54 protein-coding genes and 2 tRNA genes (2 of these 56 running past the window's edge) are annotated in these 56,691 nt (G+C 65.1%); 48 read left to right on the plus strand and 8 right to left on the minus strand.

Annotation, left to right across the window (positions count from 1 at the left end; genetic code table 11):
- A protein-coding gene (locus tag HUJ28_03005; GenBank protein ID MBD3618417.1) for a LysM peptidoglycan-binding domain-containing protein crosses the window boundary here: on the minus strand, positions 1–1,431 show its 5' portion. 210 nt of this gene lie to the left of the window's left edge; only the first 1,431 of its 1,641 coding nucleotides appear in the window; it begins with the start codon at positions 1,429–1,431; its stop codon lies beyond the left edge, outside the window.
- 217 nt (positions 1,432–1,648) lie between these two features.
- Here HUJ28_03005 and HUJ28_03010 point away from each other — a divergent pair, with 217 nt between their 5' ends.
- From HUJ28_03010 to dnaQ, 3 genes are read left to right on the plus strand one after another with little or no spacing between them, the layout of a single operon-like run.
- A complete protein-coding gene (locus HUJ28_03010; protein MBD3618418.1) occupies positions 1,649–2,347 on the plus strand; it encodes a methyltransferase domain-containing protein in 699 nt (232 codons plus the stop codon).
- 42 nt (positions 2,348–2,389) lie between these two features.
- Positions 2,390–2,836, plus strand: a complete 447-nt coding sequence (rnhA, locus tag HUJ28_03015) for a ribonuclease HI (protein MBD3618419.1) — start codon at positions 2,390–2,392, stop codon at positions 2,834–2,836.
- A 24-nt stretch (positions 2,837–2,860) separates the two neighbouring features.
- Positions 2,861–3,565 (plus strand): DNA polymerase III subunit epsilon, encoded by a 705-nt coding sequence (gene dnaQ / locus HUJ28_03020; GenBank protein MBD3618420.1) that lies wholly within the window; start codon positions 2,861–2,863, stop codon positions 3,563–3,565.
- Between the two features lie 15 nt (positions 3,566–3,580).
- On the opposite strand, the gene smpB is transcribed toward dnaQ, so the two are convergent.
- Positions 3,581–4,060 carry an SsrA-binding protein SmpB gene (gene smpB, locus HUJ28_03025; GenBank protein MBD3618421.1) on the minus strand — a complete coding sequence of 160 codons (480 nt, stop codon included), beginning with the start codon at positions 4,058–4,060 and terminating at the stop codon, positions 3,581–3,583.
- 187 nt (positions 4,061–4,247) lie between these two features.
- Between smpB and HUJ28_03030 the strand changes: the two genes are divergently transcribed.
- The 3 genes from HUJ28_03030 to HUJ28_03040 are packed head-to-tail and all read left to right on the plus strand — an operon-like array spanning position 4,248 to position 6,402.
- Entirely contained in the window at positions 4,248–5,624 is a 1,377-nt protein-coding gene (locus HUJ28_03030; protein MBD3618422.1) for a sodium-dependent transporter, read from the plus strand.
- Between the two features lie 6 nt (positions 5,625–5,630).
- On the plus strand, positions 5,631–6,071 hold the full coding sequence (locus HUJ28_03035) for a type II toxin-antitoxin system RatA family toxin (GenBank protein ID MBD3618423.1): 441 nt from the start codon (positions 5,631–5,633) through the stop codon (positions 6,069–6,071).
- Positions 6,072–6,075: 4 nt separating this feature from the next.
- Positions 6,076–6,402: an RnfH family protein gene (locus HUJ28_03040; GenBank protein MBD3618424.1), complete on the plus strand. Its 327-nt coding sequence runs from the start codon at positions 6,076–6,078 to the stop codon at positions 6,400–6,402.
- Positions 6,403–6,426: 24 nt separating this feature from the next.
- Here the strand turns inward: HUJ28_03040 and HUJ28_03045 are convergent, their stop codons facing one another.
- Positions 6,427–6,735: an outer membrane protein assembly factor BamE gene (locus HUJ28_03045; GenBank protein ID MBD3618425.1), complete on the minus strand. Its 309-nt coding sequence runs from the start codon at positions 6,733–6,735 to the stop codon at positions 6,427–6,429.
- Between the two features lie 82 nt (positions 6,736–6,817).
- On the opposite strand from HUJ28_03045, the gene fur reads away from it, so the two are divergent.
- Positions 6,818–7,237 carry a ferric iron uptake transcriptional regulator gene (fur, locus tag HUJ28_03050; protein MBD3618426.1) on the plus strand — a complete coding sequence of 140 codons (420 nt, stop codon included), beginning with the start codon at positions 6,818–6,820 and terminating at the stop codon, positions 7,235–7,237.
- A gap of 20 nt (positions 7,238–7,257) precedes the next feature.
- Here the strand turns inward: fur and recN are convergent, their stop codons facing one another.
- Positions 7,258–8,931, minus strand: a complete 1,674-nt coding sequence (gene recN / locus HUJ28_03055) for a DNA repair protein RecN (protein ID MBD3618427.1) — start codon at positions 8,929–8,931, stop codon at positions 7,258–7,260.
- Between the two features lie 92 nt (positions 8,932–9,023).
- Complete coding sequence (locus tag HUJ28_03060; GenBank protein MBD3618428.1) at positions 9,024–9,899, minus strand: NAD(+) kinase; 876 nt, start codon at positions 9,897–9,899, stop codon at positions 9,024–9,026.
- 159 nt (positions 9,900–10,058) lie between these two features.
- Between HUJ28_03060 and hrcA the strand changes: the two genes are divergently transcribed.
- From hrcA to greA, 9 genes are all read left to right on the plus strand, one after another.
- Positions 10,059–11,120 (plus strand): heat-inducible transcriptional repressor HrcA, encoded by a 1,062-nt coding sequence (gene hrcA, locus HUJ28_03065; protein ID MBD3618429.1) that lies wholly within the window; start codon positions 10,059–10,061, stop codon positions 11,118–11,120.
- 90 nt (positions 11,121–11,210) lie between these two features.
- Positions 11,211–11,780: a nucleotide exchange factor GrpE gene (gene grpE / locus HUJ28_03070; protein MBD3618430.1), complete on the plus strand. Its 570-nt coding sequence runs from the start codon at positions 11,211–11,213 to the stop codon at positions 11,778–11,780.
- Between the two features lie 93 nt (positions 11,781–11,873).
- A complete protein-coding gene (dnaK, locus tag HUJ28_03075; GenBank protein MBD3618431.1) occupies positions 11,874–13,805 on the plus strand; it encodes a molecular chaperone DnaK in 1,932 nt (643 codons plus the stop codon).
- Between the two features lie 110 nt (positions 13,806–13,915).
- Positions 13,916–15,055 (plus strand): molecular chaperone DnaJ, encoded by a 1,140-nt coding sequence (gene dnaJ / locus HUJ28_03080; GenBank protein ID MBD3618432.1) that lies wholly within the window; start codon positions 13,916–13,918, stop codon positions 15,053–15,055.
- A gap of 67 nt (positions 15,056–15,122) precedes the next feature.
- On the plus strand, positions 15,123–15,632 hold the full coding sequence (locus tag HUJ28_03085) for a DsrE family protein (protein MBD3618433.1): 510 nt from the start codon (positions 15,123–15,125) through the stop codon (positions 15,630–15,632).
- Positions 15,633–15,680: 48 nt separating this feature from the next.
- Positions 15,681–16,481 carry a 4-hydroxy-tetrahydrodipicolinate reductase gene (dapB, locus tag HUJ28_03090; protein ID MBD3618434.1) on the plus strand — a complete coding sequence of 267 codons (801 nt, stop codon included), beginning with the start codon at positions 15,681–15,683 and terminating at the stop codon, positions 16,479–16,481.
- Positions 16,482–16,625: 144 nt separating this feature from the next.
- Positions 16,626–17,780 carry a glutamine-hydrolyzing carbamoyl-phosphate synthase small subunit gene (gene carA, locus HUJ28_03095; GenBank protein MBD3618435.1) on the plus strand — a complete coding sequence of 385 codons (1,155 nt, stop codon included), beginning with the start codon at positions 16,626–16,628 and terminating at the stop codon, positions 17,778–17,780.
- 46 nt (positions 17,781–17,826) lie between these two features.
- Positions 17,827–21,054 carry a carbamoyl-phosphate synthase large subunit gene (gene carB / locus HUJ28_03100; GenBank protein MBD3618436.1) on the plus strand — a complete coding sequence of 1,076 codons (3,228 nt, stop codon included), beginning with the start codon at positions 17,827–17,829 and terminating at the stop codon, positions 21,052–21,054.
- Positions 21,051–21,527, plus strand: coding sequence for a transcription elongation factor GreA (greA, locus tag HUJ28_03105; GenBank protein MBD3618437.1), 477 nt, complete (start codon positions 21,051–21,053; stop codon positions 21,525–21,527). The genes carB and greA overlap by 4 nt, the downstream gene beginning before the upstream one ends.
- A gap of 19 nt (positions 21,528–21,546) precedes the next feature.
- Here the strand turns inward: greA and yhbY are convergent, their stop codons facing one another.
- On the minus strand, positions 21,547–21,846 hold the full coding sequence (yhbY, locus tag HUJ28_03110; GenBank protein ID MBD3618438.1) for a ribosome assembly RNA-binding protein YhbY: 300 nt from the start codon (positions 21,844–21,846) through the stop codon (positions 21,547–21,549).
- A 77-nt stretch (positions 21,847–21,923) separates the two neighbouring features.
- Between yhbY and rlmE the strand changes: the two genes are divergently transcribed.
- From rlmE to pnp, 31 genes are all read left to right on the plus strand, one after another.
- A complete protein-coding gene (gene rlmE, locus HUJ28_03115; GenBank protein MBD3618439.1) occupies positions 21,924–22,547 on the plus strand; it encodes a 23S rRNA (uridine(2552)-2'-O)-methyltransferase RlmE in 624 nt (207 codons plus the stop codon).
- Between the two features lie 41 nt (positions 22,548–22,588).
- Entirely contained in the window at positions 22,589–24,508 is a 1,920-nt protein-coding gene (gene ftsH / locus HUJ28_03120) for an ATP-dependent zinc metalloprotease FtsH (GenBank protein MBD3618440.1), read from the plus strand.
- Positions 24,509–24,648: 140 nt separating this feature from the next.
- Positions 24,649–25,428, plus strand: coding sequence for a dihydropteroate synthase (gene folP / locus HUJ28_03125; protein ID MBD3618441.1), 780 nt, complete (start codon positions 24,649–24,651; stop codon positions 25,426–25,428).
- Between the two features lie 6 nt (positions 25,429–25,434).
- Positions 25,435–26,778, plus strand: coding sequence for a phosphoglucosamine mutase (glmM, locus tag HUJ28_03130; GenBank protein ID MBD3618442.1), 1,344 nt, complete (start codon positions 25,435–25,437; stop codon positions 26,776–26,778).
- Positions 26,779–26,881: 103 nt separating this feature from the next.
- The gene (locus tag HUJ28_03135; protein ID MBD3618443.1) at positions 26,882–27,643 is read left to right on the plus strand and encodes a triose-phosphate isomerase; all 762 of its coding nucleotides are present in this window, start codon (positions 26,882–26,884) and stop codon (positions 27,641–27,643) included.
- Positions 27,644–27,646: 3 nt separating this feature from the next.
- Positions 27,647–27,985, plus strand: coding sequence for a preprotein translocase subunit SecG (secG, locus tag HUJ28_03140; protein MBD3618444.1), 339 nt, complete (start codon positions 27,647–27,649; stop codon positions 27,983–27,985).
- Positions 27,986–27,999: 14 nt separating this feature from the next.
- Positions 28,000–28,084 (plus strand) — tRNA-Leu (locus HUJ28_03145).
- A gap of 209 nt (positions 28,085–28,293) precedes the next feature.
- The gene (locus HUJ28_03150; GenBank protein MBD3618445.1) at positions 28,294–28,650 is read left to right on the plus strand and encodes an NADH-quinone oxidoreductase subunit A; all 357 of its coding nucleotides are present in this window, start codon (positions 28,294–28,296) and stop codon (positions 28,648–28,650) included.
- Positions 28,641–29,117 carry an NADH-quinone oxidoreductase subunit B gene (locus HUJ28_03155; GenBank protein MBD3618446.1) on the plus strand — a complete coding sequence of 159 codons (477 nt, stop codon included), beginning with the start codon at positions 28,641–28,643 and terminating at the stop codon, positions 29,115–29,117. Before HUJ28_03150 ends, HUJ28_03155 begins: the two co-directional genes overlap by 10 nt.
- Positions 29,118–29,143: 26 nt before the next feature.
- Positions 29,144–29,863: an NADH-quinone oxidoreductase subunit C gene (locus tag HUJ28_03160; protein ID MBD3618447.1), complete on the plus strand. Its 720-nt coding sequence runs from the start codon at positions 29,144–29,146 to the stop codon at positions 29,861–29,863.
- A complete protein-coding gene (locus tag HUJ28_03165) occupies positions 29,863–31,116 on the plus strand; it encodes an NADH-quinone oxidoreductase subunit D (protein ID MBD3618448.1) in 1,254 nt (417 codons plus the stop codon). Before HUJ28_03160 ends, HUJ28_03165 begins: the two co-directional genes overlap by 1 nt.
- Complete coding sequence (locus HUJ28_03170; GenBank protein MBD3618449.1) at positions 31,116–31,616, plus strand: NAD(P)H-dependent oxidoreductase subunit E; 501 nt, start codon at positions 31,116–31,118, stop codon at positions 31,614–31,616. The genes HUJ28_03165 and HUJ28_03170 overlap by 1 nt, the downstream gene beginning before the upstream one ends.
- Before the next feature lie 5 nt (positions 31,617–31,621).
- On the plus strand, positions 31,622–32,899 hold the full coding sequence (gene nuoF, locus HUJ28_03175) for an NADH-quinone oxidoreductase subunit NuoF (protein MBD3618450.1): 1,278 nt from the start codon (positions 31,622–31,624) through the stop codon (positions 32,897–32,899).
- A 65-nt stretch (positions 32,900–32,964) separates the two neighbouring features.
- Positions 32,965–35,334 (plus strand): NADH-quinone oxidoreductase subunit G, encoded by a 2,370-nt coding sequence (locus HUJ28_03180; protein MBD3618451.1) that lies wholly within the window; start codon positions 32,965–32,967, stop codon positions 35,332–35,334.
- Between the two features lie 9 nt (positions 35,335–35,343).
- A complete protein-coding gene (gene nuoH / locus HUJ28_03185) occupies positions 35,344–36,399 on the plus strand; it encodes an NADH-quinone oxidoreductase subunit NuoH (GenBank protein MBD3618452.1) in 1,056 nt (351 codons plus the stop codon).
- 12 nt (positions 36,400–36,411) lie between these two features.
- Positions 36,412–36,900, plus strand: coding sequence for an NADH-quinone oxidoreductase subunit NuoI (nuoI, locus tag HUJ28_03190; GenBank protein ID MBD3618453.1), 489 nt, complete (start codon positions 36,412–36,414; stop codon positions 36,898–36,900).
- A gap of 21 nt (positions 36,901–36,921) precedes the next feature.
- Positions 36,922–37,515, plus strand: coding sequence for an NADH-quinone oxidoreductase subunit J (locus HUJ28_03195; GenBank protein ID MBD3618454.1), 594 nt, complete (start codon positions 36,922–36,924; stop codon positions 37,513–37,515).
- A gap of 58 nt (positions 37,516–37,573) precedes the next feature.
- Positions 37,574–37,879, plus strand: coding sequence for an NADH-quinone oxidoreductase subunit NuoK (gene nuoK, locus HUJ28_03200; protein ID MBD3618455.1), 306 nt, complete (start codon positions 37,574–37,576; stop codon positions 37,877–37,879).
- 5 nt (positions 37,880–37,884) lie between these two features.
- A complete protein-coding gene (nuoL, locus tag HUJ28_03205; GenBank protein ID MBD3618456.1) occupies positions 37,885–39,867 on the plus strand; it encodes an NADH-quinone oxidoreductase subunit L in 1,983 nt (660 codons plus the stop codon).
- 84 nt (positions 39,868–39,951) lie between these two features.
- Entirely contained in the window at positions 39,952–41,469 is a 1,518-nt protein-coding gene (locus HUJ28_03210; protein ID MBD3618457.1) for an NADH-quinone oxidoreductase subunit M, read from the plus strand.
- 12 nt (positions 41,470–41,481) lie between these two features.
- The gene (gene nuoN, locus HUJ28_03215; protein ID MBD3618458.1) at positions 41,482–42,924 is read left to right on the plus strand and encodes an NADH-quinone oxidoreductase subunit NuoN; all 1,443 of its coding nucleotides are present in this window, start codon (positions 41,482–41,484) and stop codon (positions 42,922–42,924) included.
- Positions 42,925–42,931: 7 nt separating this feature from the next.
- Positions 42,932–43,261 (plus strand): DUF2818 family protein, encoded by a 330-nt coding sequence (locus HUJ28_03220; protein MBD3618459.1) that lies wholly within the window; start codon positions 42,932–42,934, stop codon positions 43,259–43,261.
- Positions 43,262–43,317: 56 nt separating this feature from the next.
- Positions 43,318–43,394 (plus strand) — tRNA-Met (locus tag HUJ28_03225).
- Between the two features lie 65 nt (positions 43,395–43,459).
- Positions 43,460–44,656, plus strand: a complete 1,197-nt coding sequence (locus HUJ28_03230) for an ATPase (protein MBD3618460.1) — start codon at positions 43,460–43,462, stop codon at positions 44,654–44,656.
- Positions 44,657–44,837: 181 nt separating this feature from the next.
- Positions 44,838–45,326: a ribosome maturation factor RimP gene (rimP, locus tag HUJ28_03235; GenBank protein MBD3618461.1), complete on the plus strand. Its 489-nt coding sequence runs from the start codon at positions 44,838–44,840 to the stop codon at positions 45,324–45,326.
- A gap of 27 nt (positions 45,327–45,353) precedes the next feature.
- Positions 45,354–46,859, plus strand: a complete 1,506-nt coding sequence (nusA, locus tag HUJ28_03240; GenBank protein MBD3618462.1) for a transcription termination/antitermination protein NusA — start codon at positions 45,354–45,356, stop codon at positions 46,857–46,859.
- Between the two features lie 25 nt (positions 46,860–46,884).
- Positions 46,885–49,437: a translation initiation factor IF-2 gene (gene infB / locus HUJ28_03245; GenBank protein ID MBD3618463.1), complete on the plus strand. Its 2,553-nt coding sequence runs from the start codon at positions 46,885–46,887 to the stop codon at positions 49,435–49,437.
- A 24-nt stretch (positions 49,438–49,461) separates the two neighbouring features.
- Positions 49,462–49,854 carry a 30S ribosome-binding factor RbfA gene (gene rbfA / locus HUJ28_03250; protein ID MBD3618464.1) on the plus strand — a complete coding sequence of 131 codons (393 nt, stop codon included), beginning with the start codon at positions 49,462–49,464 and terminating at the stop codon, positions 49,852–49,854.
- Between the two features lie 60 nt (positions 49,855–49,914).
- Positions 49,915–50,832 carry a tRNA pseudouridine(55) synthase TruB gene (gene truB, locus HUJ28_03255; GenBank protein MBD3618465.1) on the plus strand — a complete coding sequence of 306 codons (918 nt, stop codon included), beginning with the start codon at positions 49,915–49,917 and terminating at the stop codon, positions 50,830–50,832.
- Positions 50,833–50,935: 103 nt separating this feature from the next.
- Positions 50,936–51,205, plus strand: coding sequence for a 30S ribosomal protein S15 (rpsO, locus tag HUJ28_03260; protein MBD3618466.1), 270 nt, complete (start codon positions 50,936–50,938; stop codon positions 51,203–51,205).
- Positions 51,206–51,238: 33 nt separating this feature from the next.
- Complete coding sequence (gene pnp, locus HUJ28_03265) at positions 51,239–53,323, plus strand: polyribonucleotide nucleotidyltransferase (protein MBD3618467.1); 2,085 nt, start codon at positions 51,239–51,241, stop codon at positions 53,321–53,323.
- 207 nt (positions 53,324–53,530) lie between these two features.
- On the opposite strand, the gene HUJ28_03270 is transcribed toward pnp, so the two are convergent.
- Both HUJ28_03270 and HUJ28_03275 read right to left on the minus strand, forming a co-directional pair.
- The gene (locus tag HUJ28_03270; protein ID MBD3618468.1) at positions 53,531–54,493 is read right to left on the minus strand and encodes a hydrolase; all 963 of its coding nucleotides are present in this window, start codon (positions 54,491–54,493) and stop codon (positions 53,531–53,533) included.
- A 4-nt stretch (positions 54,494–54,497) separates the two neighbouring features.
- Positions 54,498–54,785, minus strand: a complete 288-nt coding sequence (locus tag HUJ28_03275) for a hypothetical protein (GenBank protein MBD3618469.1) — start codon at positions 54,783–54,785, stop codon at positions 54,498–54,500.
- Positions 54,786–54,878: 93 nt separating this feature from the next.
- Between HUJ28_03275 and HUJ28_03280 the strand changes: the two genes are divergently transcribed.
- Positions 54,879–56,691, plus strand: the 5' portion of a protein-coding gene (locus tag HUJ28_03280; GenBank protein ID MBD3618470.1) for an RNA-binding transcriptional accessory protein. Its footprint extends 491 nt past the window's final position; the window shows 1,813 of its 2,304 coding nt (coding positions 1–1,813); its start codon is at positions 54,879–54,881; its stop codon lies beyond the right edge, outside the window.

A 56,691-nucleotide genomic window follows, 5' to 3' on the forward strand; every position in this document is an offset into this window, starting at 1 on the left:
CAGGCCGGCCTCCTGGTCGGGGACGGCGGCGTCCCGCACCCAGATGATGAGCCGGTCGCCGGCACGCAGGGTGTCGCGCGGAGCCATGCCGTTCCAGCGGGCCAGCTGCTCCACGCTCACCGCATAACGACGCGCGATGTCCCAGAAGCTGTCGCCCGGCTGTACCTCGTACTGGATGCGGCGACCCTCGCGTTCGACGTTCTGGATGGCGGCGCGACGCTGGTCGGCGGTCAGTGCATAGTCGCCGGTGGGTCGCTGTGCCACCGGCACCAGCAGATAGTCTCCGGCGCGGATGCTGGTCGAGCGCAGCTGGTTGGAACGCTTGATGACGGATACCGTGGTGTCGTAACGCTCGGCGATATGGCCCAGCGTCTCGCCGCTGCGGATGCGATGGCGTTGCCAGGTGACGAGTTGCTCGGCTGGCAGTTTTGCCAGGGCAGTGTGGAATTCGGTGGCGCGTTCGATGGGCAGCAGCAGGCTGTGTGGCCCGTTGGGGTCGGTGGCCCAGCGGTTGAAGGCCGGGTTGAGCAGGTAGATGTCATCCACCTCCATGCCGGCCAGTTCCGCGGCCACGGCGAGGTCCATCTGCCCGGGGAGGGGGACCACGGTGAGGTAGGGTTCGTCGGGGATCGGCCAGAGGTTCACGCCATGGTGTTCGGGGTCGGTGACCAGGGCCTTGAGCGCCAGCAGCTTGGGGACGTAGTTTTCCGTCTCGCGCGGCAGGTCCAGGTGCCAGAAGTCGGTGGGACGCCCGCGGGCCTCGTTACGGCGGATGGCACGGCGCACGTTGCCTTCACCGGCGTTGTAGGCGGCCAGGGCCAGCAGCCAGTCGCCGTCGAAGTACTTGTGCAGGTACTGCAGGTAGTCAAGTGCGGCTCGCGTCGACTCGACCACGTCACGGCGGCCGTCGTACCACCAGTTCTGCTTCAGGCCGAAGCGCCGGCCGGTGGCGGGGATGAACTGCCAGAGGCCCGCAGCCCGGCCATGGGAGTAGGCGTAGGGGATGTAGGCGCTCTCGACGATGGGCAGCAGGGCGAGCTCCGTCGGCATGTCGCGCTGTTCGAGTTCGTCGAGGATGAAATGCAGGTAGGGTTCCGAGCGGGCGCTGACACGCTCGATGAAGTCGATGCGGCAGCGATGCCAGTCCAGGTGGGACTGGACACGCAGCTCGTTGAGGCCGTCCTCCAGCTGGAAGCCGCGGCGCACCCGTGGCCAGATGTCCTGCGAGGCCTCGAAGGCGGTGAGCCCCGTGCCGCCCTCGACGTTCAGGTCGGGGAAGGGCGCCTGTTCCTCGGTCTCGGCGATCTGCGGGTCCAGTTCGCGGCTCTGTTCCGCGGCCGGGTTGGTGCTGGCGTCCGGCTGGCCGGCGGGCTGGCTGGCGCAGCCGGCGAGCAGTCCGGCCAGGAGGAGAAAAATGCTGATGCGTATCATGGTTGGCCGCTGTTGTTAACGTTTGGGCTTAGCTTATCCCGACTGACTCGACGGCAACAAGAGACGTGGCGCCCAGTTCGGGGCCTGACAGCAGGTCCCTCCATGGCGTTTCGTGAAGCAATGGCGCTATGCTTGGTGCTGATGAGGAGGGACTGACGGTTTAGTTGGCATGAGACGCAGACTCGGTATCCGGTGCCAGGGAGACTCACAGTCGGCTATGCACGGACTGCGGGCCTGGTATGCCGCCGATCCGGGGCAGGCCCTGCTCGATGGCCTGCAGCAGCACCTCGATGCCTGGGTGCCGGAACTCTTCGGCTACCACGCGCTGCAGATCGGCGACCTGGCACCGGGGCGTGACCTGCTGGCGGCGAGCCGGATCCGGCATCGGCTGATGATCGATCCGGTGCCTGGCCAGGGACGGGTCGCTGCACGGGCGGAGCGCCTGCCGGTGGCCGCAGAGACGGTAGACCTGGTGCTGCTGCCACACGGACTCGAGTTTTCACCGACCCCTCACGAGATCCTGCGCGAGATCGATCGCGTGCTGGTCCCGGAAGGGCACCTGATCCTCGCAGTCTTCAATCCGCTGAGCCTCTATGGCGGTCTGCGCCTGGCCCTGGGCTGGCGGGGACGCGCCCCCTGGTGTGGCCGTTTCTATGGGGCCTGGCGGGTGCGCGACTGGCTTTCACTGCTGGGGTTCGATACCCTGCGCTGCCAGTCCTACGGCTTCCGGCTTCCGTTGGGTGACAGGCAGCAGCTGCAGCTCATGGAGCGCCTTGGCGAACGCTGGACACCCTATCTCGGCGGTGTCTCGCTGATCCTGGCGCGCAAGCGGGTGGCCACGCTCACGCCCATTCGTCCCCGCTGGCGACCGGGCAAGGGGATCCTGCGCGGTGGCCTGACGCAGCCCACGCCCTGACCGGCCCGGCCGGCAACCAACCAACCCCTGGAATGCGTATCGATGCAAGATGTGGATATCTATACCGACGGCGCCTGCCGTGGCAATCCCGGCCCGGGAGGCTGGGGGGCAGTGCTGCGTGCCGGTGGTCACGAAAGGCTGCTGAAGGGGGCCGAGCCCGAGACCACCAACAACCGCATGGAGCTGATGGCGGCCATCCAGGCCCTGGAGACCCTCAAGCGCGGCTGCCGTGTGCAGCTCACCACGGATTCGCAGTACGTGCGCAACGGCATCACGCAGTGGATGGCCAACTGGAAGAAGCGCGGGTGGAAGACCGCGGACCGCAAGCCGGTGAAGAACCAGGACCTGTGGGAGCGTCTGGACAGCGCGGTCTCGCGCCACGAGGTCCATTGGCACTGGGTGAAGGGACATAGCGGCCATCCCGAGAACGAGATGGCGGATCGCCTGGCTAACGAGGCCATCGACGAGATGATGATGGCCAGCCCCTAGCAGCCGACGAGGAGCGACACCGAAATGAGACAGGTTGTACTCGATACCGAAACCACGGGTCTTGAGCACAAGCAGGGCCATCGCATCATCGAGATCGGCTGCGTGGAGGTGGATAGCCGCCGCCTGACCGGTCGCGATTACCATCAGTACCTGCAGCCCGATCGCGAGATCGACGAAGGCGCGATCGAGGTGCATGGCATCACCAACGAGTTTCTCGCCGACAAGCCGCGCATCGCGGACGTGATCGAGGACTTCCTCGACTTCGTGCGCGGCGCCGAGCTCATCATCCACAACGCCCCCTTCGACGTCGGCTTCATCAATGCCGAGCTCGAGCGGCTGGGGGCCGAGTGGGGGCGCATCGAAGACTACTGCACCATCACCGATACCCTGGCCATGGCCCGCCAGATGCACCCGGGGCAGCGCAACAGCCTGGATGCCCTGTGCAAGCGCTACGAGATCGACAACTCGCATCGACAGTTGCATGGCGCGCTGCTCGACGCCCGCATCCTGGCCGACGTCTACCTGAGCATGACGGGCGGACAGACGCTCCTGTCGCTGGGGGCGGAGGCCGAGTCGGGGCCGAGCGAGGTGGGGGGGATTCGTCGCCTGCCGGCCGATCGTCCGCGCCTGCGCGTGCTGCGGGCGAGCGATGCCGAGCGCGAGGCGCACGAGGCGCGCCTGGCCGCCATCGAGAAGGCGGCCGGCACCTGCCTGTGGAAGGACGCGTAGCCGGCGCGCTGCGGGTCAGTTGGCCTTCAGCAGGCGCTGCTTCTCGCGATTCCAGTCGCGTTCCTTCTCCACGGCACGCTTGTCGTGCTGTTTCTTGCCCTTGCCCACGCCGATCTCGAGCTTGGCGCGACCGCGCTTCCAGTAGAGCTTGAGCGGCACCACCGCATAGCCCTCGCGTTCCACCGCGCCGATCAGCTTGCTGATCTCGTGGGCGTGCAGCAGCAGCTTGCGCGTGCGCGTGGCATCCGGATGGACATGGGTGGAGGCGGAGAGCAGGGGCGAGATGTGTGCGCCGAACAGCCAGGCCTCGCCGTTCTTGATCAGCACGTAGCTCTCCTTGAGCTGCACGCGGCCATCGCGCAGGCTCTTCACCTCCCAGCCCTCCAGGGCCAGGCCGGCCTCGTAGGTGTCCTCGATGAAGTAGTCGTGGCGGGCCGTCTTGTTCAGCGCGATCACGCTGCCGGCATTCTGCGGTTTCTTGTCCTTTTTGCTCATGGGCGCATTATACGTGACTTCGTCATTGCGGCAGCAGGAAAAGCAGGTGTCGACTCCCGCATGCCACCATGCAAGTTGAGGCCTTATGCAAAATTCCCCAAAATGGCGACTGATTTTGCTCGAGGTCTGCGATGGCAGGCGATCATGACGGCGTGACCCCCGGTCCGCCAGGGGGGAATGACAGGCAATGAGCAGTCCACGCAGATCGATACACGGGCAGTGGTCCTCGCGGCTCGCCTTCGTGCTGGCGGCCACCGGTTCGGCCGTCGGGCTCGGCAACATCTGGAAGTTCCCCTACATCACCGGCGAGTATGGCGGCGGGGCCTTCGTGCTGGTGTACCTGCTGTGCATCGCCGTGATCGGTGTGCCCATCATGATCGCCGAGGTGCTGCGCGGCCGGCGTGGCCGGCAGAGCCCGATGAACACCATGCGCGATCTCGCGCACGAGGCCGGCCGCAACTCGATCTGGCGCTGGATCGGCTGGATGGGCGTGCTGGCCGGGTTCCTGATCCTCTCCTATTACAGCGTGGTGGCCGGCGTGGCACTGGGTTACACCGTGCGCGCCGGGCTCGGCAGCTTCGAGGCGGTGAGCAGTGCCGGCGCGCACGCACTCTTCAAGGAGTTCATCGGTGACCCCGAGCGCCTGCTGGCCTGGCATACCCTGTTCATGGTGATGACCATGGTGGTGGTCTCCCGCGGGGTGCGCTCCGGGCTCGAGCGCGCCGTGACCTTTCTCATGCCCGGCCTGTTCATCATCCTGGTGCTGCTGATCGGCTACGCCATGGCCCAGGGGCAGTTCATGGAGGGCCTGCGTTTCATGTTCGCGCCCGACTTCAGCAAGCTCTCCAGCGAGGCGGTGCTGGTGGCGATGGGGCACGCCTTCTTCACGCTCTCGCTGGGCATGGGCGCCATCATGATGTACGGCTCCTATCTCTCGTCGAAGACCTCCATCACCCGCGTGTGCATCACCGTGGCGGGACTGGACACGCTGGTGGCGCTGATGGCGGGCCTGGCGATCTTCCCCATCGTCTTCGCCAATGCCATGGACCCCGGCGCCGGCTTCGGGCTGGTATTCCTCAGCCTGCCCATCGCCTTCGGGCAGATGCCCATGGGCACCCTGTTTGCCACGCTGTTCTTTCTCCTACTGGTATTCGCGGCCTGGAGCTCGGCCATCTCGCTGATCGAGCCGGCGGTGGCCTGGCTGGTGGAGAACCATGGTATGGGGCGTGGCCGGGCGTCCGTACTGGTCGGTGGCATCGCCTGGGCGCTGGGCCTGGTGACGGTGCTGTCCTTCAACCACTGGGCCTTCGAGTTCCGCTTCGCCGGCCAGGTGAAGGAGACCGGCATGTTCGACGTGCTGGACATCCTCACCTCCAGCATCATGCTGCCGCTGGGCGGGCTGTTCATCGCCATCTTTGCCGGCTGGATCATGACCCGCAAATCGGTACGCGAGGAACTGCGGCTGGAAGACGGCCCGGGCTTCAAGCTGTGGTATGTGCTCGTGCGTTTCGTGGCGCCCATCGGTATCCTAGTGGTCTTCCTCAACCTGATAGGCCTGATCTGACAGCCCATGCCGACGATTAGTCGCAGCGCCCTGGTACCGTATTCGCCGCAGGACATGTACGCCCTGGTGGATGACATTCCTGCCTATCCGCAGTTCCTGCCCTGGTGCCGTCGCGCCGAGGAGGCGCATCGCGACGAGGACGAGGTGCAGGCCACCATCGAACTCGCCAAGGGCAGCCTCAACAAGGCCTTTACCACGCGCAACCGCCTGCAGCACGGCAAGATGATCGAGATGCGCCTGGTGGAGGGGCCGTTCAAGCACCTGGAGGGCTTCTGGCGTTTCGATGCCCTGGAAGGGGGCGAGGCCTGCAAGGTCTCGCTGGATCTGGACTTCGAGTTTTCCAACCGCCTGGTGGGGATGGCCATCGGTCCCATCTTCAACCAGGTGGCCAATACCCTGGTCGACGCCTTCGTCTCCCGTGCCCGCGAGGTCTACGGTGCCCGCTGAGCTGATGCCGGTGGAGGTCGCCTATGCGCGCCCGGACGAGCAGGTGATCATCGCCCTGGACGTGGAGCCTGGTACTACCGTGGAGGCGGCCATCAGGGCCTCGGGCATGCTCGAGCGCTTTGCCGAGATCGACCTGGCGCAGAACAAGGTCGGGATCTTCGGCAAGCTCACCAGGCTCAATACCGAACTGCGGCCGAAGGACCGGGTGGAGATCTATCGCGCCCTGATCGCCGATCCCAAGGAGGTGCGCAAGCAGCGCGCCGCCGCAGGCAAGCGCATGAAGAAGGGCGGGGGCGATCTCGCCGACGGGGAGAAGGGCGGGGACGACTAGCCGTCGTGTACCGCCGGCGGATCCTCAGCGCTGGATGCGCGCGACGCGATCGCCCTCGAAGTAGAGCGTGAGGTGACGCGATTCGGGCTCGCCATTGCCCGGCTTAAGGTAATAGACGTAGTCCCAGCGATCGGCATGGAAGGGGTCGGTGAGCATGGGCGAGCCGAGCAGGAAGGTGACCTGCTCGCGCGACATCCCCTCCCGTATCTTGGCGATATCCTCCGCCACCAGCGCATTGCCCTGTTGCACGTCGAGCTTGTGTACCGAGAAGAGCTCGCAGCCCGAGAGCAGGATGCTTGCCAGAATAATGGTAGAAATGAGAAGCTGTCGCATATCCATGAAGCGTCGTTAATCGGCGAACGGCAGATGATAATCGATTAGCGGCTGCGACGATATGGCCGCCCGGGGGCAGAGCATGGAAAGTCAGGACCTGAAGAAGGCGGGGCTCAAGGTTACCCTGCCGCGCATGAAGATTCTCGAGATCCTCGAGACGGCGGAGACCCATCACCTCACGGCCGAGGACATCTATCGCCAGCTGCTCGATGCCGGCGAGGAGATCGGTCTGGCGACGATTTATCGCGTGCTCACCCAGTTCGAGTCCGCCGGCCTGGTGACGCGGCATCACTTCGAGAGCGGGCAGGCCGTGTTCGAGATCGAGCGGGGCGCGCACCACGACCACATCGTCTGCACCCAGTGCGGCAAGGTGGAGGAATTCTTCGACGAGGTGATCGAGGACCGGCAGAAGGCGGTGGCGAAGGCGCATGGCTTCGAGATCGCCGACCACTCGCTCATCATCTACGGCAAGTGCGTCGACCCGAAGTGTCCGAATCGCTAGGCGTCAGGCGCGCTACGGGCTCAGCCCGTGCTGGCGCGCTGGATCATCTCCTCGGCATGCGCCAGGGTCTGGGCGGTGAGTTCCACGCCGCCCAGCATGCGCGCGATCTCCTCGATACGCCGTTCGTCCCGCAGGGTCTCGATGCGGGTCTGGGTGCTGTCGCGCCCCTTGCGCTTGGCCACCTGCAGGTGGTGATGGGCCTGCGCCGCCACCTGCGGCAGGTGGGTCACGCACAGGACCTGGCGATCCTTGCCAAGGCGGCGTAGCTGCCGGCCGACCACCTCGGCCACGGCCCCGCCGATGCCGGTATCCACCTCGTCGTAGATCAGCGTCGGCACGGATACGCTGCGTGCGGCGATCATCTGGATGGCCAGCGCGATGCGTGAGAGCTCCCCGCCGGAGGCCACCCTGGCCAGCGGCTGGATGGGCTGCCCGGGGTTGGCGCTGACCTGGAATTCGATCTCGTCCAGCCCGTGGCTGGCGTAATGTCCATCGTCGGGGCTCACGGCGATCTCGAAGTGCCCGCCTTCCATTCCGAGGCCCTGCATGGCCTCGGTCACACCCCGGTTCAACTCGCGCGCGGCCTTGATGCGGCTGGTGCGCAGCTTCTCCGCGACCTTGCGATACGCATCCTCGGCCGTCGCCAGGTCCCGCGCCAGGGCCTCGGCGTCGTAGCCTTCGCCGTCGAGCTCGGCGAGCTCCTCGGCCAGGCGCTGGTGATGCGCGCCCAGCTCCTCGGGGCGCACGCGGTGCTTGCGGGCGAGGTCGTGGATGAGACCGAGGCGTTCGTCGACGAAGGCCAGCCGCTCGGGGTCGAGATCCAGGGCGTCGGCGTAATGGCGCAGGGCATCGGCCGCCTCGCGCAGCTGGATCTGTGCACTGGTGACGAGCTCCAGCGGTTCCCTGAGGGCGGGATCGAGCTCGGCCGCCTCGGTCAGGGCATGCAGCTGATGGCCGAGCAGGGCGTGCAGCGACTGCTCGTCGGATTCGTAGAGCGCGGCATAGCCCTGTTCGGCGGTCTCCAGCAGCCGTCCGGCGTGGGCCAGTCGACCGTGCTCCTCGGCGAGCTGTTCGTATTCGTCGGCCCCGAGCTTGAGGGCGTCGAGTTCCTCCACCTGGAAACGCAGCAGCTCCACCCTGGCCTGCCGTTCGTCACCGGCCAGGGTGAGGGAGTCGAGGCGCTCGCGCAGCGTCTTCCAGCGGGAGAAGGCCTCGGCCACCTGCGAGCGCAGGGCGTCGTTGCCGGCATAGTCGTCCAGCAGGTCGCGCTGCAGTTCGCGACGCAGCAGCGACTGGTGTTCGTGCTGGCCGTGGATGTCGACCAGGTGGTTGCCCAGTTCGCGTACCAGCTGCAGGGTGGAGGGCGAGCCGTTGATGTAGATCTTGGAGCGGCCGTCGTGGGTGATCACGCGCCGCAGCAGGCATTCCTCGCCGGACTCCAGGTCGTTCTCCTCCAGCCAGTCACGCGCGGCTGGCAGGGCGCCCAGGTCGAAGCTCGCGCTGATCTCCGCCTTGGCGGCGCCATGGCGCACCACCGCGCTGTCGGCGCGGTCGCCCAGCACCAGGCCCAGCGCATCGACCACGATGGATTTGCCGGCACCGGTCTCGCCGGTGAGCGCGGTCATGCCGCCGGCCAGGTCGAGGTCCAGTTCGTCGATGATGGCGAAGTTGCGGATATGGATGTGCGTGAGCATGCGGCCTGTGTCCGGTGACGAATTCCTGCGGTCCGTTGCGCGCCAAGTATAAGCCCGCGCCCGGCGTTTGACAGGGGGTGCCGGCGGGATTTCTAGGGCTGCTCGCCCCAGCGCAGCTTGGCCCGCAGGATGTGGAAGTAGTCGTAGCCCCTGGGATGCAGCAGGCGCAGCGGGCCCTGCTTGCGACGGATGACGATGCGGTCGCGGGGCTCCAGGTCCATGCCGGCCTGGCCGTCGAAGGAGACCTGCGCCGGATCCTTGTTGTGGGCGCAGATACGCACCTCGATGTGGCTGTCGCCCCGGACCACGATGGGACGGTGGCTCAGCGTGTGCGGGCAGATGGGCACCAGCACGATGGCGTCCAGTCCCGGATGCAGGATGGGGCCGCCGCCCGACAGGGCATAGGCGGTGGAGCCGGTGGGAGTGGATACCACCATGCCGTCGGCCCGCTGGGTGTTGACGAACTGGCCGTCGATGAAGGTATCGAACTCGATCATGCGCACCACCTCGCGCACATGCACCACCACGTCATTGAGCGCCAGGGACTGGCCGATGCATGCCTCGTCTCGCCAGACCTCCGCCTCCAGCAGAAAGCGCGGGGCCTCGACGTAGTGTCCTTCCAGGATCTCGGCCAGGCGCGAACTCATCTCCTCGGGCGAGACGTCGACCAGGAAGCCCAGGCGCCCGAGGTTGATACCCAGCACCGGCACGCCGGAATCGGCCAGGGTGCGCCCGGCGTTGAGCAGGGTGCCGTCGCCGCCCACCACGATGGCAAGATCCGCTTCCCGCGCCAGCGCCTCACGGGAGAAGGTCTCGCCGGCCCCTTTGCCCAGCAGGGGCGTGGTACTCTCGTCCAGCAGCACACGCAGGCCGCGCGAGGTGAGCAGGTCCAGCAACGCCTGCAGGGTATCGGCGAGCTGCGGTCCGCTTTGCTTGGTGATCACGCCGATGGTCTGGAAGTCGGGCATAGTGCCTTGTTTTATGGTGGTTATTTGCGCCTCAAAGTAACACGTCACCCGGGGTGCGCCAACTGCCATGCAGCTTGACACTGCGACGGAGCGCTTGCGATGATTTCCCTTGGCACTCAGGGGAATAGAGTGCCAAAACCCTTGTCGAAGCGAGACGTCATGGCCAATCAGGAGTCGACCGTCAGCATGCTGTCCGAACGTGCCCAGCACCTGTTCAAGGCGCTGGTCGAGTCCTATATCGAGAACGGCCAGCCGGTCGGTTCGCGCACCCTGGCGCGTACCGCCGGTCTCAGCCTGAGCCCGGCCACCATACGCAACGTGATGGCCGACCTCGAGGACCTGGGCCTGATCGTCTCGCCACACACCTCGGCCGGGCGCGTGCCCACCGCCCGTGGCTATCGCCTGTTCGTCGACACGCTGCTGAGCGTGCGACCGCCGGATGGCCGCATACTGCACGAGCTCAGGACGCGTCTCGACCCCGACCAGGATGCCAAGGGCCTGGTGGAGTCCGCCTCCTCGCTGCTCTCCGCGGTCACGCAGATGGCCGGTGTGGTCACCGTGCCGCGGCGCGACCAGAGCGCGCTGCGCCAGATCGAGTTCCTGCCCCTGTCGGATCGCCGGGTGCTGGCCATCATGGTGATGAACGAGAAGGAGGTGCAGAACAAGATCCTGCACCTCGAGCGCGAGTACAGCGCCTCGGACCTGCAGCAGGCGGCCAACTACCTCAACGCCATGTTCGCGGGCAAGGGCGTGTCCGCCGTGCGCGACAGCCTGTTGCGCGAGCTGGACGCGGTGCGCGCGGACATGGATCGCATGATGCGCTCGGCCATCGAGCTCGGCGGCAAGGTCTTCGCCAGCGGGTCGGAGGCCGAGGATGACGGCTACGTGCTGGCCGGCGAGGCCAACCTGTTCGATTACCAGGAACTCTCCGACATCGAGAAGCTGCGCCAGCTCTTCGATGCCTTCCAGCAGAAGCGGGAGATCCTGCACCTGCTGGACAAGTCCATCAGCGCCGAGGGCGTGCAGATCTTCATCGGCCAGGAGGCCGGCTACAGCGTGCTGGACGACTGCAGTGTCATCTCCGCTCCCTACTCGGTGGACGGCCGTGTGCTGGGTGTACTGGGCGTGATCGGCCCCACGCGCATGGCCTACGAGCGCGTGATCCCCATCGTGGACGTGACCGCGAAACTGCTGGGCGCGGCCTTGAAGTCGCGCAACTAGCCCCCATACATAACCCGGATTTCCCCACGGTGCGACTCCAGGTGCGCGCCGGCAACGAACATTTACCTGTAGAAAAGGTTGGAGTTTTCGATGGCCGAGCAAGACAAACCCGAAACCGGCAAGCCCGAACCCGAAGCCACCGGCGACTTCGAATCCAGCGAGGCCCCTGCGCGGGAGGATGGCGAGATCGAGACGCTGCGCCAGGCAGTGGAAACCGAGCGCGCCCGGGCCGATGAGAACTGGGACAAGCTGCTGCGCACCCAGGCCGAGATGGACAACCTGCGAAAGCGCACCGAGCGCGAGCTGGAGAATGCCCACAAGTACGCGCTGGAGCGCTTTGCCGGCGAGCTGCTGGCGGTGCGCGACAGCCTGGAGATGGGTATCCAGGCCGCGGGCGATGCCGAGGCACAGCAGCTCAAGGAGGGGAGCGAGCTTACCCTGAAGCTGCTCACCCAGGTGATGGAGAAGTTCGGCATCCAGGCCGTGGACCCGGCCGGCGAGAAGTTCGATCCCGAGCGCCACCAGGCCATGTCCATGCAGGAGTCGGCCGAGGTGCCGCCCAATACCGTGGTGGCGGTGATGCAGAAGGGCTACATGCTCAATGATCGCCTGCTGCGCCCCGCCATGGTGATGGTCTCGAAGGCGCCGGCGGATTCCTGAGGGCAGGGCCTTGAAATCCGGCCATGCGGCCGCATCTTTCAGCACAGACGAATTTTCGGTTAACACGACTCGAAACGAATTGGAGTAACAGTCATGGGCAGAATCATCGGTATCGACCTGGGTACGACCAACAGCTGCGTTGCGGTCATGGAAGGTGGCACCCCCAAGGTCATCGAGAACAGCGAGGGTGATCGCACCACGCCGTCCATCGTCGCCTTCACGGAGGACGGCGAGGTCCTGGTCGGCCAGTCCGCGAAGCGCCAGGCGGTCACCAACCCCGCCAATACCCTGTTCGCCGTCAAGCGCCTGATCGGCCGCCGCTTCGAGGAAGACGCGGTACAGAAGGACATCAAGCTGGTGCCCTACCAGATCATCAAGGCCGACAACGGCGATGCCTGGGTGGAGGTCAAGGGCAAGAAGATGGCCCCGCCGGAGATCTCCGCACGCGTGCTGCAGAAGATGAAGAAGACGGCCGAGGACTACCTGGGTGAAGAGGTCACCGAGGCGGTGATCACCGTGCCGGCCTACTTCAACGACTCGCAGCGCCAGGCCACCAAGGATGCCGGCAAGATCGCCGGTCTCGAGGTCAAGCGCATCATCAACGAGCCCACCGCAGCGGCCCTGGCCTACGGCATGGACAAGAAGCGCGGCGACCGCAAGGTGGCCGTGTACGACCTGGGTGGCGGTACCTTCGACATCTCCATCATCGAGATCGCGGACCTGGACGGCGAGCACCAGTTCGAGGTGCTGTCCACCAACGGCGACACCTTCCTTGGTGGTGAAGACTTCGACATGCGCCTGATCGACTACCTGGCCGACACCTTCAAGAAGGACAGCGGCATCGATCTGCACAAGGATCCGCTGGCGCTGCAGCGTCTGAAGGAAGCGGCCGAGAAGGCCAAGATCGAGCTGTCCGCCAGCCAGCAGACCGATGTCAACCTGCCGTACATCACGGCCGACCAGACGGGCCCGAAGCACCTCAACATCAAGGTGACCCGTGCCAAGCTGGAATCGCTGGTTGAGGACCTGATCAAGCGCACTATCGAGCCCTGCAAGCTGGCGATCAAGGATGCCGGCCTGTCCGTGGGCGACATCGACGACGTCATCCTGGTCGGCGGCATGACCCGCATGCCCAAGGTGCAGGAGGCGGTGAAGGAATTCTTCGGCAAGGAGCCGCGCAAGGACGTGAACCCGGACGAGGCCGTGGCCGTGGGTGCGGCCATCCAGGGCGGCGTGCTGGGCGGCGAGGTGAAGGACGTGCTGCTGCTCGACGTCACCCCGCTGTCCCTGGGCATCGAGACCCTGGGGGGGGTGATGACCAAGCTCATCGAGCGCAACACCACCATCCCGACCAAGGCCAACCAGGTGTTCTCCACCGCCGAGGACAACCAGACCGCGGTGACCGTGCACGTGCTGCAGGGCGAGCGCGAGCGGGCGGTGGACAACAAGTCGCTGGGTCGCTTCGACCTCACCGATATCCCGCCGGCCCCGCGCGGCGTGCCGCAGATCGAGGTCACCTTCGACATCGACGCCAACGGCATTCTCAACGTGTCGGCCAAGGACAAGGCCACCGGCAAGGAACAGAAGATCACCATCAAGGCCTCCTCGGGCCTGTCGGACGAGGAAGTCGAAAAGATGGTGAAGGACGCCGAGGCGCATGCTGCCGAGGACAAGAAGTTCCACGAGCTGGTCTCGGCACGCAACCAGGCCGACAACCTGATCCACGCCACCGAGAAATCGCTGAAGGAGTTCGGCGACAAGGTGGGCGAGGACGAGAAGAAGGCCATCGAGGAGGCCGCCGAGGCCCTGCGCGAGGCCATGAAGGGCGACGACAAGGACGCCATCGAGGCCCGGACCCAGGCCCTGGCCGAGGCCTCCGGCAAGCTGGCCGAGAAGATGTATGCCGAGCAGGCCGCAGGCGAGGGTGCCGAGGGCGCGGCCGATGGCGAGCAGGCGGCTGGTGGCAAGGCCGACGATGATGTGGTCGACGCCGAGTTCGAGGAAGTCGACGACAAGAAGAAATAACCGGCCTACGGCCTTAGGGATGACGTGGCCGGGCGTCCCTCGCGGGCGCCCGGCCTGACGTCATGAGTCCGGTGCCGGTAGCGCCGGAGCAAGACAACCATAGAACCGACATGTCCAAACGCGATTACTACGAAGTCCTCGGGGTCGAGAAGAATGTCAGCGAGGCGGAACTGAAGAAGGCCTACCGCCGGCTGGCGATGAAATACCACCCGGACCGCAATCCGGACGATGCCGAGGCGGAGGAGCGCTTCAAGGAGGCCAAGGAGGCCTATGAGGTGCTGTCCGATCCGCAGAAGCGCTCGGCCTATGACCAGTTCGGGCATGCCGGCGTCGATCCCTCGATGGGGGGCGGCGGTTTCCACGGTGGTGGCGGCGCCGGTTTCGGCGACATCTTCGACGACATCTTCGGCGACATCTTCGGTGGTGGCGGGGCTCGGCGCGGCGGCGAGCGCGTCTACCGCGGGGCCGACCTGCAGTACAACCTGGAACTCACCCTGGAGGAGGCGGTGTTCGGCACCGAGGCCCGCATCCGTGTGCCGGTGCTGGTCACCTGCTCGCATTGCGATGGCAGCGGCACCGCTCCGGGCTCCGAGCCGGTCACCTGTAACACCTGCGGCGGCGTCGGTCAGGTGCGCATGCAACAGGGCTTCTTCTCCGTGCAGCAGACCTGCCCGCGCTGTCGCGGCGCCGGCAAGATCATCACCAACCCCTGCGTGGCCTGTCACGGCGAGGGGCGTGTGGAAGAGGAGAAGACCCTGTCGGTGAAGGTGCCGGCCGGGGTCGACACCGGCGACCGCATCCGTCTCGGCGGGGAGGGCGAGGCCGGGATCAACGGCGGTCCGGCGGGCGATCTCTATGTGCAGATCCGCGTCAAGCCGCACGACATCTTCACCCGCGAGGGTGTCGACCTGCACTGCGAGGTACCGATCTCCATCGGCGTTGCCGCACTGGGTGGCGAGCTCGAGGTGCCCACGCTGGATGGTCGCGTCAAACTCAAGATCCCGGCCGAGACCCAGTCGGGCAAGCTGTTCCGCCTGCGGGGCAAGGGCGTGACGTCGGTGCGTGGCGGCATGACCGGCGACCTGATCTGTCGCACCACGGTCGAGACCCCGGTGAACCTCACGCGGCGGCAGAAGGAGCTGCTGGAGGAGTTCGAGTCCACGCTGAAGGCAGGCGGGGAGAAGCACAGCCCGCGCGCCTCGGGCTGGCTGGATGGCGTCAAGCGCTTCTTCGACGGCCTCAAGTTCTAGATCGTCGGAATCTTCCCGTGTCTTTCCCGTCAAACCGGCATAATCGACCAACCCAAGAGGCCCAGACATGAGCAAGCCCGTGAAAAATCCGCTGCGTCGCCGCTTCCTGCGTGGCCTGCTGGCCCTGGCGCCGGCCGGTCTGCTGGGGTCTGCCGCGGCCCGTGCGGCCGATTCGGCGGCCGATTCAGCGGATGATCTGCGTTTTCCCGGCGACCCCGCCGAGCACCGGGTCGTCTACCAGTTCAATCACGCCGACATCGATTACATGGAGCACGTGCTCTTTTCGGTCGGTGCAATGCTGCGCAAGTACGACACCAATGTGGAGATCGTCGTCGTCGCCTTTGGTCCCGGCATCCATATTCTCGGCAAGCGGCCCGAGCGCCCCGTGCCCGAGCTGCTGCGTCAGCGTGTCGCGAGCCTGTCCCAGTACGGGGTGAAGTTCGTGGCCTGTGGCAACACCATGAAATCGCTGGGCTGGGATGCCGAGGACATCCTGCCCTTTGCCGAGATCGAGGAGGTGGGTGCGGCGGCGCTGATGGAATACCAGGAAAAGGGCTTTTCCTACATCAGCTGGTAGACTCGCGGCGCGGGCCTGCCCGCATGACATGACTTGTTTGGGGGATGCATGACCAGAATCGCGATCGTGGGCGCCGGCGGGCGCATGGGCCGCACACTCATCGAGGCCGTACACAACGCCGACGGAGCGGAGCTCTCGGCCGCCACCGAGCGCGCCGGCAGTTCATTGCTGGGGGCCGATGCCGGTGAGCTCGCCGGCGTGGGCCGCCTGGGCGTGACCATCGCCGATACGCTGGCTGCCGCCGGCGACTTCGACGTGCTCATCGACTTCACCGCGCCGGCCGCGACCATGGCCCATCTCGACTACTGCCTGGAAAACGGCAAGCGCATCGTCATCGGCACCACCGGGCTCGGCGAGGCCGAGCGCGAGCGCATCCGGCAGGCCGGCGAGCGCATCGGCGTGGTCTTCGCGCCCAACATGAGCGTCGGTGTCAACCTCTGCCTCAAGCTGCTGGATCTCGCCGCGCGCGTGCTGGGCGACGAGGTGGATATCGAGATCGTCGAGGCCCACCACCGGCACAAGGTGGACGCCCCCTCCGGCACGGCCCTGCGCATGGGCGAGGTGGTGGCCGAGGCCCTGGGGCGCGACCTCAAGGCCTGCGCCGTCTATGGCCGCGAGGGCCAGACCGGCGAGCGCGACCGCCAGACCATCGGCTTCGAGACCATCCGCGCCGGTGACATCGTCGGTGAGCACACGGTGATGTTCGCCGGGCTCGGCGAGCGCGTGGAGATCACCCACAAGGCCTCCAGTCGTATGACCTTCGCCAAGGGCGCGGTGCGTGCCGCCCAGTGGGTGATGGGGCGCGGGACGGGGCTCTACGACATGCAGGACGTCCTCGGGCTGCGCTGATCGCGCGCCGAACCGCGTGGACAGGGGATGCCATAATCAGTATAATAATCAACCAACTAAGCAAGCTTTTCCTTGGTCACACATTTACCGCAAACGGGATGGATCGAATCCATCCCGTTTGCATATCTGCAGCCGGAGGCCAGTTTGAAAACACCTGCCCTGCTAGTGCTTGAGGATGGCAGCCTCTTCCGGGGAGAGTCGATCGGTTTCGAGGGCGAGACCGTCGGCGAAGTCGTCTTTAACACGGCCCTGACCGGGTACCAGGAAATCCTCACCGATCCTTCCTATTCCAGACAGATCGTCACCCTGACCTATCCGCACATCGGCAACGTCGGCACCAACCCGGACGACGAGGAATCCTCGCACGTGCATGCGGCCGGTCTCGTGATTCGCGACCTGCCGCGCCGCCTGTCCAACTGGCGTTCGCAGGAGTCGCTGCCGGACTACCTCAGGCGCCACAAGGTGGTGGCCATCGCCGACATCGATACCCGCCGTCTCACGCGCATCCTGCGCGAGAAGGGCGCGCTGGCCGGCGCGATCGTGACCGGCCAGGCCGCCGCGGACGAGCAGGCGGCCCTGGCCCTGGCGAAAGGCTTTCCGGGCCTCAAGGGCATGGACTTGGCCAAGGAGGTCACCACCCACGAGCCCTACGAATGGGCCCAGGGCAGCTGGACGCTGGAGGGCGGCATGCCGGCCGCCCCGCATCCCATCGAGGAGAAGCTGCCCTATCACGTGGTGGCTTGGGACTACGGCGTGAAACGCAACATCCTGCGCATGCTGGTGGACCGCGGCTGCCGCCTGACGGTGGTGCCGGCCCAGACCCCGGCCTCGGAGGTCTTCAAGCTGAAGCCGGACGGCGTGTTCCTGTCCAACGGGCCGGGCGACCCCGAGCCCTGCGACTATGCCATCCAGGGCATCCGCGAGGTGCTGGACGCCGGACTGCCGACCTTCGGTATCTGCCTGGGTCACCAGCTGCTCGGCCTGGCCAGCGGCGCGAAGACGGTGAAGATGAAGTTCGGCCACCACGGCGCCAACCATCCCGTGCAGGATCTGGATACCGGCCATGTGATGATCTCCAGCCAGAACCACGGTTTCGCGGTGGACGAGAAGACCCTGCCGGACTGCCTGCGCGCCACCCACAAGTCGCTGTTCGACGGGTCGCTGCAGGGCGTGCATCGCACCGACAAGCCGGCCTTCAGTTTCCAGGGGCATCCGGAGGCGAGCCCCGGCCCGCACGACGTGGCACCGCTGTTCGATCACTTCATCGAACTGATGCAGGCGCACAGGGCCGGCGCGTAACCCACATTTTCCAGGCAAGCAACGGGACGAGTCTCGCGACACTATCATGCCGAAAAGAACCGACATCGAAAGCATCCTCATCATCGGCGCCGGCCCGATCATCATCGGCCAGGCCTGCGAATTCGACTACTCCGGCGCCCAGGCCTGCAAGGCCCTGCGCGAGGAGGGCTACCGCGTCATCCTGGTGAACTCCAACCCGGCCACCATCATGACCGACCCGGAGATGGCCGACGCGGTGTACATCGAGCCCGTCGACTGGAAGACGGTGGAGCGCATCATCGAGAAGGAACGCCCGGATGCCGTACTGCCGACCATGGGCGGGCAGACGGCACTCAACTGCGCGCTGGACCTGGACCGGCACGGCGTGCTGGAGAAATACGGCGTGGAGATGATCGGCGCCTCGCCGGACGCCATCGACATGGCCGAGGACCGCGAGCGCTTCCGTGATGCCATGAGCGAGATCGGGCTGGGATCGGCGAAGTCGTCCGTCGCCAACACCTGGGAAGAGGCGCAGGCCATCCAGGCGGAGATCGGCTTCCCCGTGATCATCCGCCCCTCCTTCACCCTTGGCGGCAGCGGCGGCGGCATCGCCTACAATCGCGAGGAATTCGAGGAGATCGTCAAGCACGGCCTCGACCTCTCGCCGACCAACGAGGTGCTGCTCGAGGAGTCGCTGCTCGGCTGGAAGGAGTACGAGATGGAGGTGGTGCGCGACAAGGCCGACAACGCCATCATCATCTGCTCCATCGAGAACCTCGATCCGATGGGCGTGCACACCGGCGACTCCATCACCGTTGCCCCCGCGCAGACGCTGACCGACAAGGAATACCAGATCATGCGCGACGCCTCGCTGGCGGTGCTGCGCAAGATCGGCGTGGAGACCGGCGGCTCCAACGTGCAGTTTGCCGTCAATCCGCAGGACGGTCGCCTGGTCATCATCGAGATGAACCCGCGCGTCTCGCGCTCCTCGGCGCTGGCCTCCAAGGCCACCGGCTTCCCCATTGCCAAGGTCGCGGCCAAGCTTGCCGTGGGCTTTACCCTGGACGAGCTGCAGAACGAGATCACCGGCGGCGCGACCCCGGCCTCGTTCGAGCCGAGCATCGACTACGTCGTCACCAAGATCCCGCGCTTCACCTTCGAGAAATTCCCCCAGGCCAAGGCGCGGCTCACCACGCAGATGAAGTCCGTGGGCGAGGTGATGGCCATCGGCCGCACCTTCCAGGAATCCTTCCAGAAGGCGTTGCGCGGCCTGGAGACTGGCGCCGACGGGCTGGACGAGGTGCTGGACCCTGCCGACGAAAACGCCCAGGCGATCCTGCGCCACGAGCTGGCCGAGGTCGGCCCGGACCGCATCTACTACGTGGCGGACGCCTTCCGCATGGGCATGAGCGTGGAAGAGGCGCACGAGGCCACCGCCATCGATTACTGGTTCCTGGACCAGATCCATGAACTGGTGGAGATCGAGCAGGGCCTGCGGGGCAAGAAGCTGGCCACGATCGAGCGCGACGAGTTCTTCGACCTCAAGCGCCGCGGCTTCTCCGACCGACGTCTGGGCAAGCTGCTGGGCGAGACCGAATATGCCGTGCGTGCGCGCCGCCAGGAGCTGGGTGTGCGTCCTGTGTACAAGCGTGTGGATACCTGCGCCGCCGAGTTCGCCACCCGCACCGCCTACATGTATTCCACCTACGAGGAGGAATGCGAGGCCGAGCCCACCGGGCGCGAGAAGATCATGGTGCTGGGCGGCGGGCCCAACCGCATCGGCCAGGGTATCGAGTTCGACTACTGTTGCGTGCATGCCGCGCTCGCCATGCGCGAGGACGGCTACGAGACCATCATGGTCAACTGCAACCCGGAGACCGTCTCCACCGACTACGACACCTCCGATCGCCTGTACTTCGAGCCGCTCACGCTGGAGGACGTGCTGGAGATCGTGCACGTAGAGAAGCCGAAGGGCGTGATCGTGCAGTATGGCGGGCAGACCCCGCTCAAGCTTGCGCGCGACCTGGAGAAGGCGGGCGTGCCCATCGTCGGCACCACGCCGGATTCCATCGACCTGGCCGAGGACCGCGAGCGCTTCCAGCAGATGATCGAGAAGCTGGGCCTGAGACAGCCGCCGAACCGCACCGCGCGCAACCCGGAAGACGCCGTGCGCCTGGCTGCCGAGATCGGCTACCCCGTGGTGGTCCGCCCGTCCTACGTGCTGGGCGGCCGTGCCATGGAGATCGTCTACGACGAAACCGACCTGCGTCGCTACATGACCGAGGCGGTGAAGGTCTCCAACGATTCGCCGGTGCTGCTCGACCACTTCCTCGACTCCGCCGAGGAGGTGGACGTGGACGCGATCTGCGACGGCGAGGACGTGTTGATCGGCGGCGTCATGCAGCATATCGAGCAGGCCGGCGTGCACTCGGGCGACTCGGCCTGTTCGCTGCCGCCGTATTCGCTCAACCCGGTGGTCATGGAGCGCATGCGCGAGCAGGTCCGTGCCATGGCCAAGGAGCTCGGCGTGGTGGGCCTGATGAACACCCAGTTCGCCGTGCAGGGTGACGAGATCTACATCCTCGAGGTGAACCCGCGTGCCTCGCGCACCGTGCCCTTCGTCTCCAAGGTGATCGGCAAGCCGCTGGCCAAGATTGCCGCGCGCTGCATGGTGGGGCAGAGCCTCAAGCAGCAGAATGCCGGCGAGGAGGTCATCCCCAATTACTTTGCCGTGAAGGAGGCCGTGTTCCCCTTCATCAAGTTCCAGGGCGTGGACCCCATCCTCGGTCCGGAGATGAAGTCCACCGGCGAGGTCATGGGCGTGGGCCGCAGCTTCGCCGAGGCCTTCGGCAAGTCGCAGCTGGGCGCCGGCGTGAAGCTGCCTGCGCCGGGGCGCGCCTTCATCAGCGTGCGCGACGTGGACAAGGGCGGCATCGTGGACGTGGCCCGCAAGCTCACCGAGCTCGGTTTCGACGTGGTCGCCACCCGTGGCACGGCCGCCGCGCTCGAGGCGGCGGGTGTCGCCTGCCAGCAGGTCAACAAGGTGCTGGAGGGGCGTCCGCACATCGTCGACATGATCAAGAACGACGAGATCGTGCTGATCATCAACACCACTGAAGGCAAGCAGGCGACGGCCGATTCCTTCACCATCCGCCGCGAGGCGCTGCAGCACAAGGTGACCTACACCACCACCCTGGCCGGCGCCCGCGCAACGGTCGAGGCCATGGCCGATGCCGCCTCGGGCGAGGAAAACGTGTACCGCCTGCAGACGCTGCATGAGGAGAACCAGGCATGAGCAAGGTACCGTTGACGGTGCGTGGCGCCGAAAAGCTCAAGACCGAACTGCACAGACTCAAGACCGAGGATCGCCCGCGCGTGATCGAGGCGATCGCCGATGCCCGCGAGCACGGCGACCTGAAGGAAAACGCCGAGTATCACGCCGCGCGCGAGCAGCAGAGCTTCATCGAGGGGCGGATCAAGGAGATCGAGGCCAAGCTCTCCAATGCGCAGATCATCGACGTCACCCAGATCAATGCCGGGGGCAAGGTCATCTTCGGCGCCACCGTCGACCTCTTCGACGAGGATGCCGACAAGGAGATCACCTACCAGATCGTGGGTGACGACGAGGCCGACATCAAGGCCGGTCTCATCTCCGTGAGTTCGCCGATCGCGCGTGCGCTCATCGGCAAGGAGGAGGGGGATATCGCCGAGGTGGATGCCCCCGGCGGGCGCAAGAGTTTCGAGATCGTGGCCGTGCGCTACGTCTGAACCGGCTGCTGCCGCGGGACTAGCCCCGCGGCAGCTCGATCACGGTCTTTTCCGGGTTTTTCCGATACAGCACTGCGACGTGACCGATGCGCTGCACCAGTTCGGCGCCGCTGTGCGCGCAGATCTCCGCAATCAGGGCGTCGCGCGCCTCCCGCTCGCCCACGCTGACCTTCACCTTGATGAGCTCGTGATGGTTCAGGGCGAGCTCGATCTCCTCGAGCACGGTCGGTTTCAGGCCCTGCGAGGCCACCCGCACCACGGGGTTGAGTGCGTGCGCGTGGGCACGCAGGAACTTGCGCTGTTTGTCACTCAGGGGCATGGACTGCATTCCGTTCCGGACAGGGAAACGGCGCAGTGTATCATGTACCCGTCATCTAGCTGAGAGCATTTACCGCCATGGCCCGCAGCAAGAGCAGCTCACGCTGGCTCAAGGAACATTTCAAAGACGAGTACGTGCGCCGGGCGCAGGAGCAGGGCTATCGCTCCCGCGCCGTGTTCAAGTTGCTCGAGGTGCAGGAAAAGGACCGCATCCTGAAGCCCGGTATGGTCGTGGTCGACCTCGGGGCCGCCCCCGGAGGCTGGAGCGAGGCGGCGCGCCAGCTGGTGGGGCGCAATGGCCGGGTGATCGCCACCGACATCCTGCCCATGGACCCCATCGAGGGCGTGGAATTCCTGGAGGGCGATTTTCGCGAGGACGAGGTGCTCGACCGCCTGCTGGCGCTCATCGGCGAGGACCGGGCGGACCTTGTATTGTCGGATATGGCCCCCAACATGAGTGGGGTGGATGCCGTGGATCAGCCGCGCGCCATGTATCTGGCGGAGCTCGCCCTGGATCTGGCGCGCAAGATACTGAAACCCGGCGGCGATTTTCTGGTCAAGGTATTTCAGGGCGAGGGTTCCGAGGAATATCTCCGCACACTTCGTCAGGATTTCGACAAGGTCATCGTCCGCAAGCCCAGGGCCTCCAGACCCCGTTCGCGCGAGGTCTATATTCTGGCCAGGGGCCTGAATGTGGTGTAAGGTCATTTTTGAATAGAACGCGTTCTCATTGAGGTATCCCCTTGAACGATCTCGTCAAGAATCTCATCCTGTGGGCGGTCATCGCGCTGGTGCTGATGTCCGTCTTCAGCAGCTTCAACCAGCCCGGCACCCCGCCCAAGGCCTATACCTATTCGCAGTTCATCTCGGACGTGAAGTCGGGCCAGATCCGCCAGGTCACGATCCAGCAGAACCGCATCGAGGGGGTCACGACCTCAGGGCAGAAGTTCGCCACCATCGCCCCGGACGACCCGGGCATGATCGGCGACCTGCTGGCGCATAACGTCGAGATCAACGCGGTGCAGCCCAAGCAGCGCTCGCTGCTGGTGGACATCCTCATCAGCTGGGCGCCCTTCATCCTCATCATCGCGCTGTGGATCTACATCATGCGCCAGATGCAGGGTGGCGGCGCGGGCCGCGGGGCCATGTCCTTCGGCAAGAGCCGCGCCCGCCTGATGGGCGAGGACCAGATCAAGGTCACCTTCGCCGACGTCGCCGGTTGCGACGAGGCCAAGGAGGACGTGAGCGAGCTGGTGGAATTCCTGCGCGATCCCGGCAAGTTCCAGAAGCTCGGCGGCAAGATCCCGCGCGGGATCCTCATGGTCGGCTCCCCCGGTACCGGCAAGACCCTGCTGGCCAAGGCCATTGCAGGCGAGGCCAAGGTGCCGTTCTTCAGCATCTCCGGTTCCGACTTCGTCGAGATGTTCGTCGGCGTGGGCGCCTCGCGCGTGCGCGACATGTTCGAGCAGGCCAAGAAGAATGCCCCCTGCATCATCTTCATCGACGAGATCGATGCCGTCGGTCGCCAGCGCGGGGCCGGTCTGGGCGGTGGCCACGACGAGCGCGAGCAGACCCTGAACCAGCTGCTGGTGGAGATGGACGGCTTCGAGGGCAGCGAGGGCATCATCGTCATCGCCGCGACCAACCGGCCGGACGTGCTCGACCCGGCGCTGCTGCGCCCCGGCCGTTTCGACCGCCAAGTGGTGGTACCGCTGCCGGACGTGCGTGGCCGCGAGCAGATCCTCAAGGTGCACATGCGCAAGGTGCCGCTGGGCGACGACGTGCGTCCCGACATCATCGCGCGCGGTACGCCGGGTTTCTCCGGCGCCGATCTCGCCAACCTGGTCAACGAGGCCGCCCTGTTCGCCGCCCGCGCCAACAAGCGCACGGTGGACATGGACGACTTCGAGCGGGCCAAGGACAAGATCATGATGGGCGCCGAGCGCAAGTCCATGGTGATGAGCGAGGACGAGAAGAAGCTCACCGCCTATCACGAGGCGGGGCATGCCATCGTCGGCCTGAACGTGCCGGAGCACGACCCGGTGTACAAGGTCACCATCATCCCGCGCGGTCGCGCCCTGGGGGTGACCATGTTCCTGCCGGAAGAGGACCGCTACAGCCACTCCAAGCAGCGCCTGGAGAGCCAGATCTCCAGCCTGTTCGGCGGACGTATCGCCGAGGAGCTGATCTTCGGTCCGGAGCGCGTCACCACCGGTGCCTCCAATGACATCGAGCGGGCCACCGACATCGCCCGCAACATGGTCACCCGCTGGGGGCTGTCCGACAAGCTGGGCCCGCTGGCCTACAGCGAGGACGAGGGTGAGGTCTTCCTCGGCCGTTCGGTGACGCAGCACAAGCACATGTCCGACGAGACGGCGCATGCCATCGACGAGGAGATCCGCTCCTTCATCGACCGGAACTTCAACCGGGCGAAGAAGATCCTCGAGGACAACATGGACAAGCTGCACACGATGGCCCAGGCCCTGATCAAGTACGAGACCATCGATCAGGAGCAGATCAAGGACATCATGCAGGGGCGCGAACCGCGCCCGCCGGCCGGCTGGGACGACAATGCCCCCACCTCGGGCACGGGCGTCACCAGCGAGGAGGCGCCGGAGCAGGGCAAGGGTGGCGAGATCGGCGGCCCCGCCAGCCTGCACTGATCCGGCCGGCGGCGGCTGACAACCAGGGATGCGCGTGAGTAGAATCCGCGCATCCCTTTTCTTTTTCCGGAACCATGCCTTCTTCCATGCCGGTGATGCAATTCGGTAGACACGCCCTGGACCTGGCCATCCCCCGGGTGATGGGCATCCTCAACGTGACCCCCGACTCCTTTTCCGACGGTGGCCGCTTCAATGCACCGTCGGCCGCCCTGTCGCGTGCCCGGGAGATGGTGGCCGAGGGTGCGGACTTCATCGACGTGGGCGGCGAGTCCACCCGGCCCGGGGCGGCCGAGGTCACGGAGGCCGAGGAGCTCGATCGGGTGCTGCCCGTGGTCGAGGCCATTGCCGGCGAACTCGACGTCGCGATTTCGGTGGATACCTCCCGCCCCGCGGTGATGCGTGCCGCGGTGGCGGCCGGTGCCGGCCTTATCAACGACGTGCGCGCGCTCACCCTCCCCGGGGCCCTGGAGGCCGCCGCCGCCCTGGGCGTGCCGGTCTGCCTCATGCACATGCAGGGACAGCCGCGCAGCATGCAGGACGACCCGCAGTACGATGACGTGGTCACCGAGGTGCGGGACTGGCTGCTGGCCCGGGCGCAGGCGGCCGGGGCGGCGGGCATCCTGCACGAACGCCTCCTGCTCGACCCGGGCTTCGGCTTCGGCAAGACCCTGGCGCATAACCTGCACCTGCTGCGCGGGCTCGATGCCCTGGCGGCCACCGGCTATCCGTTGCTGGCCGGTCTGTCGCGCAAGTCCATGATCGGCAAGGTGTTATGCGACGCGCCAGTGGACCGGCGGCTCTACGGCAGCGTGAGCGGGGCGGTGATCGCGGCCCTCAAGGGGGCGCGCATCCTGCGCGTGCACGATGTACGACCCACTGCCGAGGCCCTGCGCCTGGTGGCGGCAATGGAACAGGCATAGGAACAGATGACGAGACAGTATTTCGGTACCGATGGCATCCGCGGGCGGGTCGGCAGCGAGCCGATGACCCCGGATTTCGTGCTCAAGCTCGGCTGGGCGGCCGGCCGCGTGTTGGTCGACAACGGTCACCCCCTGGTGCTGATCGGCAAGGACACGCGCATCTCCGGTTACATGCTGGAATCCGCCCTGGAGGCGGGCCTCTCGGCCGCCGGCGTGGACATCCGCCTGCTCGGCCCCATGCCCACGCCGGCCGTGGCCTATCTCACCCGCACCCTGCGCGCCTCGGCGGGCATCGTGCTCTCGGCCTCCCACAATCCCTACTACGACAACGGCGTGAAATTCTTCGCCGGCGATGGCAGCAAGCTGGCGGACGAGGTGGAGCGGCGTATCGAGGCCGAGCTCGAACAGCCGCTGCGGACCGTCGATTCCTCGGCCCTCGGCAAGGCCGAGCGAGTGGTGGATGCGGCCGGCCGCTACATCGAGTTCTGCAAGGCCACGGTGCCCTGGGGGACGCGGCTGCATGAGCTGCGCGTGGTGGTGGACTGTGCCCATGGCGCCACCTACCACATTGCGCCCGACGTGCTGGAGGAACTCGGTGCCGAGGTGATCGCCATCGGCGTGGAGCCCAACGGTACCAATATCAACGCCGACTGCGGTGCGACCGCGCCCCAGCAGCTCTGTGCGGCCGTGCTCAAGCACCAGGCCGATGTCGGTATTGCGCTGGACGGCGACGGCGACCGCCTCATCATGGTGGATGCACGTGGCGAGGTGGTGGATGGCGATGAATTGCTGGCCATCATGGCCTCGGCCCGGCAGGCCCAGGGCGGCTTCACGGGTGGGGTGGTGGGTACCCAGATGAGCAACCTGGGCCTGGAAAAGGCCCTGGCCGGCATGGGGATTCCATTCGCCCGGGCGAAGGTGGGGGACCGACATGTCATGGAGCTCCTGCAGCAGCAGGGCTGGCGGCTCGGTGGCGAGTCCTCCGGGCATCTCATCTGCCTGGACAAGACCACCACCGGCGACGGCATCGTCTCCGCCCTGCAGGTCCTGGCCATCATGACCGAGACGGGCAAGCCGCTGCATGAACTGAAGGCGGTGATGCGCAAGTTTCCGCAATCCCTGGTCAACGTGCCCATCGAGCGGCGTATCGCGCTGGAGGAGGCGGCGGGCGTGCAGGCGGCGGTGGCCGCGGTGGAGGCCGAGCTGGGGAATGCGGGGCGCGTGCTGCTGCGTCCCTCGGGCACTGAGCCGCTGGTGCGGGTGATGGTCGAGGGCGAAAGCGAGCGACAGGTGTCGCGGCTGGCCGAAAGCATCGCCGCCGCCGTGCGCGAGGCCGCCGCCGCGGGCTGATTTCGGCCCCTCGAGACCGCCCGGCAGGCCCCATGAAAAAATTGATTTATTGGGCGGCTGCCGGTAACCTTGCCGGCTTTCTGAATCGAGTTTGGAGGACGGCATGCGTCGACCGCTGGTAGCCGGCAACTGGAAACTGAATGGTTCTCTCGCGAGCAGCACCTCGCTCGTCGAAGGCATCAAGGCCGGTCTGGCTGACGCGGGTAATGTCGACGTCGCTGTGTGTCCCCCCTACGTGTACCTGCCGCATGTGCGCGGGTTGCTGGAAGGCTCTGCCGTCGCGCTCGGGGCGCAGGACGTCGCCGACGTGGACGAGGGCGCCTTCACCGGTGAGGTGTCGGCCCCCATGCTCAAGGAGGTCGGCTGTGGCTATGCCATCGTCGGTCACTCCGAGCGCCGCAGCATCTATGGCGAGAGCGACGAGTTCACGGCGCGCAAGTTCGCCGCCGCACGCAAGCACGGGCTCACCCCGATCCTCTGCGTCGGTGAGCTGCTCGAGGAGCGCGAGCAGGGCGTGACTGAACAGGTCGTGGCCCGTCAGCTCGACGCGGTGATCGACCTCGAGGGCGTGCAGGCGCTGGCCGATGCCGTGATCGCCTACGAGCCGGTCTGGGCCATTGGCACCGGCATGACCGCGAGCCCGGAGCAGGCGCAGGAAGTGCATGCCTTCATCCGTGCGCGCATCGCCGAAAGCGATGCCGGCGTGGCGGACAAGGTGCAGATTCTTTACGGTGGCAGCGTCAAGCCGGATAACGCCGCGGAGCTCTTCTCCCAGGCGGACATCGACGGCGGCCTGATCGGCGGCGCGTCACTCAAGGCCGAGGATTTCCTCGCCATTTGCAAGGCTGCCGGCGGGGACGCATAAGTCATGTATGGTTTGTTGATCATTGTTCAGGTAGTGTTGTCGATCGCGCTGATCGTGCTCGTGCTGCTGCAGCACGGCAAGGGCGCGGACGCCGGTGCGGCGTTCGGCAGCGGTGCCTCGTCCACGGTGTTCGGTTCGCGCGGATCGTCCAATTTCTTCACGCGTGCCACCGGCATCCTGGCAACCCTGTTTTTTATCAACTGCCTGCTGCTGGCCTATCTGGTCAGTCATCAGCAAACGGTCTCCGACAGTATCGTCGATCAGTACGAGGCCCAGCAGGCGGTCGAGCAGCCTTCGGATGTCCCCGCGGCACCTTCGCGGCCTTCCGACATCCCGGAGTAAGGCTGGTCAGCTACGCCGAAGTGGTGGAATTGGTAGACACGCTATCTTGAGGGGGTAGTGGGGAAACCCGTGCCGGTTCGAGTCCGGCCTTCGGCACCATCTTCCAGGTGGTTGCGGGTCAGGTGTTTTGATGCGCAACTGCCTGTAAAAAAAGGAATAGTTCGAGTTTTCTTGACACCTTTTTCAGGGGCGTCATAGACTGCGCGGGCTTTTTCCGCAGTGACGCAAAAACGATAATGACGCTTCGCAGCAGCGCAAGCGCACAATCCTGGTTCCTGAGCGATCAGGGATTGGGGGGAGTGTAGAACATGCTGGAAGGTTACCTGCCGATTCTCATCTTTATCGGCGTAGGTCTGGTCATGGGTGTCGTCTCGCTGACTCTCGGCGCACTGGCCGGTCCGCGACGTCCCGATTCGGCGAAAGACTCGCCATACGAGTGTGGCTTCGAGGCATTCGAGGATTCTCGAATGAAATTCGATGTCCGCTACTATCTCGTCGCGATTCTCTTCATCATCTTCGATCTCGAAATCGCGTTCCTCTTTCCCTGGGCGGTGGTGCTCGACACCATCGGACTGTTCGGCATCCTGGCCATGTCCCTGTTCCTGGGTATTCTGATCATCGGTTTCATCTACGAGTGGAAGAAGGGGGCCCTGGAATGGGAATAGAAGGCGTTCTTGAGAAGGGCTTCGTTACCACCAGCGCCGACAAGCTCATCAACTGGGCGCGTACCGGCTCCCTCTGGCCCATGACCTTTGGTCTGGCCTGCTGTGCGGTGGAAATGATGCAGGCTGGTGCCTCGCGTTACGACCTCGACCGTTTCGGGGTCATCTTCCGCCCGAGTCCGCGCCAGTCCGACGTGATGATCGTCGCCGGCACACTGGTCAACAAGATGGCCCCGGCCCTGCGCAAGGTCTATGACCAGATGGCCGAGCCCCGCTGGGTGATCTCCATGGGTTCCTGCGCCAACGGCGGCGGCTACTATCACTACTCCTATGCCGTGGTGCGTGGATGCGATCGCATCGTACCCGTGGATGTCTATGTTCCGGGCTGTCCGCCCACCGCCGAGGCGTTGCTGTACGGCATTCTGCAGCTGCAGAACAAGATCCGCCGTACCAATACCATCGCCCGCTAATTCCAACACGTCCTGGTTAAGATTCCATGACCGAGTACGCAAAGACACTCGCTGATCGCCTGCAGCAGCACTTCAAGGCCGATCTCAAGGACTGCCGCGTCGCCCACGGCGAAGTCACCGTGGAGGTGGCGCCGTCCCGGCTGATCGAGGTATGCCAGGCCCTGCGCGACGAACCGGCCTTCGCCTTCGAACAGCTCATCGATCTGTGTGGTGTGGATTACCTGCACTACGGCGTCAGCGAATGGGGTACCGATGAGGCCAGCGCCACCGGCTTCAGCCGTGGCGTGGAGAAGGCCACCAGCGGACGCTTCACCTTCGATGATGCCCCGCAGGTCGGTCGCCACGATGGACCGCGTTTCGCCGTTGTCATCCATCTCCAGTCCGTCAGCCTGAATCATCGCCTGCGAGTGAAGGTGTTCTGCGACGACGACGAGTTCCCGGTGGTCGATTCTGTCTGCGGCATCTGGAGTTCGGCCAACTGGTTCGAGCGCGAGGCCTTCGACCTGTTCGGCATCATGTTCAATGGTCATCCGGATCTGCGCCGCATCCTCACGGACTATGGTTTCGTCGGTCATCCGTTCCGCAAGGACTTCCCCCTGATCGGCCACGTCGAGATGCGCTACGACCCCGAGCAGGCGCGTGTCATCTACCAGCCCGTGAGCATCGAGCCGCGCGTGCTGGTGCCGAAAGTGATTCGTCACGATCACCGCTATATCGAGCCGGTGGTCGAGGAGGGCAAAGACTGATGCCTGAGATTCGCAACTACACGCTGAACTTCGGTCCGCAGCACCCGTCCGCACACGGCGTACTGCGCCTGGTGCTGGAGATGGATGGCGAGGTCGTGCAGCGCGCCGATCCGCATATCGGCCTGCTGCACCGCGGCACCGAGAAACTGGCCGAGAGCAAGCCGTTCAACCAGTCCATCGGCTACATGGACCGTCTCGATTACGTATCCATGATGAGCAACGAGCACGGTTACGTGCTGGCCATCGAGAAGCTGCTGGATATCGAGGTACCGCTGCGGGCCCAGTACATCCGCGTGATGTTCGACGAGATCACCCGCATTCTCAACCACCTGCTGTGGCTGGGTGCGCATGCGCTGGATATCGGCGCGATGACGGTGTTCCTCTACGCCTTCCGCGAGCGCGAGGACCTGATGGACTGCTATGAGGCGGTCTCGGGCGCGCGTCTGCACGCGACCTATTACCGCCCGGGTGGCGTCTACCGCGACCTGCCGGGCAGCATGCCGAAGTACGAGGCCTCCCGCTGGCACTCGGAAAAGGAAGTGAAGAAGCTGAACGAGGCCCGCGAGGGTTCGCTGCTCGACTTCCTGGAAGACTTCACGGAGCGCTTCCCGAAGTATGTCGACGAGTACGAAACACTGCTCACCGACAACCGCATCTGGAAGCAGCGTACCGTCGGCATCGGCGTGGTCAGCCCCGAGCGTGCCCTGCAGATGGGGCTCACCGGACCGATGCTGCGTGGCTCGGGCGTGGAGTGGGACCTGCGCAAGAAGCAGCCCTACGAGGTGTACGACCAGCTCGACTTCGATATCCCGGTGGGTCTGAACGGCGACTGCTACGACCGCTATCTGGTCCGCATCGAGGAGTTCCGCCAGTCCAACCGTATCATCAAGCAGTGTATCGACTGGCTGCGCAAGAATCCGGGGCCGGTGATCCACGAGGATCACAAGTTCACGCCGCCGCCGCGTGAGGAAATGAAGGCGGACATGGAGTCGCTGATCCACCACTTCAAGCTCTTCACCGAGGGCTACTGTCTGCCGGCAGGCGAGGCCTACGCCGCGGTCGAGCATCCCAAGGGCGAGTTCGGCTGCTACATCGTCTCCGACGGCGCCAATAAACCGTATCGACTGAAGGTGCGCGCGCCCGGCTTTGCCCACCTGTCGGCGCTGGATGAAATGGCGCGTGGCCACATGCTGGCCGACGTCGTCGCCATCATCGGTACCCAAGACATCGTGTTCGGGGAGATTGACCGCTAATGTCCGAACTGAAGCGCAAGAGTGACCTGTTGAGCGATCACGAGAAGCAGGAGATCGATCACTGGCTCGCCAAGTATCCCGAAGACCAGCGCCAGTCCGCCGTGCTCGCGGCGCTGCGTGAGCTGATGCACACCGACGGCTACCTCAAGACCGAGAAGATGGATGCCGTGGCCGACTACATCGGCATGCCGGAGATCGCCGTCTACGAAGTCGGCAGCTTCTACTCCATGTACGAGCTCAAGCCGGTCGGTCGTCACAATATTTCCGTGTGCACCAATGTTTCCTGCATGCTCTGCGGTTCGGACAAGATCGTCGAACACATCGAGAGCAAGCTCGGCATCAAGACCGGTGAGTCCACGCCAGACGGCAAGTTCTACCTGAAGAAGGAAGAGGAATGCCTGGCGGCCTGCTGCGGTGCACCGATGATGCAGGTGGACCACGTGTACTACGAGAATCTCACGCCGGAAAAGGTGGACGAGATTCTGGATAACCTGGAGTAAGCGACATGGTCAACCAAGTCTGCTTCACCACGTTGCAGTTCGAGAGCGAGCCCTACAGCCTGGAGAACTATCTCAAGGTTGGCGGCTACCAGGCCTGGAAGAAGATCCTCAACGAGAAGGTGTCCCAGGAGGACGTCATCGAAGAGGTGAAGAAATCCAACCTGCGCGGCCGTGGTGGCGCAGGCTTCCCGACGGGGCTCAAGTGGAGCTTCATGCCGCGCAACGCACCCGGCCAGAAGTACATCGTCTGCAACTCGGACGAATCCGAGCCGGGTACCTGCAAGGACCGCGACATCCTGCGTTTCAACCCGCATGCGCTGGTCGAAGGCATGGCCATCGCCGGTTACGCGATCGGTGCGACCGTCGGTTACAACTACATGCGCGGCGAGTTCATGGACGAGCCCTTCATCCGCTTCGAACAGGCGCTGAAGGAGGCCTACGAGGCCGGTCTGCTGGGCAAGAACATCCTGGGCTCGGGCGTCGATTTCGATCTCTACGGTTCGCTGGGCGCCGGCGCCTACATCTGTGGCGAGGAGACCGCGCTGCTGGAGTCGCTGGAAGGCAAGAAGGGTCAGCCGCGCTTCAAGCCGCCGTTCCCGGCCAACTTCGGCCTCTACGGTCGCCCGACCACCATCAACAATACCGAGTCGCTGGCCTCCATCCCGGCCATCATCCGCAACGGCGGCGAGTGGTTCGCGGCCATGGGCGTGGAAGGTTCGGGTGGCGAGAAGCTGTTCTCCATGTCCGGCCACCTGGAACGCCCGGGCAACTTCGAGGTGCCGCTGGGCATCCCGTTCCGCGAGCTGCTGGAGATGGCGGGCGGCGTGCGCGGCGGGCGCAAGCTCAAGGCCGTGATCCCGGGCGGTTCCTCCGTGCCGGTGGTGCCGGGCGACGTGATGCTCGAGACCAACATGGATTACGACTCCATCATGAAGGCCGGCTCCATGCTGGGTTCCGGCGCGGTGATGGTGATGGACGAGACCACCGACATGGTCAAGGTCCTGCAGCGCATCTCGCGCTTCTATTTCTCGGAGTCCTGCGGGCAGTGCACGCCCTGCCGCGAGGGCACGGGCTGGCTGTACCGGATGCTCACCCGCATCGTCGAGGGCAAGGGGCGTCCGGAAGACCTCGAAAAGCTGGATGACGTGGCGAGCAAGATCGAGGGGCACACCATCTGTGCCCTGGGCGATGCGGCCGCCATGCCGGTGCGCAGTTTCGTGAAGCACTACCGTCACGAATTCGAGTACTACATCGAGCACGGTCGCAGCCTGGTTGCTGCCTGAGGTCGTACGACACGAGTCGGCCGCGGCCGGCAAAACGAGATAACGCGGATCGAGTGCAGATCAAGATGAGCGAAGATCAGGTCAATATCGAGATCAACGGCATTCCGCTCAAGGCGAAGCCGGGCGTCATGCTGATTGATGTGGCGGACGCCAACGGAATCCAGATCCCGCGCTTCTGCTACCACAAGAAGCTGTCCGTCGCGGCCAACTGCCGCATGTGTCTGGTCGAGGTGGAGCGGGCGCCCAAGCCCATGCCCGCCTGCGCCACGCCGGTGGCGGAGGGGATGAAGGTCTATACCCAGTCGCCGCGCGCGATCAGTGCGCAGCAGGGCACCATGGAATTCCTGCTGATCAACCAGCCGCTGGACTGCCCGATCTGCGACCAGGGCGGCGAGTGCGAGCTGCAGGACATCGCCATGGGTTACGGCGAGGATGTCTCGCGTTATACAGAACAAAAGCGCGTGGTGAAGGACAAGAACATCGGTCCGCTGATCGCCACCGACATGACCCGTTGCATCCATTGCACCCGCTGTGTGCGTTTCGGTGAGGAGATCGCCGGCCTGCGTGAGCTGGGTGCCACCGGTCGCGGCGAGCACATGGAGATCGGCACCTACGTCGAGAAGAGCGTGAGCTCCGAGCTGTCGGGCAACGTCATCGACCTGTGCCCGGTGGGTGCGCTCACCGCCAAGCCCTCGCGCTATCGCGCCCGCGCCTGGGAACTGCTGCAGCACGCCAGCGTCGCGCCGCACGATGCCATCGGCTCCAACCTCTACCTGCATACCTTCCAGGGCAAGGTGGTGCGCGCGGTACCGCGCGACAACGAGGCCATCAACGAGTGCTGGATCTCCGACCGGGACCGCTTCAGCTATGAGGGCATCAACTCGGGCGAGCGCCTGCAGCGACCGATGCTGAAGCAGGGCGGCAAGTGGCAGGAGGTCGACTGGGAGGTCGCGCTCGAGGCGGTGGTCAAGGGGCTGAAGGACATTGAGTCTGAGGACATCGGTGCACTGCTTTCGCCCAATGCCACCCTCGAGGAACTGTATCTCGCCCAGAAATGGCTGCGCGGCCTGGGCGTGGCGAATATCGATCATCGCCTGCGTCAGATCGACTTCAGCGACCAGGCGGCGGCACCGCTGTTCCCGTGGCTGGGGATGGCGCTGGAGGACCTCGACCACCTCGACGCCGCGCTGCTCGTGGGCTCCAACATCCGCAAGGATCAGCCCATTGCCGGCCACCGTCTGCGCAAGGCCGCGATGAACGGTGCGGCCGTGATGGCGGTGAATCCGCGCGATTTCGGATTCAACTTCCGCATGGCGGAGCAGTGCATCGACAGCCCCTCCGCCATGGTCGACCGGCTGGCCGGCATCGCCCGTGCGGTGCTCGAGGCGGCCGGTGCGACGGCCCCGGCCGCGGTCGCCGATCTTGTCGGCAAGGGCAGTGCGGGTGCTGCCGAGAAGGCCATCGCCGGGCGCCTGAAGGACGCGGAGAAGGGCGTGGTGCTGCTCGGCACGATCGCCCTGCAGCATCCGGCCGCTGCCGCACTGCGTGCCCTGGCCGCCGTGATCGCCGAACATACCGGTCTCACCCTGGGCTTCCTGCCCGATGCCGCCAATGCCGCCGGCGGCTGGCTGGCCGGCGCCCTGCCACATCGTGGTGTGGCAGGTGCCGCCCTGGAACAGCCGGGGCTGGATGCACGGGCCATGCTGGCACAGCCGCGCAAGGCCTATGTCCTCCTGGGCGTGGAGCCGGAGCTGGATTGTGCCAATCCGGCCATGGCCATGGCCGCGATGCAGGCCGCCGGTTTTGTCGTGGGGCTGACGCCTTTCGTCACCGAGCGCATGAAACAGTACGCCGACGTGCTGCTGCCCATCGCCACCTTTGCCGAGACCGCCGGTACCTTCGTCAATGCCGAGGGCCGCTGGCAGAGCTTCAACGGCGTGACCAACCCGCCGGGCGAGGCGCGTCCCGGCTGGAAGGTGCTGCGCGTGCTGGCCAATCTGTCCGGCGTGAACGGCTTCGACTACATGGCCGCCGAGGAGGCCCGCGAAGAGCTCAAGGCCGCCTTTGCCGGTGTCGAGTTCGACAACAGGCTGGCCCTGGACACGCCGGTGAAGACGCCGGTTGCCGTGAGCGGCCTGCAGCGTATCGGCGCTGTGCCCATCTACGCCGTGGACGGCCTGGTGCGTCGTGCCGCCTCGCTGCAGGCGACGGCCGACGGGCAGGATCGGGCGGCGCGCCTGAACGGCGCGGAGGCCCGCGAGCACGGCCTGCTCGACGCCGAGCGCGTGCGTGTGCGTCAGGGCGATGCCAGCGCGGCACTGGATCTCGTCATCGACGACGGCATCCCCGCGGGTTGCGTCTGGGTGCCGGCCGGTGTGGCGGAGACGATCGAACTGGCTGACGCCTTCGGCGCGGTCGAAATCGAAAAGCTGTGAGACTGAGTGATGATTGAGACCGCTCTCGAAATGTGGAATGGCCTGCCGGTGTGGATGCAGATCATGACCAAGATCACCATGATCCTGGTCCCGATCCTGATCGCCGTGGCCTACCTGACCTTTGCCGAGCGCAAGATCATCGGCTTCATGCAGGTGCGCATCGGGCCCAACCGCGTCGGTCCGCGTGGCTGGCTGCAGCCCATCGCCGATGCGCTCAAGCTGCTGGTCAAGGAGATCATCGTCCCGACCAATGCCAACCGTTACCTGTTCTTCATTGCGCCGATCCTGACCCTGGCACCGGCGCTGGCGGCCTGGGCCGTGATCCCCTTCGATGACGGCATGGTGCTGGCCGATATCAACGCCGGCCTGCTGTACATCCTGGCGCTGACCTCGGTGGGCGTGTACGGCGTCATCATTGCCGGCTGGGCCTCCAACTCGAAGTACGCGTTGCTGGGGGCGCTGCGCTCCGCCGCACAGATCGTCGCCTACGAGATCGCCATGGGCTTCGCCCTGGTGGGCGTGCTGATGGCCTCGGGCAGCCTCAACCTGGGCGACATCGTCGATGCACAGCAGGGCAGCTGGACCTCGGGCTGGTTCCTGTGGCCCCTGATCGGCCTGTTCCTGGTCTACTTCATCTCAGGTGTGGCCGAGACCAACCGCGCACCCTTCGACGTGGCCGAGGGCGAGTCCGAGATCGTGGCCGGTTTCCACGTCGAATATTCCGGCATGGCCTTCGCCCTGTTCTTCCTGGGCGAATACGCGAACATGATCCTGATCTCGGCGCTGACCGCGATCCTGTTCATGGGTGGCTGGCTGTCGCCGTTCACCCCGGCCTGGGGCGAGGTCGCCTATATCGGCTGGCTGCTCGGGGATGGCATCCACTGGTTCATCCTCAAGACCGCTTTCTTCCTGTTCTGCTTCCTGTGGTTCCGTGCCACGTTCCCGCGTTATCGCTATGACCAGATCATGCGCCTGGGCTGGAAGGTGCTGATCCCGGTCACCATCGTCTGGCTGTTCGGCGAGATGCTGGCGATCGCGTTGGGCTGGGAACCGTGGCTGGCGTAAGGAGTTGATGACATGAAGGCCGTACGCAATTTCTTCAAGAGCTTCCTGCTGCTCGAACTGCTCAAGGGCATGGGAGTGACCGGGCGTCACCTGTTCGCCACCAAGATCACGGTGCAGTATCCGGAGGAAAAGACTCCGCAGTCGCCGCGTTTCCGCGGTCTGCACGCCCTGCGTCGCTACGCCAACGGCGAGGAACGCTGCATTGCCTGCAAGCTGTGTGAAGCGGTATGTCCGGCGCTGGCGATCTCCATCGAGTCGGAAGAGCGTCCGGATGGCACGCGCCGCACCACGCGTTACGACATCGACCTGTTCAAGTGCATCTTCTGCGGTTTCTGCGAAGAGGCCTGTCCGGTGGATTCCATCGTCGAGACACGCGTCTTCGAATACCACTTCGAGAACCGCGGCGAGCAGATCATGACCAAGGAAAAGCTCCTGGCCGTGGGCGACAAGTACGAAGCGCAGATTGCTGCTGATCGCGCGGCGGACGCGCCCTACCGTTAATTACAAGGTTCGAGACCCGACATGACCTTCGAACAGATCGTTTTCTATTTCTTCGCCGCGATCATGGTGTTTTCCAGCTTGCGGATGATCACCGTGCGCAACCCGGTGCATGCGGCGCTGTTCCTGGTGCTGACCTTTTTCACCGCTGCCGCCCTGTGGCTGCTGATGGAGGCCGAGTTCCTCGGTATCGTGCTGGTGCTGGTCTACGTGGGGGCGGTGATGGTGCTGTTCCTCTTCGTGGTGATGATGCTCGACATCAACATCGCTCGCATGCGTGAGGGCTTCATCCAGTTCCTGCCGGTGGGTGTCGTGGTGGCAGTCCTGATGGTGGTCGAGATCATCCTGGTGGTGAGCGCCAAGCCCTTCCAGGTGCCGGCACCCGAGCGTGCCCCGGCCGATTATGCGAACACCGAGGAACTGGGCATGGTGCTCTACACCGAGTACGTGTACCCGTTCGAACTGGCCGCGGTGATCCTGCTGGTGGCGATCGTCGCCGCCATCGCGCTGACCATGCGCCGCCGGCCGGAGACCAAGTATCAGGATCCGGGCCGCCAGGTGAAGGTCAATCGCAATGACCGCGTGCGCCTGGTGAAGATGAAGGCCGAGAAGAAATAACGAATTCGAACACTATTGCTCGAACGCGCGATAAAGCGCGCAAGAGGCAGGGGATAACATGATTCCATTGTCGCATTATCTGATCCTGGGGGGCGTACTGTTCTCCCTGAGCGTCGCCGGCATCTTCCTCAACCGGAAGAATGTCATCGTGCTGCTCATGTCCATCGAGCTGATGCTGCTCGCGGTCAATTTCAATTTCATCGCGTTCTCGCATTTCAACGGTGATCTGGCCGGTCAGGTGTTCGTGTTCTTCATCCTGACCGTGGCTGCAGCCGAGGCCGCCATCGGTCTGGCCATCCTGGTGGTGCTGTTCCGCAACCGCCAGACCATCAACGTGCGCGATCTCGACGAGCTGAAAGGGTAGGGGCCATGGAGAACATCTATCTCGCCATTCCGCTTGCCTCGCTGATCGGTGCTGCCATCGCCGGGCTGTTCGGCCGCCAGATCGGCCGTGCCGGTGCGCACACGGTGACCATCCTGGGCGTGGCCGTATCCTTCATCCTGTCGGTGATCGTGTTCAAGCACCACGTCTTCGACGGTGCCGAGATCTTCAACGGCAGCGTGTACACCTGGATGGTGGTCGAGGGTATCCGCTTCGAGATCGGCTTCCTCATCGACAATCTCAGCGCGATGATGATGCTGGTGGTGACCTTCGTCTCCCTGATGGTGCACATCTACACCATCGGCTACATGCAGGACGACCCCGGTTACCAGCGCTTCTTCAGCTACATCTCGCTGTTCACCTTCTCCATGCTCATGCTGGTCATGTCCAACAACTTCCTGCAGCTGTTCTTCGGCTGGGAAGCGGTGGGCCTGGTCTCCTACCTGCTGATCGGTTTCTGGTACAAGAAGCCCACGGCCATTTACGCCAACATGAAGGCCTTCCTGGTCAACCGCGTGGGTGACTTCGGCTTCCTGCTGGGTATTGCCGCCGTGCTCATGTACATGGGCAGCCTTGACTACTACGAGGTGTTCGAGAAGGCGCCGGGGCTGGTGGACGAGACCATCAGCATCCTCCCGGGCAGCGAATGGGCGCTGATGAGCGTGATCGGCATCCTGCTGTTCATCGGTGCCATGGGCAAGTCGGCCCAGGTTCCGCTGCACGTGTGGCTGCCGGACTCCATGGAAGGCCCGACCCCGATCTCCGCGCTGATCCACGCCGCGACCATGGTCACCGCCGGTATCTTCATGGTGGCGCGCATGTCGCCGCTGTACGAGCTGTCCGAGACCGCCCTGTCCGTGATCCTGGTCATCGGCGCCATCACCGCCTTCTTCATGGGGCTGATCGGCGTGGTGCAGCACGACATCAAGCGCGTGGTGGCCTACTCGACCCTGTCCCAGCTCGGCTACATGACCGTGGCCCTGGGTGCGTCGGCCTATGCCGCCGGGGTGTTCCACCTCATGACGCATGCCTTCTTCAAGGCCCTGCTGTTCCTGGCCGCCGGTTCCGTGATCATCGGCATGCACCACGAACAGGACATGCGCAAGATGGGCGGTCTGCGCAAGTACATGCCGATCACCTATATCACGGCCCTGATCGGCTCACTGGCCCTGATCGGCTTCCCCGGCTTCTCCGGCTTCTTCTCCAAGGACTCGATCATCGCGGCCGTGCACATGGCCAATATTCCGGGCGCGCAGTTTGCCTACTGGCTGGTGCTGCTGGGCGTTTTCGTCACCGCCTTCTACAGCTTCCGCATGTTCTTCCTGGTGTTCCACACGGACGAACGCTTCCGCCAGCATGCGCATCACGACGACCATGGCCACGGCCATCATGGCGGTGAACCGCATGAGTCGCCCTGGGTGGTCACCCTGCCGCTGATCGCGCTGGCCATTCCTTCCGTGCTGGCAGGTTATGTCATCGACCCGATGGTGATGGGTGACTTCTTCGCCGGCGTGATCCACGTCGCCCCCGAGCATGCTGCGATTGCGCAGCTGCAGGATAGCTACCACGGCATCTGGGGCTTCATCCTGCACGGCTTCGCGACCCCCGTGGTCTATCTGGCCCTGGGCGGACTGTTTGCCGCATGGTTCATCTATATCAAGCGCCCGGGGATCGCCGAGTGGGGCTACAACAAGTTCCGCTGGCTGCATCGCCTGCTGGACAACAAGTACTACGCCGACGACATCAACGACTTCGTGTTCGCACGCGGTGCGCGTCGGCTCGGGGACTTCCTGTGGCGCTTCGGTGATGCCCTGCTGATCGACGGCATCCTCGTCAATGGCACGGCCAGGGTTGTGGGCTGGGTCTCAGGCGTGGCGCGCCACTCCCAGACCGGTTACCTGTACCACTATGCCTTTGCCATGATCATCGGTCTGCTGGTGCTGCTCAGCTGGTTCGTGATCGGACGGTAGTTCACGCAGGACGTACACGCGATAACGCACAACGATAATGCCGGGCGCGAGCGCCCGTCACAGAAGGTTTAAGGAACTCAATCGATGTTTGCAGATTGGCCGTTACTCAGTCTGGTGATCTGGCTCCCCATCATCGGGGGCTTTATCGTGCTGGCCGCCGGAGACAAGGCGCCGGATGGCGCGCGTCGCCTGGCGCTGGGCTTTTCCGTCGCCACCTTCCTGATCAGCCTGCCGCTGTGGACGGAGTTCGACCGCAGCACGCACGCGATGCAGTTCGAGGAAGGTCCCTACGTCTGGATCGAAGCCTTCAAGATCATGTATCACCTGGGCGTGGACGGTATCTCCATGCCCCTGATCATCCTGACCACCTTCACCACCGTGCTGGTGGTGATCGCGGGCTGGGAGGTGATCCAGAAGCGCGTCGCGCAGTACATGGCCGCCTTCCTGATCCTGGAAGGGATGATGGTGGGCGTTTTCGCAGCCCTGGATTCGATCCTGTTCTACATCTTCTTCGAGGCGATGCTGATCCCGATGTTCCTGGTGATCGGTGTCTGGGGTGGCCCGCGCCGCGTCTACGCGACCATCAAGTTCTTCCTCTACACCTTCCTCGGCTCCGTGTTCATGCTGGTCGCGCTGATCTACATGTACACCCAGTCGGGCAATTTCAGCATCCTGGAATTCCACGGCCTGCAGCTGGGCCTGACCGAACAGATCCTGATCTTCCTTGCCTTCCTCATCGCCTTCGCGGTGAAGGTGCCGATGTGGCCGGTGCACACCTGGCTGCCGGACGCCCACGTCGAAGCGCCTACTGGCGGCTCGGTGATCCTGGCGGCGATCATGCTGAAGATCGGCGGTTACGGCTTCCTGCGCTTCAGCCTGCCGATGACGCCGGACGCCTCGGCGGCACTGGACTGGCTGGTGATCCTCATGTCGCTGGTGGCGGTGGTCTACATCGGCTTCGTTGCCCTGGTGCAGAAGGACATGAAGAAGCTGGTGGCCTATTCCTCCATCGCGCACATGGGTTTCGTCACGCTCGGTTTCTTCCTGATGTTCGCCATCTTCGAGAATACCGGCAGCTACGATGGCGCCGTGCTCGGTATCGAAGGCGGCATGGTGCAGATGGTCTCGCACGGCTTCATCTCCGGTGCCATGTTCCTCTGTATCGGTGTGCTGTATGACCGCATGCACAGCCGCGAGATCGCCGATTACGGCGGCGTGGCCAACACCATGCCGATCTTCGCCGCCTTCTTCGTCCTGTTCGCCATGGCCAACACCGGCCTGCCGGGCACCTCGGGCTTCGTCGGCGAGTTCATGGTCATCCTGGCCGCCTTCAAGGCCAATTTCTGGATCGCCTTCCTGGCGGCGACCACGCTGATCGTCGGCGCGGCCTACACGCTGTGGCTGGTCAAGCGCGTGATCTACGGCGAGATCGGCAACGACAACGTCGCCAAGCTCAAGGACGTGAACGGACGCGAGTTCCTGTTCCTGTTCCTGCTCGCCGTGGCGGTCCTGCTGCTCGGCGTGTGGCCGGCACCCCTGACGGATGTGATGCACGTGACGGTGGAAAACCTCGTGCAGCATGTTTCCCAATCCAAGCTGTAAGCGGAGAGGTCGATGAACTTCGCAATGCCCGATTTTATGCTGGTCCTGCCCGAGATGTTCGTGCTCGGCATGGCCTGTGCGATCCTCGTCATTGATCTGTTCCTCAAGCAGGAGCAGCGCAATTTCACCTATCTGCTCTCGCAGGCGACCCTGGTCGGTGCCCTGGTGCTCACGCTGCTGCTGGAAGACGGCACGGTGCGTACCACCTTCAGCGGCACCTTCGTGCTGGACACCATGGCCACGGTGCTCAAGGCCTTCATCTATGGTGTGACCTTCATGGTCTTCGCCTATTCGCGCCCCTATCTGGCCGAACGCGACATGTACAAGGGCGAGTACTACGTGCTCGGCCTGTTCGCCGTGCTGGGCATGATGGTGATGGTCTCGGCGCACAGCTTCCTCGTGATCTATCTCGGTCTGGAGCTGCTGTCGCTGTCCCTGTATGCCCTGGTGGCCTTCAACCGCGACGACCGTCTCGCTGCCGAGGCCGCGATGAAGTACTTCGTGCTCGGCGCCATCGCCTCGGGCATGCTGCTCTACGGCATGTCCATGCTCTATGGCGTCACGCTGTCGCTGGATATCCTCGAGGTGGCGAGCTTCATCCTGCGCAGTGATGCCGGAATGAGCATGCCGCTGGTCTTCGGCCTGGTCTTCGTCGTCATCGGCCTGGCCTTCAAGCTGGGTGCGGTGCCGTTCCACATGTGGGTGCCGGACGTCTATCACGGCGCCCCCACCTCGGTGACCCTACTGCTGGGTACCGCACCCAAGATCGCGGCCTTCGCCATGATCATGCGTCTGCTGGTCGAGGGCCTGGGCGGCCTGCATGCGGACTGGGGCGACATGTTCACGGTGCTGGCGGTGCTGTCGCTGGCGGTGGGCAACGTGGTGGCCATCGCGCAGACCAACATCAAGCGCATGCTGGCCTATTCCACCATTTCGCATGTCGGCTTCCTGATGCTCGGTCTGCTGGCCGGCACCCCCGAGGGTTATTCCTCGGCCATGTTCTACACCATCGTCTACGCCATCACGGCCGCCGGCGGCTTTGGCATGATCATGCTGCTCAGCCGCAAGGGCTTCGAGGCCGAGAACATCGACGACTTCAAGGGCCTGAACGAGCGCAGCCCCTGGCTGGCCTTCATGATGCTGCTCATCATGTTCTCCATGGCGGGCGTGCCGCCGACCGTCGGTTTCTACGCCAAGGTCGCCGTGCTGCAGGCCGTGGTGCAGGTCGACATGGTGTGGCTGGCGGCCTACGCCGTGATCTTCTCCATCATCGGCGCCTTCTACTACCTGCGTGTGGTGAAGGTGATGTACTTCGACCCGGCGGAAGACGAGGCCGAACTCAGGCCCGGCCTGGGCGTGCAGCTCATCATGGGCGCCAACGGTCTGTCCATGCTGGTACTGGGTATCCTGCCGGGCCTGCTGATGTCGGTCTGTGTGGCGGCCATCGCCCCCTGAGTACGCTATGAACTGGCTGGCCGACAACATCGTCTGGATCTACCTGCTGGTCGCCTTCGTGGCGGCCAACCTGCCGTGGCTGAGCGACCGGCTGTTCTTCGTTGTGCCGATGGAGAAGGGCAAGTCGGCCTGGTGGCGGCTGCTGGAATGGCTGGTGCTTTATCTGGCGGTCGGCGCGATGGGTTTCGGCCTGGAATGGAAGCTGTCCGGCGGCACCCACAGCCAGGACTGGGAGTTCTACGCGGTGACGCTCGCGCTGTTTCTGGTGTTCGCACTGCCGGGGTTCATCTGGCGTTACGACCTCAGTCACTACTTCAAACGCCGCGCTGCGCGTTAATCGCCGCGCAGGGGTTGCGCCGCCCGTTCGGCTTCGTTAGTATACGCAGCCTCAGTTGCGGGGTGGAGCAGTCTGGCAGCTCGTCGGGCTCATAACCCGAAGGTCGCAGGTTCAAATCCTGCCCCCGCTACCACATTCGAAAACCCGGCCTTCGGCCGGGTTTTTTTGTGCCCGCGATTTGCGGGCCCAGGGGGAGTCATGCAGGAATCATCCTCAACGGAGACGATCGGTGTCGTGTCCGGTGCCAGCGACTTGCTGGCCCGGCTCACCCCCCTGGCCGACCCTCTTGGCCTGCGGCTGCAGTGTCTGGAGGAAGGCGATGCCGGGACGCCGCTCCTGCTGGTGCTGGTGGCGATGCCCCCCGGGGACGATCCGCTCGGGCCGGCACTGGACTGGCGCGAGCGGGCAGGGGTGCCGGTGGTGGTCCTGCTGCCGGAGGCCGCCACCGACCTGCAGGCGCGTGTGGAACAGGCCGGGATTGCCTGGCTTGGCTCGCCGCCCGATGCGGCAGGCCTGCGCCTGGCGGTGCAGATGGCGCGTATGCAGGCGGTACAGCTGGATGCGCGCCAGGCCGAGCTCGCCCTGGCCCGGGACCGCCTGATGCAGTCGGACCGTCTGGCCTCCATCGGCCAGCTCGCAGCCGGGGTGGCGCACGAGATCAACAATCCCGTCGGGTACATCAATTCCAACCTGGGTACGCTCGCCGAGTATGTCGACGACCTGTTCCGGTTGCTCGATGCCTACCAGGCCCTGGAGACGCCCGATGGCGACGCGGATGTCCTCCGCCAGTCGATTCGCGAGCTGCGCGAATCCATCCGGCTCGATTTCCTGCGCGAGGACCTGGGATCGCTGGTGGCGGAATCCCGTGAAGGGGTCTCGCGGGTGCGGCAGATCATCGAGGACCTCAAGGACTTCTCGCGCGCCGGCGAGGGCGAACGCGAGGCACTGGATCTGAATCGTGCCATGGAGCGTACCCTCAACATCGTGCACAACGAGCTCAAGTACAAGGCCGAGGTGGTGCTCGAACTTGGTGAACTGCCGCCGGTGGAATGTCAGGCCTCGCAGATCGGCCAGGTGATGATGAACCTGCTGGTCAATGCGGCCCAGGCTATCGAGGGGCAGGGGCGCATCGTGATCCGCACCGGTACCCAGGGGGCGGAGCAGGTCTGGTTCGAGGTGGAGGACACGGGGCAGGGCATCGAGCCGGAGGTGCTGCGCCATATCTTCGATCCCTTTTACACCACCAAGCCGGTCGGCGAGGGCACGGGGCTGGGTCTGTCCATCTCCTATGGCATCGTCCAGCGCCATGGCGGCGGGATCGAGGTGGACAGTCACCCCGGACAGGGCACGCGCTTCCGGGTCGTGCTGCCGGTGGCCGGTGGTGACCGGTCTTGACATAATCTGCGGGTGCTATCTATAATCGGCGTCCAAATCCAGACGACGGTCACTGAATCGCGACTGTTTCTGGATGGAGTCAAAGGGCCCCGCTAGGGGCTTTTTTGTTAGCTGCGGTTGGCCTCTCCATTGGCAACGTCTTGATTTCAATGGGGTTACTGGCAGTGCTTGAAGGGGCCTCATGGCCCTTTTTTCGTTTTGGAAGCCGATTGTGCGTGATGACCCGTTACAGCTCGAGGCCCTGATCCGGCCCGTGGTCGAAGGGCTCGGGCTCGAGCTCTGGGGCCTGGAATACCGGCCACAGAAGAACAGCGCCCTGTTGCGCGTGTTCATCGACAGCGCGGAAGGCGTCTCGCTGGACGACTGCTCCAATGTGAGCGAGCAGCTCAGCGCGCTGTTCGACGTCGAGGACCCGATCCCGGTGGCCTACACCCTGGAGGTATCCTCCCCGGGGCTGGACCGCGTGCTGTTCGAACCCGAGCACTATCAGCGCTATATCGGCCGTCGGCTCAAGCTGCGGCTCAAATTCCCGGTCGACGGGCGCCGCCGTGCCACCGGCACGCTGGAGTCGGTCGAGGCCGAAAAGATTGTGGTGGATGTCGATGGCGAACCCTTTGCGGTGCCCTTCGATGCCATCGACCGGGCGCGACTCGTGCTCGAAGTGAAGTAATCCGGTGATTTTCGGAGACAGGAACTCATGAACAAAGAAATCTTGCTGGTAGTTGATGCGGTATCCAACGAGAAGGGTGTGGACAAGTCGATCATCTTCGAGGCGATCGAGGCTGCGCTGGCGTCGGCGACCCGCAAGAAGCACGGTGGCGACATCGATGTGCGCGTTTCCATCGATCGCGAGACTGGCGACTACGAGACCTTCCGCCGCTGGCTGGTGGTGGATGACGAGGATCCGGAATTCGAGTCGCCCGAGCGCCAGATGCTGCTGAGCTACGCGCAGCGCGACTACGGCGACAGCGTCGAGGTCGGCGACTACGTCGAGCAGCCGATGGATTCGGTGGAGTTCGGACGCATCGCGGCGCAGACCGCCAAGCAGGTCATCGTGCAGAAGGTGCGCGAGGCCGAGCGTCAGCAGGTGGTGGACGCCTACATCGACCGCGTCGGTGAGCTCGTGATGGGCATTGTCAAGCGCGTGGAGCGCAGCGGTATCTTCCTGGACCTGGGCAACAATGCCGAGGCCTTCATCCCGCGCGAGGAAATGGTCGCCCGCGAGTCCGTGCGTCCCGGCGATCGCCTGCGCGGTTATCTGAAAGACGTGCGTTCCGAGATGCGTGGCCCGCAGCTGTTCGTCAGCCGCACCGCTCCGGAATTCCTCATCGAGCTGTTCAAGCTGGAGGTGCCGGAGGTCGGCCAGGGTCTCATCGATATCATGGGCGCCGCCCGCGATCCGGGGCTGCGCGCCAAGATCGCCGTGCGTTCCAACGATCCGCGCCTGGACCCTGTCGGCGCCTGCGTCGGCATGCGCGGCTCGCGCGTACAGACCGTTTCCAACGAGCTGGCCGGTGAGCGCGTGGACATCATCCTGTGGGATGACAATCCGGCGCAGTTCGTCATCAACGCCATGTCCCCGGCCGAGGTGCAGTCCATCGTCGTCGACGAGGACGCGCACAGCATGGATATCGCGGTGGCCGAGGACAAGCTCTCCCAGGCCATCGGTCGCGGCGGCCAGAACATCAAGCTGGCCAGTCAGCTCACCGGCTGGGAGCTCAACGTGATGACTGTCGAGCAGGCCGAGGAGAAGAGCGAGGAAGAGGCCAAGGCGCTGGTCAATACCTTCATGGAACAGCTCGATGTGGACGAGGAAGTCGCTGCCATCCTGGTGCAGGAAGGCTTTTCCAGCATCGAGGAAGTGGCCTATGTGCCGGAGTCCGAGCTGTTCGAAATCGAGGAGTTCGACGAGGGTATCGTCGCCGAGCTGCGCGGCCGTGCGCGCGATGCGCTGCTGACGCGCGCCATCGCCAGTGAAGAGGTGCTGGGCGCCAACGAGCCGGCTGCCGATCTGCTTGAGATGGAAGGCATGAATCGCGAGCTGGCCTACGAGCTGGCGGCGCGTGGCGTGGTCACCCGCGAGGATCTCGCCGAGCAGGCCGTGGACGATCTGCTCGAAATCGAATCACTGGACGAAGAAACCGCGGCTCAGCTCATCATGACGGCGCGCGCGCCGTGGTTCGAGAACGAGACGCAGGCATAACAAGGGTCAACGGGAGGTTTGGTGTATGACGAATGTGACGGTTAAACAGCTCGCTGAAGTCGTCGGCACACCGGTTGACCGGCTGCTCGAGCAGCTGCGCGACGCCGGTATCGAGGTGTCGGGGGCGGATGGCGAGCTGACCGACAAGGAAAAGATGCAGCTGCTGGAGCACCTGCGTCGCAGCCATGGCAAGGATGAGGGTGGCCGCAAGATCACCCTGCGCCGCAAGAGCACCTCGGAACTGACCGTTTCCGGCGGCGCCGGTCGTGCCAAGACGGTGAGCGTGGAAGTGCGCAAGAAGCGCACCTACGTGAAGCGTGCCGCCGAGGAAGAGATGCCGGTCGAGGCGGCGGCCGAGCTGGAAGCCGCGCCGGAGCCGCCGAAGAGCCGTGCCGCCGAGATCGCCAAGCAGATCGAGGAAGAGCGCAAGATCGCCCAGGCCGCGCAGGAGGCCTCCCGCAAGGCCGAGGAAGAGGCGCGCAAGAAGGCAGAGGAAGACGCTGCTCGCAAGAAGATCGAGGAAGAAGAGGCGCGCAAGAAGGCCGAGGAAGAGGCCGCACAGGCATTGGCCGAGCAAGAGGCGCGTGTTGCCGCCGAGGCCGAGCCGCGCGTTGCCGCCAAGGAGCCGGCGCGCAAGCGCACCAAGGCCAAGGGTGGCAAGGACGATGACGAAGGCGCCACGCGTTACGGTCGCAAGGAGCTGCACGTCGCCAGCGACAAGACCGGTCGCCGTCGCAAGAAAGGGCCGCGTCGTCCGCTGGGTCAGCCGGCTGCCGCCGGTGCCGGCAAGCACGGTTTCGAAAAGCCCACCGCCCCGGTCGTGCGCGAGGTGGAGGTGCCGGAAAACATCACTGTGGCCGAACTGGCGCAGAAGCTCGCCGTGAAGGCACCCGAGCTGATCAAGGCGCTGATGGGCATGGGCGTGATGGCCACCATCAACCAGCCCATCGATCAGGACACCGCGATCCTGGTGGTCGAGGAACTGGGCCACAAGGGCCGGCCGATGGAACAGCGCGACGCCGAGGCCGAGATCATTGCAGTGTCCGAGGAAGAGGATACCCGCGAGCAGAAGCCGCGTCCGCCAGTGGTGACCGTGATGGGTCACGTCGACCACGGCAAGACCTCGCTGCTGGATTACATCCGCCGCGCCAAGGTGGCGTCTGGCGAGGCTGGCGGCATTACCCAGCATATCGGTGCCTACCACGTCGAGACCGACAAGGGTGTGGTCACCTTCCTGGATACGCCGGGCCACGCGGCCTTTACCGCGATGCGTGCGCGTGGCGCCCAGGCCACCGATATCGTGGTGCTGGTGGTGGCCGCCGACGACGGCGTCATGCCGCAGACCCAGGAGGCCATCCAGCATGCCCGCGCGGCGGGTGTGCCCATCGTCGTGGCGGTGAACAAGATCGACAAGCCCGAGGCCGATCCGGAACGGGTGAAGAACGAGCTCTCCAAGTACGAGGTCATCTCGGAAGAGTGGGGCGGCGACACCATGTTCGTGAATGTCTCGGCGATGACCGGCGAGGGCATCGATGCCCTGCTCGACGCCCTGCTGCTGCAATCCGAGGTGATGGAGCTCAAGGCCCCGGACGAAGGCCCGGCTTCGGGTATCGTCATCGAGTCCTCGCTGGAGAAGGGACGTGGCCCGGTGGCCACCATCCTGGTGCAGAAGGGTCGCCTGAAGCGCGGCGATATGATCCTCTCCGGCCAGGAGTTCGGCCGCGTGCGCGCCATGTTCGACGAGAATGGCCAGCAGGTGCAGGAGGTCGGTCCGTCCATGCCGGTGGCCGTGCTGGGTCTGTCCGGCACCCCCAACGCGGGTGACGACGTGCTGGCGGTGGAGAACGAGCGCAAGGCGCGCGAGGTTGCCGAGCTGCGCCAGGAAAAGCTGCGCGAGAAGAAGCTCGCCAGCCAGCAGGCCGCCAAGCTCGACCAGATCTTCAACCAGATGCAGCACGGCGAGGCCGCCGAACTCAACATCATGCTCAAGACCGACGTGCAGGGCAGTGCCGAGGCGCTGCGCGATTCGCTGGTCAAGCTCTCCACCGACGAGGTGAAGGTGAACGTGATCGCCGCCGGCGTGGGTGGCATCAGCGAATCCGACGTCAATCTGGCCGTGGCCTCGGGCGCGATCATGATCGGCTTCAACGTGCGTGCCGATGCGGCCGCCCGTCGCGCAGCCGAGGACAACGAGGTCGACCTGCGCTACTACAGCGTGATCTACGACGCCATCGACGATGTGCGCCAGGCCCTGTCCGGCATGCTCTCGCCGGAGGTGCGCGAGGAGATCGTCGGTCTGGCCGAGGTGAAGGACGTGTTCCGCTCCTCCGCCATGGGCGCGGTCGCCGGCTGTCTGGTGGTGGAAGGCTCCGTGAAGCGCGGCAACCCGATCCGTGTGCTGCGCGACAACGTCGTGATCTACGAGGGCGAGCTCGAATCGCTGCGCCGTCATCGCGACGACGTCAACGAGGTGCGCATGGGTACCGAGTGCGGTATCGCGGTGAAGAACTACAACGACGTCAAGCCCGGCGACCACATCGAGGTCTACGAGCGCGTCGAAGTGGCCCGCAGCATCTGAGCCGCGTGACGGAGACAGGCAATCATGCCGCGTGAATTCTCCCGCAGCGACCGGGTCGCCGAACAGTTGCGTCGCGAGCTGGCGCAGCTGATCCGCGACGAGGTGAAGGATCCGCGCGTTGGCATGGTGACCCTGGGTGATGTCGAGGTATCGAAAGACCTCGCCTACGCCAAGATATTCTTCACCGTGTTCGAGGACGAGAAGGCGGGGCGTGAGGCCCAGGCCGGACTCAACCGTGCCGCCGGGTTCCTGCGCCGCCAGCTCAGCCATATCATGCGGCTGCGCCAGGTACCGGAACTGCGCTTCATCTTCGACGAGACCTCCATCAAGGGGGCGCGGCTGTCGGCTCTCATCGACGAGGCCGTGCGTCGTGACCGTCAGGCGCACGACGACGATCCGGATCCATCCAACGACTGAACCGCCGCTCCCGTTGCTGTCACCTGCCGCGACGGGCGTGGTCGTCAACGGCAACGGGCTATGGCACGTCAGAAGAAAGACCTGCGCGACATCGACGGAGTGGTACTGCTGGACAAGCCGGCGGGGCTGACCTCCAACCAGGCCCTGCAGCGCGTCAAGCGCCTGCTCAAGGCCCGCAAGGCCGGCCACACCGGCAGCCTCGATCCGCTTGCCACCGGCCTGCTGCCGCTGTGTTTCGGCGAGGCCACCAAGATCTCCGCCTACCTGCTCGAGGCCGACAAGCACTACCGCACCGTGGCCCGGCTGGGCCAGCGCACCGACACGGCGGATGCCGAGGGCGAGGTGATCGAGACCCGCCCGGTGCGCGCCTACACGGATGCCGAGATCGAGGCGGTACTGGCGCGCTTTCGCGGGCCCATCGAGCAGATCCCCCCCATGTACTCGGCGGTGAAGCAGGATGGCCGCCGGTTGTACGAACTGGCTCGGCAGGGTCGCGAGGTCGAACGGCCGCCGCGGGCGGTGGTCATCCATGCCCTCCAGCTGCTCGGCCGGGACGAGGCGCAGCTGGAGCTGGACGTGCGTTGCTCCAAGGGCACCTACATCCGCACCCTGGTCGAGGACATCGGCGAGGCCCTGGGTTGTGGGGCGCACGTGTCGCAACTGCGCCGCCTGGGCGTGGCGCCCTACGACGAACCTGAGATGGTGACCCTGGAGCAGCTGGAGGCCGCGGCCGAGCAGGGCCCCCAGGCCCTGGATGGCTTTCTCATGCCGGTGGCCAGCGCACTCGCCCACTGGCCGCGGGTGGTGCTGGATGCCGACGGTGCCCACTACCTGCGGCTCGGCCAGGCCCTGCAGGTACCGGGGGCGCCCGCCGGGGGGCTGCTCGTGCTGCTCGGCCCGCAGGAGGAGTTCATCGGCATCGGCCAGATCCTGGACGATGGCCGGGTTGGTCCCAAGCGGCTGATTTCTCAGGCCTGAAGGCCACTCGGCACTAGGAGTGGGCGGCCGGTTCTGCTAGAATCGCCGCCTTGCTACACCCTAATTTTCATGTGACTTAGTTAATCTGGAGCTTTGGAGAAAGATGGCACTTACTGCAGAACAGAAAGCGGCGGTTGTTGAACAATACGGCCGCGGTGCATCCGATACCGGGTCCCCGGAGGTACAAGTCGCGTTGCTGTCGGCGCGAATTGACCACCTGACCCAGCATTTTGCGGATCACAAGCACGATCACCATTCCCGTCGTGGCCTGCTGAAGATGGTCAACCAGCGTCGCAAGCTGCTCGATTATCTCAAGAGCAAGGACCTCAAGCGCTATCAGGACCTGATCGCGTCCCTGGGTCTGCGTCGCTAAGAACAACACAAATAGTCGTCAGGATATTCATCAGTGACCCCGATCAAAAAGTCGTTCCAGTACGGTAAGCACACCGTTACCCTCGAAACCGGTGAGATCGCCCGCCAGGCTACCGCCGCCGTGATGGTCAACATGGCCGACACGTCGGTGCTGGTGACGGCGGTCGGGCAGAAGGACGCGGACCCGAGCCGTGACTTCTTCCCGCTGACCGTGAACTACCAGGAAAGGACTTATGCCGCCGGGAAGATCCCCGGCGGTTTTTTCAAGCGTGAAGGCCGCCCCTCCGAGAAGGAGACGCTGACTTCGCGCCTGATCGACCGGCCACTGCGTCCGCTGTTCCCCAAGGGCTTCACCAACGAAGTCCAGGTGGTGGCCACCGTCATGTCGGTGAATCCGGAGATCGATCCGGACATCCCCGCCATGATCGGTGCCTCCGCGGCGCTCGCCCTCTCGGGCATGCCCTTCCAGGGCCCGATTGGCGCCGCGCGCGTGGGTTACCGCAACGGTGAATACCTGCTCAACCCGGACATGTCCGAACTTGCCGACTCCGACCTGGACCTGGTCGTGGCTGGTACCGAGAAGGCCGTGCTGATGGTGGAATCCGAGGCCCGGGGGCTGTCGGAAGAGGTGATGCTGGGTGCCGTGATCTTCGGTCACGAGCAGATGCGCGCCGCCATCCAGGCCATCAATGAACTCAAGTCCGAGGCCGGCAAGCCGGCCTGGGAATGGACCGCGCCGGCCGTCGACGAGTCGCTCGCCGCCGCCGTGGCCGCGGCCGCCGAGGCCGATCTCACCGCCGCCTACCAGGTGGCCGACAAGCTCGAGCGCCAGAACCGCGTGGCCGCGATTCGCGACGCCGTGGTCGAGAAGCTGGCCACCGACGACGAAGCCGGCCCGAGCGTCGACGAGGTCAAGGGCGCCTTCGGCAAGCTGGAGAAGAAGATCGTGCGCGGCCGCATCCTCGCCGGCGAGCCGCGCATCGACGGTCGCGACACGAAGACCGTGCGTCACATCGAATCCCGCGTCGGCGTGCTGCCGCGCACCCACGGCTCGGCGCTGTTCACCCGTGGCGAGACCCAGGCCCTGGTGGTCGCCACCCTGGGTACCGGCCGCGATGCGCAGATCATCGACGCGATCGAAGGGGAGCGGAAGGAAAACTTCATGCTCCACTACAACTTCCCGCCGTACTGCGTGGGCGAGACCGGTTTCATGGGGTCGCCCAAGCGTCGCGAGATCGGTCACGGCCGCCTGGCCAAGCGCGGCATCCAGGCCGTGATGCCGAACGAGAACGACTTCCCCTATGTCATCCGCGTGGTCTCGGAGATCACCGAGTCCAACGGCTCCAGCTCCATGGCCTCGGTCTGCGGCACCAGCCTCGCGCTGATGGATGCCGGCGTGCCGATCAAGGCCCCGGTGGCCGGTATCGCCATGGGGCTGATCAAGGAAGGCGAGAAGTTCGCCGTGATCAGCGACATCCTGGGTGACGAGGATCACCTGGGCGACATGGACTTCAAGGTCGCCGGTACCGCCGAGGGCATCAATGCCCTGCAGATGGACATCAAGATCGACGGCATCACCCGCGAGATCATGGAGATCGCGCTGGGCCAGGCCCGCGAAGGCCGCATGCACATCCTGGAAAAGATGGCCGAGGCCATCAACGCACCGCGCCAGGAGATGTCCGAGTGGGCGCCGCGCTTCATCACCATGAAGATCAATCCGGACAAGATCCGCGACGTGATCGGCAAGGGTGGTGCGGTGATCCGTGCCATCACGGAAGAGACCGGCGCCACCATCGATATCAGCGACGACGGTTCCATCAAGATCGCCAGTGTCGACCAGGCCGCGGGTGAAGAGGCCCGTCGCCGCATCGAGGAGATCACCGCCGACGTCGAGGTGGACAAGATCTACGAGGGCAAGGTCGCCAAGATCATGGACTTCGGCGCCTTCGTCACCATCCTGCCGGGCCGCGACGGCCTGGTGCACATCTCCCAGATCTCGAACGAGCGCGTGGAGAACGTGGCGGACAAGCTCTCCGAGGGCGACATCGTCAAGGTCAAGGTCCTGGAGATCGACAAGCAGGGCCGTATCCGCCTGAGCATGAAGGCGGTCAACGACTGAGTCTGGCCCGACCAACGGCCGGATATGCAAAAGGGGCCTTCGGGCCCCTTTTGCTTTTTTGCCACACAGGGCTCAAAGGTGGGTATGTATGCCTTTCTCTGTGTCCTCTGTGACAAATCACCTTTCACGTCATGCCTGCCTGCCGCTATGGATTCCTGCCTTCGCAGGAATGACGATGCCTGGACAACAGACAACGGACATTCACCCTTACACCAACGTCTCCCCCAGCCACTGCGGGATGCGCCGCTCCAGCCAGTAGCGTGCAAGCCCCGGTATCCTGCCCTCGACGAAGCCCACGTGGCCGCCGTGTTCGCTCAGTTCCAGCCGGATGTGGGGTGAGAGCTCCTGCGCGGTTGGTATGGAGTGCGCAAACATGAAGGGATCGTTGCGTGCATGCAGAACGAGGGTGGGGCGTTGCACGCCGGCCAGAAACTGGCGCGAGCTGGAACGCGCGTAGTAGTCGTCCACGCCGGCAAATCCGTGCAGCGGGGCGGTGACCCGGTCATCGAACTCGCGAAAGGTCGTGAGCCGCTGCACCGCCGCCACGTCCACCGGGTAGCCGGGCAGGTCGCGTTTGCGACGCACGCCGCGCTTCATCTTGCCCATCAGGTGCCACTGATACAGCCGCGAGAAGCCGTCCTGCAGGCGTTCATGGGCATGCGCCAGCATGAAGGGCACGGAGACGGCGACGGCGGCAGCCAGCGGGTTGTCTGCGCCGGTCTCGCCCAGCCACTTGAGCAGGGCGTTGCCGCCCAGCGAATAGCCGACGGCGGCGATGGGGCGGTCTGGGAAGCGTGTCCGCAGCTCGTCGACCACAAGGCTCATGTCGCCGGTCTCGCCGGCATGGTAGGCGCGGTGCAGGCGGTTGGGTTGCCCGCTGCAGCCGCGTGCATGCATCAGCACCCCCTGAAAGCCCTTCTGCGCCAGGCGTCGCAGGATGCCGGCGGCATAGCCAGAGCGCGAGGAGCCCTCCAGGCCGTGCAGCACCAGCACCAGCGCGCCGTCGCGCTGCGGCCCCCAGTCCAGGTCCAGGAAGTCGCCATCCGGCAGCTCCAGCCGTTCGCGCGCGAGCCGCACGCGCGGCCGCGGGCGCAGGGTGTTGGGCCAGAGCGTCTGCAGATGCGGGCCGGGCAGCCACCAGGCCGGTTTGAAGTCGCTGTGGACGATCACGGCTCTAGTCGGGCCTGGCGAGACGGGTGAGCAGCGGCAGCTCGTGGCGTCGGGCGTTGGCCGCGATGAAGGTCCCGCGACCGTTCTGTTCGGCATCCAGGGACTGTTTGTACTCGGAGGGCTCGTCCAGCAGGGTGGCGAACAGCACCTCCAGCTCGCGGGGCTCGACCTTCATGGCGCCGTAGGGCGAGCCGTCGGCGGCCGGGTACCAGAACAGGCGCGGGGCCCAGCCCTTGGCACGGATGCCCGGCATTTCGTACCAGGTGATGAGTTTTTCTTCCAGTTGCTTCATTTTGCTGGGCTTTTTCCCTGGGTTGTGATGTCAAGACTGGTATCGGCGGGCGCGGCGGGTAGAATCTGCGCTTCGCTTCACAGGATGCATGCCATGGTATCGATTCACGCGCGTATCGCCAACGAGCTCGCCGTTCGCGACAACCAAGTGCTGGCCGCCGTACAGCTGCTCGACGAGGGGGCAACGGTGCCCTTCATCGCCCGCTACCGCAAGGAGGTGACGGGTGGGCTGGACGACACGCAGCTGCGTAATCTCGAGGAGCGGCTGCGCTACCTGCGCGAGCTCGAGGACCGTCGCGAGACCGTGCTCAAGAGCATCGAGGAGCAGGGCAAGCTCACGCCCGAGCTCGAGAAACAGGTGCGGGCGGCGGAGACCAAGACCACGCTCGAAGACATCTACCTGCCGTACAAGCCCAAGCGCCGCACCAAGGCGCAGATCGCCCGCGAGGCGGGGCTCGAGCCGCTGGCGCATGATCTGCTCAACGACCCGACGCGCGACCCGCAGGCCGAGGCCGCGAAATACATCGATGCCGAGAAGGGCGTGGCCGACGAGAAGGCCGCGCTCGACGGGGCGCGCCAGATCCTGATGGAGGACCTCGCCGAGGATGCGGAGCTGATCGGCAGCCTGCGCGAACGCCTGTGGAACGAGGGCGTGCTGAGTTCGCAGGTGGTGGTCGGGCAGGAGCAGGCCGGTGCCAAGTTCTCCGATTACTTCGACTTCGCCGAGCCCATCCACAAGGTCCCCTCGCATCGCGCCCTGGCGCTGTTTCGTGGGCGCAACGAGAACGTGCTGCAGCTCAATCTCGACCTGCCGGTGACCGAGGGGCAGGCCCATCCTGCCGAACTCGCCATCGCCGAGCGTGCCGGCATCGAGGACCGCGGCCGCCCCGCGGATGCCTGGCTGCTGGAGACGGCGCGCTGGGCCTGGCGCGTGAAGATCCACCTGAAGCTGGATCTCGACCTCAAGATGCGCCTGCGCGAGGCGGCCGAGGAGGAGGCGATCAAGGTCTTCGCCCGCAACCTGCACGACCTGCTGCTGGCCGCGCCGGCCGGTGCGCGCGCGACCCTCGGGCTGGACCCGGGGCTGCGCACCGGGGTGAAGGTGGCGGTGGTGGATGCCACCGGCAAGCTGGTCGATACCGCCACCATCTATCCGCACGTGCCGAAGAACCAGTGGGACCAGTCCATCGCCGTGCTGGCGGCGCTGGCGAAGAAGCACGGTGTGCAGCTGATCAGCATCGGCAACGGCACGGCCTCGCGCGAGACCGACAAGCTCGCCGCCGACCTCATCAGGCGCCATCCCGAACTGCGGCTGACCAAGGTCATGGTGAGCGAGGCGGGCGCCTCCGTGTACTCGGCCTCCGAACTGGCGGCCAACGAATTTCCGGACCTCGACGTCTCGCTGCGCGGCGCAGTCTCCATCGCCCGCCGCCTGCAGGACCCGCTGGCGGAGCTGGTGAAGATCGAGCCCAAGTCCATCGGTGTCGGCCAGTACCAGCACGACGTGAACCAGAGCCAGCTCGCCCGCTCGCTGGAGGCGGTGGTGGAGGACTGCGTGAACGCCGTCGGCGTGGACCTCAACATGGCCTCCGCCCCGCTGCCCGCGCGCGTCTCCGGACTGAGCGCGACCCTGGCGGCCAACGTGGTGGCACATCGCGACGCGCACGGCGCCTTTCGCAACCGCGCCGAGCTGCTCAAGGTCACCCGCCTGGGCGAGAAGGCCTTCGAGCAGTGCGCGGGCTTCCTGCGCATCATGGACGGCGACAATCCGCTGGATGCCTCGGCCGTGCACCCCGAGGCCTACCCGGTGGTGGAGCGCATCGTGGCCACGAGCGGCCGCGAGGTGAAGTCGCTGATCGGTGACACGGGTTTTCTGCGCAGCCTGAGGCCCGATGACTATACGGACG

This window comes from Chromatiales bacterium (assembly GCA_014762505.1).
Taxonomy (GTDB): domain Bacteria; phylum Pseudomonadota; class Gammaproteobacteria; order SpSt-1174; family SpSt-1174; genus SpSt-1174.

Bases quoted from the DNA above. Each gene is read 5' to 3' on its own strand.
- HUJ28_03010 (MBD3618418.1), top strand. From the start codon at position 1,649: ATGCACGGACTGCGGGCCTGGTATGCCGCCGATCCGGGGCAGGCCCTG.
- rnhA (MBD3618419.1), top strand. From the start codon at position 2,390: ATGCAAGATGTGGATATCTATACCGACGGCGCCTGCCGTGGCAATCCC.
- dnaQ (MBD3618420.1), top strand. From the start codon at position 2,861: ATGAGACAGGTTGTACTCGATACCGAAACCACGGGTCTTGAGCACAAG.
- smpB (MBD3618421.1), bottom strand. From the start codon at position 4,060: ATGAGCAAAAAGGACAAGAAACCGCAGAATGCCGGCAGCGTGATCGCG.
- HUJ28_03030 (MBD3618422.1), top strand. From the start codon at position 4,248: ATGAGCAGTCCACGCAGATCGATACACGGGCAGTGGTCCTCGCGGCTC.
- HUJ28_03035 (MBD3618423.1), top strand. From the start codon at position 5,631: ATGCCGACGATTAGTCGCAGCGCCCTGGTACCGTATTCGCCGCAGGAC.
- HUJ28_03040 (MBD3618424.1), top strand. From the start codon at position 6,076: ATGCCGGTGGAGGTCGCCTATGCGCGCCCGGACGAGCAGGTGATCATC.
- HUJ28_03045 (MBD3618425.1), bottom strand. From the start codon at position 6,735: ATGCGACAGCTTCTCATTTCTACCATTATTCTGGCAAGCATCCTGCTC.
- fur (MBD3618426.1), top strand. From the start codon at position 6,818: ATGGAAAGTCAGGACCTGAAGAAGGCGGGGCTCAAGGTTACCCTGCCG.
- recN (MBD3618427.1), bottom strand. From the start codon at position 8,931: ATGCTCACGCACATCCATATCCGCAACTTCGCCATCATCGACGAACTG.
- HUJ28_03060 (MBD3618428.1), bottom strand. From the start codon at position 9,899: ATGCCCGACTTCCAGACCATCGGCGTGATCACCAAGCAAAGCGGACCG.
- hrcA (MBD3618429.1), top strand. From the start codon at position 10,059: ATGGCCAATCAGGAGTCGACCGTCAGCATGCTGTCCGAACGTGCCCAG.
- grpE (MBD3618430.1), top strand. From the start codon at position 11,211: ATGGCCGAGCAAGACAAACCCGAAACCGGCAAGCCCGAACCCGAAGCC.
- dnaK (MBD3618431.1), top strand. From the start codon at position 11,874: ATGGGCAGAATCATCGGTATCGACCTGGGTACGACCAACAGCTGCGTT.
- dnaJ (MBD3618432.1), top strand. From the start codon at position 13,916: ATGTCCAAACGCGATTACTACGAAGTCCTCGGGGTCGAGAAGAATGTC.
- HUJ28_03085 (MBD3618433.1), top strand. From the start codon at position 15,123: ATGAGCAAGCCCGTGAAAAATCCGCTGCGTCGCCGCTTCCTGCGTGGC.
- dapB (MBD3618434.1), top strand. From the start codon at position 15,681: ATGACCAGAATCGCGATCGTGGGCGCCGGCGGGCGCATGGGCCGCACA.
- carB (MBD3618436.1), top strand. From the start codon at position 17,827: ATGCCGAAAAGAACCGACATCGAAAGCATCCTCATCATCGGCGCCGGC.
- greA (MBD3618437.1), top strand. From the start codon at position 21,051: ATGAGCAAGGTACCGTTGACGGTGCGTGGCGCCGAAAAGCTCAAGACC.
- yhbY (MBD3618438.1), bottom strand. From the start codon at position 21,846: ATGCCCCTGAGTGACAAACAGCGCAAGTTCCTGCGTGCCCACGCGCAC.
- rlmE (MBD3618439.1), top strand. From the start codon at position 21,924: ATGGCCCGCAGCAAGAGCAGCTCACGCTGGCTCAAGGAACATTTCAAA.
- folP (MBD3618441.1), top strand. From the start codon at position 24,649: ATGGGCATCCTCAACGTGACCCCCGACTCCTTTTCCGACGGTGGCCGC.
- glmM (MBD3618442.1), top strand. From the start codon at position 25,435: ATGACGAGACAGTATTTCGGTACCGATGGCATCCGCGGGCGGGTCGGC.
- HUJ28_03135 (MBD3618443.1), top strand. From the start codon at position 26,882: ATGCGTCGACCGCTGGTAGCCGGCAACTGGAAACTGAATGGTTCTCTC.
- secG (MBD3618444.1), top strand. From the start codon at position 27,647: ATGTATGGTTTGTTGATCATTGTTCAGGTAGTGTTGTCGATCGCGCTG.
- HUJ28_03150 (MBD3618445.1), top strand. From the start codon at position 28,294: ATGCTGGAAGGTTACCTGCCGATTCTCATCTTTATCGGCGTAGGTCTG.
- HUJ28_03155 (MBD3618446.1), top strand. From the start codon at position 28,641: ATGGGAATAGAAGGCGTTCTTGAGAAGGGCTTCGTTACCACCAGCGCC.
- HUJ28_03160 (MBD3618447.1), top strand. From the start codon at position 29,144: ATGACCGAGTACGCAAAGACACTCGCTGATCGCCTGCAGCAGCACTTC.
- HUJ28_03165 (MBD3618448.1), top strand. From the start codon at position 29,863: ATGCCTGAGATTCGCAACTACACGCTGAACTTCGGTCCGCAGCACCCG.
- HUJ28_03170 (MBD3618449.1), top strand. From the start codon at position 31,116: ATGTCCGAACTGAAGCGCAAGAGTGACCTGTTGAGCGATCACGAGAAG.
- nuoF (MBD3618450.1), top strand. From the start codon at position 31,622: ATGGTCAACCAAGTCTGCTTCACCACGTTGCAGTTCGAGAGCGAGCCC.
- HUJ28_03180 (MBD3618451.1), top strand. From the start codon at position 32,965: ATGAGCGAAGATCAGGTCAATATCGAGATCAACGGCATTCCGCTCAAG.
- nuoH (MBD3618452.1), top strand. From the start codon at position 35,344: ATGATTGAGACCGCTCTCGAAATGTGGAATGGCCTGCCGGTGTGGATG.
- nuoI (MBD3618453.1), top strand. From the start codon at position 36,412: ATGAAGGCCGTACGCAATTTCTTCAAGAGCTTCCTGCTGCTCGAACTG.
- HUJ28_03195 (MBD3618454.1), top strand. From the start codon at position 36,922: ATGACCTTCGAACAGATCGTTTTCTATTTCTTCGCCGCGATCATGGTG.
- nuoK (MBD3618455.1), top strand. From the start codon at position 37,574: ATGATTCCATTGTCGCATTATCTGATCCTGGGGGGCGTACTGTTCTCC.
- nuoL (MBD3618456.1), top strand. From the start codon at position 37,885: ATGGAGAACATCTATCTCGCCATTCCGCTTGCCTCGCTGATCGGTGCT.
- HUJ28_03210 (MBD3618457.1), top strand. From the start codon at position 39,952: ATGTTTGCAGATTGGCCGTTACTCAGTCTGGTGATCTGGCTCCCCATC.
- nuoN (MBD3618458.1), top strand. From the start codon at position 41,482: ATGAACTTCGCAATGCCCGATTTTATGCTGGTCCTGCCCGAGATGTTC.
- HUJ28_03220 (MBD3618459.1), top strand. From the start codon at position 42,932: ATGAACTGGCTGGCCGACAACATCGTCTGGATCTACCTGCTGGTCGCC.
- HUJ28_03230 (MBD3618460.1), top strand. From the start codon at position 43,460: ATGCAGGAATCATCCTCAACGGAGACGATCGGTGTCGTGTCCGGTGCC.
- rimP (MBD3618461.1), top strand. From the start codon at position 44,838: ATGGCCCTTTTTTCGTTTTGGAAGCCGATTGTGCGTGATGACCCGTTA.
- nusA (MBD3618462.1), top strand. From the start codon at position 45,354: ATGAACAAAGAAATCTTGCTGGTAGTTGATGCGGTATCCAACGAGAAG.
- infB (MBD3618463.1), top strand. From the start codon at position 46,885: ATGACGAATGTGACGGTTAAACAGCTCGCTGAAGTCGTCGGCACACCG.
- rbfA (MBD3618464.1), top strand. From the start codon at position 49,462: ATGCCGCGTGAATTCTCCCGCAGCGACCGGGTCGCCGAACAGTTGCGT.
- truB (MBD3618465.1), top strand. From the start codon at position 49,915: ATGGCACGTCAGAAGAAAGACCTGCGCGACATCGACGGAGTGGTACTG.
- rpsO (MBD3618466.1), top strand. From the start codon at position 50,936: ATGGCACTTACTGCAGAACAGAAAGCGGCGGTTGTTGAACAATACGGC.
- HUJ28_03275 (MBD3618469.1), bottom strand. From the start codon at position 54,785: ATGAAGCAACTGGAAGAAAAACTCATCACCTGGTACGAAATGCCGGGC.